Here is a 57,671-nt window from a genome sequence, read left to right on the forward strand (position 1 = left end):
GAAACGCTGGTTTCGCTGGGTACGAAGATTGAAATTTTTGTGGGGAAGTGAATCACTTCGGGGGCTGTCAGGCAATCAAGGGATAGCACGAATAATCAGCGCCCACACATCTGTCAATCTGGTTCATGAATACACTCAGCGTTTTTCGACCAACCACGTTTCGTTCTATTCAGGTTATGCGCGGCATTGCGTGTCTACTCGTACTGGCGTTTCATGTCGCCTTACAGTTAGACACGTACTACGGCATTAGCTGGCCGAAAGTGCTCTTTGCACAGGGATATGCCGGGGTCGATTTGTTTTTTGTCATCAGCGGCTTTGTCATTGCCTACAGCAGTCAGTCATTGATTGGCAGGCCCACGTTTTTTGGGCGATACTGGCTGAAGCGGCTTATTCGCATTTACCCGTTATACTGGCTTGTTCTTATCCTGTCGATCGTTGGTCTGGTCTTGACGGCTCCCGCCAAAGTACCGACCGGAACTGCACCGGCTGTGATCGAACATTGGTTGACTGTTGCGCTTCTGATACCGGGGCATGAGGCCGTCAACGCGGTTAGCTGGTCGCTCAGTTACGAACTCTACTTTTATGCGTTGTTCAGCTTGCTTATACTACGCAGACAAGCGTGGTACGTCTTGATCGGCATTGGAAGCGTAACGTTGATTCACGTTTTGGGAGCACCAGCTCATACCGAGACCAGTTTCTTTTTTAGTCCGTTCGCGCTAGAATTCTACCTGGGCGTAGCCATATGGTATGTCTCCGCACGAATCGAGCGGCCATCATGGCTTGCGGTCAGTTCGGTGATTGCAGCCATAGCCATTGTTAGCATATGGCAGTCAACGGTCACGAACGAAGACCATCTGCAACGGACTATCGTGTCTGGAACGGCTTCGGGATTGCTGGTCTTCGCCGGGATTGTGTTTGAGCAGAATGGGCAGTTTCGTAGCCCTAACTGGCTATGTGCTATCGGCGATGCATCGTATGTGCTATATCTGCTTCACCTGCCCTGTCTGATTATCATCAATAAATGGCTGATCGGGCAGAAACCAGGTCAATTATCAGTGTTAGCCATCAATGGCGCGACCATTTTATTGCTGATGATCGTTAGTCACTACCTGCATGTTCACCTGGAGAAGCCGACGATGCGCCGGCTACTTATTCGTTCTGCCAAACCGAAATCACTGCGTTTATGAAGCCGCGTTCTCAGCTTTGCGGTGGCGGATAGCCGCTTCGTAAGCCCGCAACATCTGCCGCGCCACAATATCCATGTCGTATTGGGTGCGTAGAAGATTGGTTGCGTTCTGGCTTAGCTGCTGCCGTAGCGAAGGATTACCCATGAGTCGTTCCAGACCGGCGCATACGCTGTCGGGGGTTAGTTCAACCAGTCCGGCAGCTTCGTGCGTGCGGATCGCTTCGCCGAAGCCAACCCGGTCTGATACCAGTGCGGGTGTACCGGCAGCCATCGCTTCGAGTACGGCAATCGAAAAGCCTTCGGAGTAAGACGGTAGCGTAAACAAATCGGCGTCGTGCAACGCGGCCTTTTTATCATCGCCGGTCAGCATACCGACCAGCCGTATGGAATCGTTCAGCTGATTGTCCTGAATAAACTGCCGTGCCGTGGCCTCGTACCCGTCGTCGGGACCAGCCAGTACGAGTAGGGTCTCTGGATGCTGCTGAACGTAATCGCGGAATGCGGGCAGCAGGAGATCGAGCCCTTTTTTTTCGTTGAGCCGGCTCATAAATAGTACCATCGGCCGGTCGGCGGGCAGGTCGAACTTCTGCCGGAAGGTACCTTTGGGTGGTAAGCTAGTGAAGTCGCTCATTCGGACCCCGTTGGGAATCAGTTCGATGCGTGGGTGCTCATCGCCGAAATAGCGTAGCAGGTCGGCCCGTTCGTCGGTGTTATTGATGTGCACCAGATCGGCCCGGCGGAGGTAGGCGCGTTGGGCCAGTCGGTCGATCAGACTTTTCTTCCAGTTGTTGTGGGCGTAAGCCCAGCGGTCGAGCACGCCGTGAATCGTGACGACTTTGGCGACGGACCGATCCGTCATAAACGGTGCCAGCGAGCCGAAATGCCAGAGGGCGTGGCAATGCACCACGTCGTATTCGTGGATATGCTGTTGCAAGTAGCGGTACAGGCCGATCGAGAACTCGCGGAAGTAGTTACTAACGGGCGTGGTCCGGGGAAACAGAATCAGCCGGGCACCGTCGGGAACGGGGTAGGGGCGCTCGTTGGGCGAGATCGGACTTAGAATATCGACCTGATGACCGTCGCGCAGGGCTACCTGCGTATGATCGAAGATAATTTTGGGCGGGCCACCGATCTCCCAGCTATAGGCACAGATATTCAGAATTCGCATAGGGCGCGAAAATAGGGTTAAGCAGTCACTTTCGTAAAACCAGCCAGCATTTCGCGGGCAACGACCTCCGGCGCGTAAGGCGCAATCTGGTCGAGTGCCGCCTGTCGCATTGCTCGCGTATCAACCCGGCCGGTCATAAAATTTGTCAGCAACTGCGTCAGTTGGTCGGTATTGGCCGGGTCGAACACAAAGCCGGTTGTACCATCGCGGACCAGATCCGGCACACAGCCGCATTGACTGGAGACGATGACCGGCAACCCACAAACCATCGCTTCGTTGACGACCAGTCCCCAGGGTTCGGACTGACTGGGCAACACGAGTACATCGCTTAACGCCAGGAAAGCCGGTACCCGGTACCAGGGTTGCGCTGGCTGAAATGAAACGACATTCGTAAGACCAAGCTCGGTTGTTTGTTGAAACAACGTCGGTTGGTCGGCCCCGTCGCCGAGCAGAATCAGACCCCAATCTGCGGCAGGTGCCTGCTGACGGGCTTGGGCGAAAGCTGTCAGTAGTGCCGGTACGTTTTTCACGCCGATCAGGCGACCTACGTAGATGAAGTTGCGGCTGGGCAGACGCAGGTGTTGCTGCTCAGCTTGTCGGGTCGACAGGGCCTGTTCATAAACGCGCCGGAGTGTTTGATTGTCGACCGCGTTTTTCCGTAGCAAAATTTTGCGGGGCGGTACGTTGAGTGCCAGCAAATAATCGGCGGAGCGGCTACCGAAGCAGAAAAAGCCGTCGAACAGACTGATTAACCAGCGTTTGAAGGCTTCTTTCGGGCCGGTACGCTGATTGTCGGCTGTCGTACTTTCATTCTGCATGATTATCCGAATGCCCCGCAGTTTGGCCCAGAACAGCAGCGCCAGTTGCGCCGGATCGTAATAACCCGTCAGCGTGATGACGTCGGGTTTGTACGCCCTTGCCCGATTCAACAGCGCTTTCGCGCGTTCAGTCGGGCTGGTGTCCTCGAAATACCGGTCGAAGAGCAGGTCGTAGCTGTACTGGTATACGGGTGCTTCCGCTGCCGTTGTTTCCATGCCCGCCCTTGATCGCTCGTTGCGGGCAATTTGTAGCACGTGCACCTGTACGTTGGTCTGTTTAGCCGCTTCACGTTGGAGGGCTTCGAAAACAGCCGCTTTGTAATGAGCCCACAGCAGGTTGTGGACGATCAGAATGCGCATTAGCTGACAGGAGAAGCGGCTGGTACGGCCGGCGCGTAAACAATGTGTTTGCGGTCCTGTAAATGCTCCGGAAACAGGTGCTCGATTCCCATAAATCGCGTCATGAGCGCCAGCGGAATCCAGAAGGATATTTCGTTGGGTCGACCACCCGTGAAGGCCGCGACCATAATCAGCATGTAGAAATAAGCCAGGAAAACGCTGAGCTGATTCGGGTTGGTGCGCATGATGCCCAGCGAATGATACAGACACAGTGCGTTGACACCTCCGAACAGAATGAAACCCAGAATACCCATGTTGGTGAGCGATTCCAGGATCGGCACGTCCAGGTACAAATACTTGTAGCCGAAGCCGAGGATCAGCATGTGAATGTGACCAGTCAGTACGTTCGTGAAGAAAAGCGCGCTCATCGAGCGGTTAGCCGCCGAGTCGTCGAGTGTGGCTTTATAAGCCGCTCCCTGCGCTTTCGCCCCAAACAGCGCGTAGATATTGTCGAGATTACGCTCCATAAAACTGAGAACGTACCCGTACAGGACTGCATAGACGTCGTAGTACTTGTTGATAAAGAAGCTAATGGCAACCATGCCAATGGCTACGATAACCAGCGTGACGGGTTTGAAAATACCCCGGACAACGGCCCGAATCTGGGGTGGGCGGACGTTAAACGCCAGGAAGAACGCAATGGCAATGAGCAGGGCCAGGATAGACGAGCGCGTCTGAGTCAGCACGAGTACGGCCAGATTGACCATGCCAGCGAACAAGGCGAACAGCCGCAGAAAGATATTGGTGTCTGATCGGATAAGCCAGATTGCGCAGGCGACGATACCCATGAAGGCATTTCGCGAAAATACGTGTGGATTTCCGCCGTCGTCGTTGTCGCCCAGCGTGATCGTGGCCCGCTGACCAATGGCCCAGCTTGGGTTTGTAATCAGCGAATAGATCAGGCCGAGATTGGAGACGAATGTAAAGAACACGACCACGAAGATGAATACACGGGCGATGTCATTCGGAATATTGATCAGCAGAAACAGGAAAATAAGCGCATAGGCATAGTAAATCATGTCTTTGTCGTAATCCTTAAAACCGGGATCGCCCAGGTAAGTAAACATGTACATGATACACAGGGCAATGAAGCCCAGCCCCATCCACAACATCGTCATGTTTGGGCGATACAACCGGCGCAGAAAGGTAAACGGTACCATCAGTACCAGACCAAATGCGAAGGCAACTGCGGTAAAAACGGTACTACCCGGTGCCAGTTTCAGCGTCTCCCGGAAAAAGAAAATTAGTGGGTAGCCATCGACCAGAATGCAGATGCCGACTACCATACGCATCAGGTCGATTGTTTCCAGAAAGTGGAGGAATTTGCGCATCTATAAATTCGTATAAGGATCTATTCTGGTCTATCGTATGAAAGTACGCTCTGGGTAACTCGTTTATTTTCTAGACTGATTCAACATGAACCGATGACGAATATACGCCCAATCACCCCGAAATACGAACGTTGTCAGCTTGCGTAGCCGACAGTAGCGCCCCCAGAACCAGCTGCCCAGACCCGATTCCAGCATTGGGCTGTATTTGCGCTGTACCTGTTCGTGCTCCGCCAGGCCTACCGTGTTGGCAATGGTTGAGGATTTCGCGTCGGGCTGTACCCGGAAGCCACCCCAAAATTCCTTGACGTGTTTAAACGTAACTTCGGTATGAACTCCCAAGCGCGCAATAATCTCGTAGTCGATAACGAAGCGGAGACTCTCATCCAGTAGCCCGTACTGCTCCATCAGCGACCGACGAATAAACAGCGACTGATTGAACACCTGCATGCCTTCGTAAATCTGACACTCGCGGCAGAAGGGCAATGCCTTCATCGACTCCAGAATAACGTCCTGTTCGTCGATGATGTACATATCTCCGTAAAAAACCCCGGTGTCGGGGGTCTGACGCCAGGCTTCGGCGACCCGCTTCAGTGCGCCCGGTGCAAAGATGTCGTCGGAGTTCTGGAAGGCGACATAATCGCCGGTAGCCATTCGAAATCCTTTGTTGATGGCATCGGTCTGCCCCCGGTCTTTTTCGCTAACCCAGCCCGCCAGATACGGCTCATATTTCCGGATAATGTCCAGCGTTCCGTCGGTAGAACCGCCGTCGATGATAAAATATTCGAGGTTCGGATACTGCTGATTCAGTACACTCAGAATCGTTCGCTCCAGATAAGCCGCCTGGTTGTACGAAGGGGTAACGACCGTTAGTTTCGGATACGTCAGGCCGTCCGCTGTCGGTTGAGGGCTGAAGGATTGCGTAACGAAGGCGCGCAGGGAAGGGGCAGAAGCCATAAATTACAGAAGCGATTGATAAACAGCCAGCGTTTGGGCCGCCGTGCGTTCCGCCGAGAAATCGGCCAGCCGACGATAGCCTTTCTGAATCAGATCGGCTCGCAGGGATTCGTCGGTAATGACCCGCTCGATAGCCGTGCCGATGGCATCGGTATCGTCCGGATCGAAAAAAACGGCTGCGTCGTCCGCCACTTCGGGTAAGGAGCTACGATCGCTCAACACGGCCGGACAACCGCTGGCGAACGCTTCCAGTACCGGAATGCCGAACCCTTCGTTGAGTGATGGAAAGATAAACGCCCGCGCCTGCCGGTAGAGGTCGAACAAAACGTTGTTGTCGGGAATGGGTGCATAACGAACGCGGCCCGCAAGCCCGGCCGACTGAAACGAGGCTTGCTCTGCCGACGAGAACGAACCTCCACCAGCGCATACCAGGTGCAGGTCCGGGTAGCGTTTAAACAGAGGGTCGATCGCCCGGACGAACGTATCGAAATTTTTGTATAGATCCCGTTTGCCGACAAACAGCAAATACGGCTGCGCGGTAGTAGCAGCCGGTTGATCCGTGATCAACGGCTTCTGTTCGCTCATCGACGTGCTCAGTGGTACGACGTGAATCTTGGCCGGATCGACCGAGAAGTAGCGCAGAATATCCTGTTTGGTGAAGTCCGAAACGGCAATGACCGCGTTGGCCCGGTCGAGCAGTACTTTTTTTGTTTCGTATAACCCCCGCCCCAGCTCTGGATATTTGTCGCCAAATCGTTCGGTACTGGCGTCGTGAAACGTCAGCACAAATGGCTTGGTACCGATGGCGTTGAGAAAATACCGATGGTAGTATGTCGGGTGGAATACGTCAAACTGTCCGGCGCGAAGCTGTTGAAGACTGTGCTGCCGGTTGATCTGTGAGACCGCCTGATTCACACGTCGGTTGTTAGCAAACCGGCCGTACGTCCAGTAGCGGTTGAAAGGCTGCTGCCGAAGATAATCGTTGTTCGACAGCAGCAACGATAGCCTGAACTGAATGTCAGATCGAGTGGAAAAGACACGCATCAGGTCAAAAAAGTACCGGGAAACCCCGCCGTAGGTGGTACCGGTAAAACACTGATGGTCGTATAAAACAGTCATGGAAAAACCCGCCGAAGCAGACCACGTTTGTATTTTTCGTAGAAAATGGCCCGTAAAAGTACGGTTTGTTTGTCAGTTTATCGGTGTAGACGGTGAGAAACCGATCAACGGGGCAATGCCGGTAGATAGATCGTATCGATCTGTTTGTTGAGTGCGGTCAATAGCGTCGTTGCCGTCCGACGCCAGCCTCGTACGATGGGCGGAACAGGTTGTATGCCGTACGCCGGTCGAATGGGAGTCAGCGCAGCCGGCTCTTTAGCCGCTACTTGTTGCCGGTAATCCCGCAGTAAAGTCATGACATCGGACCGTTTTGCCGGATTGAGTCGGGTCTGATGCGGAAAGAAGCCCTCATCGGGGTCGAACAGCCCTTTCATGTTGGCAAACAGCACTGGTTGCCCGCTAGCGGCCAGTTCCCACGTGGAATCCCGTTGCCGAAGCGGACGTTGTGGTAAATTCCAGAGGGCTACGTGCCAGCTTGGATCATGCACGATGGTTATTCCGTCGAAGAAAACAGGCGCGTGCATAAGCCAGATCTGATCGGTACACAGCCCTTTGCAGAAATCGATATAGGCGCGTGTCTCTGCCCGACTTTGCCACCAGGCTAGCAGTTGTTCGGTTTCCGGAGCGCGCGAAAACGCCAGGAAGTCAGCGTTGTATAAGCCGATGTTCTGTAAATGTTTCTCGTCGGGCCAGGCTCCTTTACCCGGTCCCGTATCGCCTGGTGCCTGGAGCAGGTAGGGGGTCAGCAGCAGCGTCTGACCACGAAGACGATCCAGAATAGGCTGTATCGAGTGAAGAAACAGTACGTTCGGGTCGGCGTAAAGCAGCGTTTGAACCGTTGGATATCGGGCAAAAACGGCGGTGAGGAACCGGGGTTTGCAGGCTGCTGCAAATTCGACCGGCGTGTACTGATCCGACAGCTGTTGACGCTCGCTGTCCGTAAACAATGTACCAACCGGCAGAATCGGGTAGGGAAATTGAACGTCCTGAGGAAGATGAGCTGGATCATCGGCCAGACCGATGACAACGGCAGGCGTATCCGATGCAGCGTTGAGCGAGTTCCGACAGTAGCTGTCGGCCAGAACCAGCGCTTGTGGCAGCTGGTGTATAAAACAGATAGTTACGAGCACGGGCGCAAAACTACGCTATTCGAGCATATCGCCCAAAGCCGCCAGAACAGGAGCGTACCAGTTAGCCGAGGCATCGGCGTACCGTTTATAGTCCCCCTGTCGAAGTCCTTGTATGACAGGCTGGAACCGCCGTAACCGATCGTGGGGCAGGCAACTGCGCATCGTGAAATGAGCGAGCTGCCGGTGAAGCTGCGCCATGCCGGGGGTGATACCCGGTACCCGCTCCGCTAATAGTCGGCTGATCGTCGCCAACGTTGCCTGTTTTTCGCGCAGGGGAGCGAGCTTGAGCGACCGCTGGCGAATGAAGCGATCACGTAGGCGAATTCGTTCTACAGGGTCTTCGTCTTTACCCACGCCTATCTGCTGCTTCTCGTGGGTACGATAGAGTTGCAAGGGCTGGTCGACAAATTGGATGGTTCCCTGAGCAGCGGCTACCAAGGCAATCCAGCCATCGTAGATGTAGCCTGGTATACCGCCGGGAATCGGTAGAATGCTTGCCAGCACTGATCGGCGTATAACCGTGGCACAGCCCATAACCCGATTGCCATCCAGCAATACGTCCATCGAATTGCCTGATTGCCAGCGCGCCCGCGCCGATTCATCGAATCGAACCCAGCTCCAGAATCGGCTTTGCCGCCCCTTTAGCTGCGCATCGGTTACCCAGGCGTCGCAAAAAGCAACTTGTGTTGCTGGGTGTTTAACCATAAAATCGGTCATAAGCCCGACTTTCTCCGGGAACCAGCAGTCGTCCTGATCGCAGATAAAAATCAGTTCACCGGTACATTCGCTCAGTACTTTCTCGAAGTTTTTGTTGAATCCTAATCGTGTCGCGTTGACCAGAATACGGACCGGAAAAGGTGCATCAGCCGCCAGACGGTTCAACAGCGCTACCGTGTTGTCAGTTGACTGATCGTCGCAAACAACAATTTCGTCGGGCAGTACATGCTGCTCCAGCAGGCTTTGCCACTGAGTGGCCAGATAGGCTTCACCATTGTAGGTGCAAAGCGCAATCGAGATCGTTGGCCGAGCCGAAGGAGTCATGAGTTAGTTAAAGCGAGTAAATCAGTTGATGAGAATCGAGAACAAAAGTAGTGGCTTAGTATAACAACCATCAAATTTGGTAGCCATACTGAGCGAAAATAGTACGCCAATAGTCAGTGCCGTGAATATCCCAGGCGTGGCAACCGAACGGCAATCGTCCCTGGTTATAGCGTTCGACAGCGCGCTGCGGGAAAAATTCAACGGCGAAATGCAGTGCCGTACCGTATGGGGGAATGCGTAGATGCGGCCAGTACCGATTTACTTCAATGCCCCAAAAGGCGTCTTCATTATACTGGTGGATAGTGGGCTGCTCGTAGGGGTGGATTCGCTTCGTAGGTCGTCGCAGCACCCGGAGCATCGCCGGAATACGGCGGAGAGAAAAACCGCCATTGCCTACAGCATTCTGACTGATGATCTCGCGGGGCGTCACGCCGTCGGCTTTCTTCAGGTGTAGCAGTGTAGCTATCTGCTGCTTGGCTCGAAACCAGGCGGCATCGCGCCAGCCGACAAAGTCGATATCGCGCAGCCAGGGGGCTCCTATGTAGTCGTACCCCCGCCGGCACCAGTCGGCCAGTTCGTCCTGAAAGACAAAGGCGTCCAGCTGGTAGAGTAGCATGTATTCCCACTCCGCAAACGCTTGGTAGAAGGTAGACGACAGCATCAGCCGGTTGTAGGACTGAATGCTGGTAAAAAACGAATCGTCGAACCGATAGATTCGCAGGGAAGGATACTGCGACGTATAAGCAGCCAGGTCGAGAGCCTGGGGAGCCGCCAAACAGACCGGATAATGACCCAGTACCTTCATGCACTGCGTCAGCGAGATCTGTTCGTAAGCCGAGAGTACCGGCTTGTAGACCGGAATCACGACACAGGCACTCACGGCAAAGGATTTACTCATACAATGGTTGGCTGGCCTAGTTGCTCGGCGACGGCCTGCTGTACCCAATCGTATGGCAGCTCGGCGCAGGGATGACCAAAATTATTTAAAATCGTTACGCCTTCGCCCCGTTTGTAGCGGCCGGAGTAAGGCATGTAGTCGACAAAATCGAACAGTTTGCCGAGGAGCAGAATACCCGTTGTGTGCATTGCATTGGCCATGTGAGCCGGTCCACTATCGATACCGATAAACAACCGTGCCCCCCGAATGACCTCGGCCGTCTCCAATAGACTTAACTGACCGCACAGGTCGACATAACGTGGGTTCGTTTGCTGAACAACCGATTTGAGACCAATTTCGATTACGGGAAAGTCGTAGGTATCGAGTAGCCAGTCGACGAGTTTATTCCAGTTCGGGGCGGGCCAGTCGCGGGCGACATGGCTCGACTCGCAGTGAATGACGATTGGCCCGGCGGGTAGCTGCCGATTAGCCACCCGCTGCCGTATCGACTCCGGTATGTACATTTTTGGCTCGGCCGTCAGCGCGGGCAAGCCGGCCGCCTGCGAAAACATGTAGAGCAGATCACCCCGGTCGTAGTAATTATCGAAGGTCAAATTGATGGCATCAGCCGTTGGGTTGACCGGATCTTCGGGGCAGTACTTGCACTTACGGTGTGAGATGTGCAGGTTATAAACGTGGTCGAATGCGTTGAGCTTAAGGAGCCATACGCGTTCGCTGGGGCATTTCTCGATTAAGTAATTGTCCAGATCGGGATGGTACCTGACCAGGTCGATGTACGGCTTCCGAATAAACCAGATCAGGTAACCATCCGGGTATAATTTCCTGACTTCGCGAGCAATGGGTTCACAAGCGATTATGTCGCCCATCTGCTCCGATAGAATGATGGCTATAAACGGTCGGTTGCCCGCCCGCCATTTTAGCTGGTGCAGGTGGATCGTCTTTATCAGGACGCTCCAGAACTTGCCAATGATGTGGGTGTATTTATGGAACCGATACGTCCAGAGTGTGCGTAGGCGTGTCCATTCAGAATTGGTCATCGCTGCTGTAACAAGGCAATCAGGCGATTGATTGGAAATTTAATAGCCTTCCGCACACGCTGATACCGTTTAATCGTTGGTGGTTTGATATATACACAGGGGTACTTGGTGTATTGCTCGTTGGCGTTAGCCAGCAATTCCCGGCAATACAGGTCAAACAGCGGTTTAACGTCGGGCCGCTGCGCAAAAGTATAGCGAGTCTGGTACTTGGAGATGTTGTCGGGCCGAAACGGGTTGTAACCGCTGTAGTGAAAAAAGCGCAGTTCGTCAGTACTGTTAATCAGCCAGGTACCGTCCGGCCGTTGGGAAAACTGCCGTTCGTGCAGATTCCAGTAAGCCACATTATACCCCAGGTACTTATCGATAGCTACGTTCTGATAGTAGGCCGGCGCAAAATTAACCCAGTGCTGATCGACAAACAGTCCTTCGCACAGGTCGATCCGGCACTCGTATACCAGCCGCTCTTTCCACCAGTTGACAAAAGCCCGGGCTGTTTGGTCAGTACGCAGTCCGATAAACCCAAGGTTGAAAATTCCCGTGTTCAGGTGGTGCAACTCGTTGGGCCGCTCCCAGTCGGGGGTGGGGGAGCAGGTGTGCGGAGTCAGTACCAGACTGTTGGTTTCCAGCGCCTTATTTAGTTCGATCAGCGGTTGAAAAACGATAATGTCGGGATCGAAATAAATAACCGCCGTTGCTTCCGGCCGATTCTGGTAAAAATAGTCGATGAAAAATGGCTTGACGGCTGTATTCAATTCGGTAATGTCGTACCGATCGCACATAGCCTGGAAATCCGGAATACCAATTTTGTCGACTTCCAGCATAGGATAGTCGGGCACCAAATCCGCCGGGAGGTTAGCTGTGCTCAGTTTGTCGACCAGTCCAATGACATACTGATAGTCCGGATTTGTTCGGCGCAGGGAATCGCCGAGTGTACGGGCCTGGGCCAGATAGTTGATGGAGCAAATCGTAAAAGCAAGCGTCATAAAGCAGCAAAGGTGCAGAACCAGAAACCAGCCAGCGTCAGGTTACTCAGCCGGGTTGGGCCGATGGTTTCCGGTCACCGTACGAAAAATAGCGTTTCAGCCCATTGATGGGCTTTTCAAACAAGTACCACGATGCGGATGCGAGTACCAGCAACACGGCCAGACTAATCAGCCGGTGCGCCCAGAAGCCCGGCGACAGGTGTATACCCAACCGATTCAGGATACGGAGCAGCAAAGGTACGGCATAGCCCGGTACCAGCATGTGAAACACGTAAATACCATAGCTGATCCGGCCAATGTATTGCAATATACCGTTGTTGAGTAACGAACCGCCTGGTCCGGAAAACCCCAGACTGGCCCCAACGACGAACCACAGTGCGATGATTGAAATCAGCAGGCGTTGACACAATACTACGGCTATATGATCGCCGGGGAGCAACGTCAGCAAACCGATTAGCAAGACTAGCGACACTGCGGCTGCACCACTCAACAGGTGCCGGAATTGAGGAATTGCCGTGGGACGCTCGGTAGTGTACCAGGCCCAAAGTGCGCCCAGACCGAAGGCGTCGAAACTGGCCGGTGTCAACACGCCATCGAAATCACCGTTCCAATAGCCATAGCCCCGAAATAATACGCCGATACCGATCATACCGATGATAACGGCGCGAAATCGGTGCGGGGGCATCAGCAATACTACCCATGGCCAGATCAGATATAGCTGTTCTTCAACGCCTAAGGTCCAGAAGGGAGAAAGCAGGTCGGCCCAGTTACCCGTTTTGTGCAGCAGGATATTATAGCCGTACAGGTAGTAATACGCAGGCTGTGCGCGAATGTCGGATGCCTGCGGTAAGAAAACATAGACAAAGGTGATAACCAGGTAATACAGCGGGAAAATGCGGAGTACCCGGCGGATGAAAAAGTTGCGGTACGTATGGCCCAGTGTAGCCTTCCCCGCCCGGATACGGTCCCGGTTACCGAGCAGAATGCGGGTGATCAGGAAGCCGCTGATTACGAAAAACACCATGACCCCAATGGTACCGTTGGGCAACCGATTGATCCCTTGCCCCGTTGGAAACCAGTGGTAAACGACAACCAGCAATACGGCCAGTGTCCGCAGTGAGTCTAACTGCGGCATGTGTCCGGCGAGTAGTCGGTTGCTGGTTGGCTGGGACAGCGGAGCGGGCGTCATCGGGTGCTTAGTTGGGTAAACAGCGCGACAAGGGTGTCAACGCTTTGCTGTGCCGGATGCCGTTCCCGTATTTTCTCGCCCAGTCGTTTCCCCATCGTCTGGCGTAGATCAGGCTGTTGCAATAGCGTAACAAGGCGGCTGCTCATGGCGTCGAGGTCGAGGTAAGGAACCACAAACCCGCCGTCGGTCTCGACCAGTTCGGGCGACCCGCCGGCACCGGCAAAACACACGACCGGTACGCCACTCAAACCCGCTTCGAATACGACCAACGGATACGGGTCTTCGCGCGAACAAAGCAGGAACACGTCGAAACGTTGCATGTAGCGAAGCACGTCGGGTGTGGGGGCGATCAGGTGAACACGGTCCGCCAGACCGGCCTTGCGAATGTCGAGCAACAGGTCTTCCCGTAGCTGACTCTGCGGCATCCCGACCCAGACGAAATGAACAGGTACGTCGGGCATTCGACCCGTTACCTGCCGGGCCAGGGCGACAAACAAGTCGTTGCCCTTACGCCACTCGGCATTGCCGCAACCGCCCACGATGAGCGCGTTGGCCGGCAATCCTAATTCGTCGTACACATCGGTTTGGTCGCGGGCCTGCGCTACGTTGGTCATCAGCGTAGGTGTGTCGATCAGGGTGTACTGCGTGATCCGCGCCGGGTCGAAGCCGTGCTGCGTAACGTAATAGTCGGCCGTAGCTTTCGAAACGGCCAGTAGCTGATTCGTGCGGGCCAGTAACTCAGCCAGTTCCGTCGGCTCCGTGTAGATCCTGACCGACATATCCAGTTCGTGTACAAACGTCACGACCGGGACTGTGGGTGCCAGGGCCAGCTGTGTGAACCAGCGGCTGCTCATCACCGTGTTGGCCAGGACCAGATCAACGTTGTCGAGGTTCAACTCCGCGCGAATCTGTCGCTGCTGTTCGGCCCGTTGCTGCTGATAGACCTTATCCCACATACCCATTCGCCACAGCACTTTATCAGCTATCGTACCAACAACGTGGGCTGGCTGTGCTGGCCAAAGCGTTACGGGACAGATCGCCCGATACTCGTCGAGCAGCGGTCCCCCTTCCCCTAGCAGCAAGTGTAAGGTATAGCCACGCTCGCGCAGCAGCCGCATCAGGTTCAGCAGTACCAGTTGCGCGCCTGCCCGGTTGGCATCGTGGCCGATGAGTAAGATCGTTTTCAGGGTATGGTGCAAAGTTATGGCGTCATAGCGTCGTAAAGTTATAGAGTTGCTACCGCCGGTGTGGCTTACGCTAGTCCCGGCATGGAACCGCGAGCGCAACTTTACAACGCTACGACGCTACAACTTTTTAACTTTTAATAGGCTTTGTAACTTGGGATCGGCCGTTTTTCGGCGGGATTGCCAACGTAAACGCCCCAGGCTTCCGTGTTCTTAGTGACCGATGCGGCCATACCGACCAGCGTTCCTTCGCCGATCGTCAGGTAGTCACGAATGGTACTGTTGACGCCGAAGAATGAATACGAACCAATCGTGCAGTGGCCCGACATGACGACGTGTGAGGTGAAAAAGACGTGGTCATTGATACGACCGTGGTGGCCGATATGGTTGCCGCTCCAGAGTACTACATTGTTGCCGATGGTCGTGAAGGGCTGAATGGTATTGTCTTCGAGAATGAAGCAGTTTTCGCCGATCTCGTTACCGAACGTGGTCGCTTTCGAACTGATATAGGAGATAAACTCGTAGCCTTTTGCTTTGGCTTCCAGGTAGATACGCTCCCGATTCTTGTTCATACCCTTGCCCGTCATGGGGGCAAAAAACTTGTACTCGTGCGGGGGGAAGAGTGCTTCTACGTCTTCAAAAGCCACTAGTGGCAGCCCCTTGAAGCCGGTTTGGTCGTGCAGATATTCCTGATTTACCGTAAACGCGACGACCTCGTGCTCCGAGTCGTGCGTCAGGTAAAAATGGGCCAGTTCGGCCGTGTCCATAATCCCGAAAATAACAACCTTCGCCATAAGTCAATGATTGAATGATTGAATGATTGAATGAGCGAATGAGTGAATAGGCTGGCGCGCTATTGGTTCGCCAGTGTGTATTCGCTCATTCAATCATTCAATCATTCACGGTTATACGAGTTTATATTGTGTTAGAAGCTGCCTGATCGTTGGTACGTCATTGAACATCATCACGTCGAGGATGGATAGCCACGGAATGAACGTGCTGCTGTCGCCCCGGTTAAACTGCGGATATTCGACGCGCTCCGACTGGATAAAATTCAGCGTGATACCTGCCTCGGCAAAGCGCTCTTTGTCGTAAAGCGCCATACCACCAATCGGATTGATGTAGCGCGTAGCGCCTTCCTGCCGGCAGATGTCCAGAATCCGGTCCTGCGCTTTCAGGTGTTCGTTTTCATAGATCGACGACGACGCGACCAGTTTAGGCGTTAGCCCCAGATAGCCATTCAGCTCGACCAGACTATGGTAGATCATCTCGGCGATCGAGTCGGTGGTAAAGTTGATGATTTTTTCGGTCAGGGGCATGACCACTGGGTACAGTGGCGCTTTCCGGTAGCCCTGCTCGATAGTTTTCAACAGCTTACTCCGCCATTTCGGATCGTCGGCCAGGTGTACCTCATTGATCCGTTTATTCTGGCTGGCGTCTTTCAGGGGTACCGTAAACAGGTGTTCCTGCCCGTTGATAAGCAGCTTGTTCCGGTTGATCCAGCCCCGGTTGATAAAGGCAACATCATCGTACAGCACAAACGTGTCGACCGCGCCCATCAGCTGCATGTAGCCAATGTACGGTAGAAGATAAGGCTGCATGATGGCAAGAGTCATAGTCGGTATACGGTTTTCAGTATTCGGTTTACGGTTCTCAGTACTCGGTTATCTCTCGTCATACGGTCACAGTCTGAAAACCGTATACCGTAAACCGAATACCGTCCGTTATTTCAGCTTGCGCAGGTAATAGTCTTCGCCGGGAACGATGACGGTTTTCCGCATTGTCGTGTCGGTACCCAGCCGGAGATCGCCCGGTTTGGGGGTGATAACGCTTTTGGCGAAGAATAAATAATCTGCGTTTTTAGGAATCGGTTGTACGCCCTGCTCGAACGGATTGATCGTTATCAGCCGGCGGGAAAGATGAGGGCCGTACAGGGGATACTCGTAGTCGTCGTTGATCGTACCGAGGGCTACCGTTGCTGTATCGGGTACCAACTGATTGAAGCGTTCGTATGGAACGTAAATGTCGGGTCGGCCAAGCGTCATCTGATGAATACGGTCAGATGCGAACGCCGATGGATAGGCAACACCATCGGGAGCCCGCCAGGCCAGCGGTAGGGCACGGATGTTTAAAAACACGCACAATACGGCCGACAGGCACCCCAGCCCCACCACCATGCCCACGTAAATCTTGCCCAGGAAATGGCCTGATCTGGCGAAGATCAACCTTGGACTCAAGAACAGGAGTCCGGCAAACGGCGCACACAGCATGCCGGTTTCGATGAAATAGCGCCCTTTAAACGGATCGTACGGTGCCGAGTAGGAGAGGGTTACGAAGTGTAGCAACACGGCAATCGCCAAATAAACATACGGGTCGTCGATGAGACGAGGAGTAAGCTTGAGCCAGCGAATAAGCGACAGGATCAGCAGCGGAAGCATCAGCCCGAAGCCAAAAATGCCCCAGTATGGATTCGCGTTGAAGAATACGAACCGACGATCAAAGGCGAATGGCTGAATCGAAAAGTCGGTTTCTTCGTCGAGTCGCATGTGTAGCTTGTCTTCCAGCCAAACCAGCGGTTCACGCATGAAGTGGTTCAGACGATTCCCCGTTGGCAGGTTACGCAGACCGTCGAGATTGACGTGGTCATAACTGTAGCGAACCAGGTTGCGGCTACCCTGCTCCAGCAGGTTTTTCAGTGAACCCGCCCGCTCAACCGATTGATGCTTCAGGGCGGTGGGGGGACCAATGGGATGCCCGAATACCTCGATGTTTTTCAGATAGCCGGTTGGCAACGTCCATAAGCCTACGCCAACGACGATTGCTCCCGCCAGCCGCAGTGTCCGACCAACCGTAATGGCCAGCGAGTCCGACAAAAAAACGGTGTAGATCATAATGACAAACACCGACGGCAGCAGCAGCGCAAACGTAATCTTGTGGCCGAACGCCATGCCGAACGCCATACCAGCCATGTACAGATACCGGTTGTCGCGCGTTTGCCGGTACGTAAAGAGCATGTAGATGACAACGCTCAGGTAGGCCGTCAGCACAATATCCGTCTCTGTAGTGATGGCCTGCATCAGAAAGTCGGGCACCAGCGCATACACCAGCGCGCAGAAAAAACCAGCTGTTAAATTCGCCTTGCCGGTAGTAAGCTGACTAATGCGCTGCACGATACCGAATACCGACACAATAGCCGTCCAGTAGCTGAGATGATGAATGAACTTGAACCCGTTTTCAAACCGGTTCGTCATCAGGAAACCGTAAATCTGAAGCGTACAAACACTTTTGGGATAGGTGTCGATGTTCCAGTTGGTACCGCCGAAGTGCCGCATTGTACCCCGCTGAATGTACTGCATGACCCGGTTCAGGTGGCCCGTCATACTATCCCATTCGTTCGGTACGGTGAACAGCACCAGCAACAGATTCGTAACGGCAATGACGCCCAGCGTGAGCAGTAGCACCGAAAAAATGATGTTCAGGTAAGGTGGTAGGGCGTAAAACCAGTCGGTACCCACCTTACGCCGGTCAGCTAGGAGCGCCGGAACGGAGAAGGCAGCGGGCCGCCCTGACAGCCAGTGAAGCAGTCCACCTACGACCGTAGCTGTTACAAAAACGCCCAGTCCCCAGGCTAAGGTATTCGCGGTCAGGTACAGGGCCGAGAGAACGAAGCCGGTCAGGATAACGCTACCGGCACCCAGCAGAAATGTCGTTAGCCACCATTCGCTTAACGACGGGCGCGCGATCCGGCTGGCCAGATGCGCTGTATAAATCAGAAAGAAGACGAGCCCGGCAAGTTTGGGTAAGAGCCCGGCAGTATCGGTAAGGCCGCTGAGCAGTAGGCTGTTCAGAAGACTAGACATGGTCGTTTACAAGGGTGGATATACGGTCAACGTCTGTTTCCGGCAGATCGGGATACAGCGGAAGCGCCAAGACGCGTAGCGACACGGATTCGGATACCGGGCAGCGCTGCGCTACGCCAGCGCCGGGTGGTACTGCGAAAGGTAAGGTATTCAGGGATGGGTAAAAATACCGCCGTGGTGTGATGCCCGCTGCTTTCAGCGCGTCAACGACCCGTAGCAGTGTCTCTTCCGACTTGAATACAACCGGGTAGTAGGCGTAGTTGTATTCGACACCGGGGGTCAATGTAGGACGGGTGATCTTATCGAAGTTAAGTCGGGCGTCGTACCAGTCGAATACCTGTTTCCGGGCGGCAATCAACTCGTCAACTTTGGGCAGTACGCACAAACCCATGGCTGCGTGCAGCTCCGAGTTTTTAGCGTTGATACCCATGCTGTAATAATCATCGTTGCGGTGACCAAACGAGCGGTACCGTCGGAGCGTCAGCGCCAGGTCGTCATCGTCCGTGACGATACAGCCGCCCTCGACACTGTGAAAAACCTTGGTTGCGTGAAAGCTACAGGTACTGACATCACCGTAGTTCAGAATAGCCTGCCCGTTGTAGCGGGCACCGAAGGTATGAGCCGCATCATAGATGACTTTCAGCTTGTACTTATCCGCAACGGCCTGAATCGCTTCGATATGACAAGGGTTACCATATACGTGCGTGGCCATGATTGCCTGCGTATTCTCGGTAATCAACGGCTCAATTTTGTCGGCGTCGAGACAGAAATCGTCCGGCCGAATGTCGGCGTAGACGGGTGTGCAACCTTCCCACAGCAGCACGTTGGTCGTTGCGACGTACGAAAAAGGCGTTGTAATGACCTCTTTCGTTATATTCATAGCCTTGAGAGCCATCTGTAGCACAATCGTACCGTTGGAGCAGATCAGCAGGTGCTTCACGCCCAGATACGCCTTCATTTTACTTTCCAACTCCTGCAACAGCGGCCCGTCGTTGGTCAGATGCACCCGATCCCAGACTCCTTTCAACAAGGCGGTGTATTCGTCGAAGTCGGGCAGATACGATTTGGTAACGTTAATCATAAACAGGCGATCAGTTTCGGGGCGGTTAAAAAACGGGGAGCGGGAAGGCCAGCTAACCGTACACTGAGACCCAAAACCCTGAACTTATTTTACGGCTTCTTCGAGCATGCCGATGTGAAACGGGAACTGCGGACGAACGTAGCCCGGCCACTTTCCGTACCAGGCGATCCCTTCGCGGTAATCTTCCACGTCGAACGTCAGGCTTTCTTCCATCGTGAACAAGGGCGTTACCGTGTCCTTGACGATCATGACGGAGATCGTGTACGAGCCATCGTTGAGGAAGTAGCCGGGAATGGTGCATTCCCCCGCAATGACGCCCGGTCCATACGGCTGTGATTTGGTACCGACGTTAAAAATACATTCGCCCGTCAGTGAGTTGAGGTGCATCGACAGATTCAGGTTCGCCGAGTCCATCATGTTCCAGAACTCAAACCGGAACTTCATGGGCGTCCGAACGTCGATGTGTGTCAGTTCATCCTGATACTCCGGAATCAGCTCGATGCGTTTCACCCGAACCAGATCATTACCGGGTGCTTGTTCGGGCGTGTCCCACTCGCGCAGCAGTCGCGTCCGCGAAACCTTGCTGAGGTAGGTAGCAATAACCTGGTTGGTTTCACCCTGCTCCAGCAGCTGTCCCTTTTCAAAGTATAGCGACTTGTTGCAAAGCGCCTGAACCGCCGTCAGGTTGTGACTGACGAACAGGATTGTACGACCACTTGCCGAGTTGTCGCGCATCTTCCCCAGACTCTTCTTCTGGAACTCAGCGTCGCCCACGGCCAGCACTTCATCGACGATCATGATTTCAGGGTCGAGGTGGGCCGAAATGGCAAACCCCAGCCGGACGTACATCCCCGACGAATACCGCTTGACGGGTGTGTCGAGAAATTTCTCAACGCCTGCGAAGGCAACGATTTCGTCGAACTGTTTCCGTATTTCGCTCCGGCTCATACCCAGCAGCGAACCGTTCAGGAAGATGTTTTCCCGACCGGTCAGTTCGGGGTGGAAGCCCGTACCGACTTCAAGCAGCGACGCTACCCGGCCCCGGATACGAACCGATCCGCTCGTCGGCTCGATAATCTTGCTCAGAATTTTGAGCAGCGTCGATTTACCGGCACCGTTGTGCCCAACGATCCCGACCCGATCGCCCTGTTCGACCGAAAAGCTCACGTCGCGCAAGGCCCAGAATTCTTCGTGGGTCGTCGTTACCTGATTTTTCTTGTTGCCGAACAGCTGCCGGAAGTTCTCGCTCACCACATCGCGCAGGGTATTGACGCCCTTACCCTTCTGGTGGTCGATGATGTAGTGCTTGCTTATATTTTCGACCGTAATGACCGACATACTCGTTACGTTAAATATCGTCTACAAACGTGTTTTCGCGTTTGCGGAAGAAGTATACTGACAAAATCAGACAAACACCCGTCAGCGCGACTGACGCCAGCAGACTTTGCGGATTGAAATAGGTTTTACCGCCCAGCAGCGACCACCGGAAACCGTCGATGATACCAACCATCGGGTTCAGGATGTAAATTGAATACCACCATTTATCCGCCAGCAGCTGACTCGTATAAGCGATTGGACAGACGTAAAAGCCGATCTGAACGATGAAGGGGATCAACTGCCCGATGTCACGGAATTTTACGTTTATGACTGCAAAAAACAGACCGAAGGCAAACGCAGCCAGCACCGCTAGCAATACGAAGAAAGGGACGAACAGCAAGTGCCAGTCAGGTAGGAACCGATACCAGATCGCCAGCAGAATAAACAGGCCCAGCGACACCAGAAAGTCCAGGAAGCTAACCGCAATTGAACTCAATGGCATCAACAGCCGAGGGAAATAGACCTTGGTAACGAGGTTTGAGTTCAGCGTGACGCTGTTGCTGATCTGGGTGAAGGCCGTCGAGAAGAACGTCCAGATCGTGATGCCGGCAAGCACCATCAACGGGTAGGGGACGCCCGGATCACCTTTCAGTTTGGCAACCATGCTGAACACGAAAACCATGATAAGCATGGTTGTCAGCGGGCGGATCAGCCCCCAGGCCATACCCAGCGCGGTTTGTTTGTAGCGAACCGAGACGTCGCGCATGGACAGAATCAGCAGCAGTTCGCGGTTGCGCCACAGGTCACGCCAGTAATGCCGTTCCGACCGGCCGGGTTGTATAAGTACCTCGTGTGTTTTCAATGGTTTATGGTTTACGGTGTACAGTATTCGGTTTTCAGTAAAAGCGCTGTAAGTAGGCTGTCAACAGAAAACCGAATACCGTAAACCTGCTCTATCCCTCCTGCATGATGGAGCGATAGGTTTCCCGCAAAAATATGACAATAAGTGCCAGTATCAATCCCAGCGCAATTCCGATCTGCATCCCGACCGGCGTGATGACTTCCCGGTAAAGCGGGAGCGTGACGGGTTCGATGATCGTAAACAGCGGGGCTTCGCGAATCAGGGATAGACGCATATTTTCCGCATTTTGCAGTGCCTGATAGTAGATCGTCGTCAGGAACGTTGAGTTGCGAGTCAGCTTGTTCTGCATCATTTGGCCCTGTGCAACCACCATCTGCTGGTTCTGGTCCATGTACCGCGCCAGCTTGTTCTCCGTGCCACTCATCAGTCGGGCAATTGAGTCTGCGCGGGCGGTCAGCAGGTCATACATTTCCCGCGTTTTTTTTGTCTGCTTGCTCCGATAATCCTCTTCAATGGTCTCAAGATGATGCTCGATAAAGCTGGCTGCCAGCATTTCATCTTCCATCCCGCAACGCAATTCCATGAACGATGACTTGCGCTCGGGTTGTACAACCCCGACTTCTGCCTTCATCCGGCCGTAAATCTGCGACATGGCGATCCGCTCCAGTTTGGTGTACTCGCTGGGTTGCTTCGCGCGTGGGAAGTAAAATGACCGTAGTGTATCGCTCTTCTCCCATTCTTTGTCGCGGATGCCACTATGCCGAATGTAGTAGTTTACCAGCAGCGTGTCTTTTCCGTCGATTTTGACGGTTTTCATCAGCGTCTTTTCAATGACAGGACGTGACTTAGCGTACACCAGGAAGTTCTCACCAACGAAGATGTTGGCATCCGGAGCACCCTGACCAATACCAAAAGCACCGGCCAATGCGCCCAGATCACCGCCGAATGAACTGGAACTACTGCCCCCGCCGAGGTTGAATGTCATCGTAGCGGTGTAAACGGGGGCCTTCTGGTTAAATTGATCGTAAATGAAACCAATAACGGCTCCGGTACCGACGAGTGCCAACAGAAGGAGCCAGTTTCGCTGAATAACGTTCTTCAGCCTAAACAAGCGTAATACGACCGATTTCGGCGAAATCTGATCAGGCGGGATCGGCCGCGAGACCATGACGTTCGGATCGTTCGGAGTCAGATTTGATGCGTTCATAGAAGGAATGGCCTTATCGATTCACGGTTGCGCTCAGGGCAATAACCAGCCCAATTACCGATAGCAGCGATGAAATTGTACCCGCCGTCGTGCTTAGCAGTTGCTGGGGCGTAAGTGGGTTTGAGGTTTTACGTGGTACGACAACTTCAGAACCGGGTTCGACGCGGGGGTAGACATTGAAGAACATAAACCGGCGCGTACGATCGACCGAGCCGTTGGCGTAAACGATGAATGCCCGTTTCCGCTGTGACCGCTCGGTGAAGCCACCGGCGTTAGCGATGTAATCCTGGAACGTCTGACCCGGGCGGTATTTGACGGTATTAGGCAGCAAAACTTCACCATCGATACGTACCGTTTCCAGCAGTTTCGGAATGCGCAGAATGTCGCCTTCCTGTATCAGAATGTCTTCTGATGAACCCGGCCGATCCATGATGCGCTTCAGGTTGATACCGATCGATTCGGGCCGTTCCGCCGATGGAGCCTGTACTTGCACGACAGACTTACGATCCGTGTCGGACAGCTCCTGGATAGACTGCCGCTGACGGGATATTTCGTCTGGGCTCAGGCGTACCTGCCGCACCAGCGTGGCACCTTCTACGTAGGCCTGCGGTGTCAGACCACCGGCCAACTGAACCATATCCGAAATCTTCTGGTCTTTGCGCAGAATAGCATACGAGCCGGGTTGAATGACTTCGCCCTCGACGTTGGCGTATGTCTGCACCAGGTAGTTGGGCGAGCGCCGGATGATTATCTGATCGTATGGCTCCAGTACAAACCGGTTCTGGTCGTTGGCAATCGTTAGGTCGCGGTTGACGTTGAAACGGAATACGTCGGCTACCGCAGCGGAGGCTGATTTGGGATCAACGTCTTTCTTCCGACGAACGACTTCAACCTGCGAAGCCGCTGCCGATTCCTTCAGACCACCCGCCCGGACTAGGGCGTCGTCAAGGGTCATGTTTGCCATGAATGGCATTTCGGCTGGTTTATTTACCTCGCCCTGCACGGTAACATTAGCTTGTTCGGCCAGATCGAAGCGCGACGGAATGATGATCTGATCTTCACGCTGCAACGCTACGTCGGGGTCTGCGCCGGTCAGAATGTTGGCCAGGTTAACGGTGATATTCTCGATAGCCAGGTCTTCGCGGGTGCGAATAATTGTTACGCGGCCGGTGAATGCATCTCCTTTCAGATTCTCCGCCGACGCGATCAGTTGTTTCAGCGTCTTATTGTCATCCAGCGAGTACTGACCGGGGCGGAATACAGCGCCTTCAATCGTTACCTGGTTTTCGAAGCGATCCAGCAGTTGTTCTACCGTAACCAAATCGCCATCCTGCATCTCAAACGTCTTGAATTCAGTCGGCGTAACGTCGATCACTTTCCGTTCCCGGTCGGTTAGCCGCTGCACTTTGACGCGACCTTTGTAGGCGTTGGCCGCAAAGCCGCCCGCGTAGAACAGCAGTCGGTCCAGTGACTCGTTGGGTAGCATCTCGAAGATGTTGTTGCGCTTAACCGTTCCCTGAATCTCAACACGCTCGATATACGGCTCAAACCGGATGTTGTCGTTATCCTGTAGGCGCAGGTCGTTGCGCTGCGTACCATTGAGCAGGTAATCGTACAGGTCCAGTGTGGCCGCTACCCGGTTGTTCCGAATCAGCTGTACGCGCCGGAACGAACCCAGTTCGCTGGGACCACCTGCCTGATAAATGGCGTTCATAACCGTCGATAGCGACGACAGGGAGTATGTTCCGGGGCGAACGGCATCGCCTGTTACCGTTACGCGGATGCTACGGATGCTGCCGAGAGATACTTCCAAAAAAGTATTCTGCGGACCGTAGGAGGATGCCTTTAGACCTACAAATTTGCTGGATAGTCGACTAACAATCCGGGCTTTGGCCTGTTCGATGCTCAGACCGGATATAAAGACGGGACCAATACCCGTGCTTTGCCGGAAGTAAACGTAGCCTTCGGGCGATACTTTCTGCGTGAAGTCAGCTTCTGAATAACCGTATAGCTGAATGTTGAGTTGATCGCCAGGCCCGACGATGTAGTTGCGGGGCGTAGCCATCGACATATTCGGCTGGAAGGTCGTGGCCATGGCCGGATCGGAGAAGAGCGCGCTACCGAACAGCTTCCGACGGATCTCGTTGCGTTCCCGAATGCGAGCAGCTTCGTAACCGTTTTCGATTTGATCTTTTTGGGTTTGAACCCCGTTCGTGTCGGCTGGCGTGTTCGCCCCCTGTTGTATGCCGTCGACCGTGCGTGCGTCCTGGCCTACACCATTGTTGGTCGTTTGGGCATTGGTACGCCCTGTATTGACGTTGGTGCCGGGTGCCTGACCACCGGCCCGCTGGATCTGCTGGCGTACGGCCGGGGGCAGCGAGTTGGGGTTGATATTGGCGGGTAAGCCTGTATTACCGCTGGCGGGAGCTGTTGCGCCACTGCTCGGCGAAGCGCCACTACTAGTCGTACCGGGCGTTACCTGTGCCATACTCGTCAGCCCGGAGAGCAGGCCGCCTGCCAGGACAAGAGCAGGCACTAAACGAGGGCGGAATGACGCTGTAACGGAGGAGAAAAAGTTTACCGGAGAGATGAGGTAATTTCGCGTTTTTTGCATATTTTTAAGATGCCGAAAGCAGCGCGTTTCGTGTACGAAATCGCCTGATTCTAACGACACAGTTGAACGCTTAGTACGTTTCATAGTTTGGTCGGCAAAGTAAACGAACTTTTGTTGGATTGTAAATGATTTCTTAAGCTACGGGCCGTTGGTCCTCTGCTTCGGCAGGGTATGACTTTTCCGATGTGCAGTGAAATGACGCTTACGGTCTCACAGAGAATATGTCTTACTACTACAAATATAGTTGAAATGACTGGAACGGCAAATCAGCCCGTACAATACAACGAAGACAGTATCCGCTCTCTCGACTGGCGGGAGCACATTCGGCTTCGGCCGGGCATGTATATCGGTAAACTGGGCGATGGCTCTGCCGCTGACGATGGCATATACGTATTGCTAAAGGAAACCGTCGACAACTGCATCGACGAGTATGTGATGGGCTTTGGTAAAACCATTGACATTCGGGTTAGCGACCACCGCGTCGATGTGCGCGACTACGGCCGGGGGATTCCGCTCGGTAAGGTGGTCGAGGTTGTATCGAAAATCAACACCGGAGGTAAGTATGACTCCGGCGCTTTTCAGAAATCAGTTGGGCTGAACGGCGTTGGTACGAAGGCCGTCAATGCCTTGTCTTCCTATTTTCGGGTACAGGCGTTTCGGGATGGCCGTACAGTCTGGGCCGAATTCAAGCGGGGTGAACTCGTCAATCAGGGCGATGAGGTGACCAATGAGCGTAACGGTACGCTGATCTCCTTCGAGCCCGACGATACCGTCTTTAAAAACTTCCATTTCATTCCCCAGTACCTGGAAAACATGATCTGGAATTACTGCTACCTGAACGCCGGACTAACCATCTCGTTCAACAAGCAGAAGTACGTATCGCAGAACGGCCTGCTCGACCTGCTGCGCGATAAAACCAAAAAAGATGAAGAATCGCTGCGTTACCCGATCATTCACCTGAAGGGCAATGATCTGGAAATTGCCATGACCCACGGCAATGCGTATGGCGAAGAATACTATTCGTTTGTAAACGGGCAGTATACCACCCAGGGCGGTACGCACTTGCAGGCCCTGCGCGAAGCCATTGTCGATACGGTGCGGAAGCACTTCGACAAAAACTACGACGTTGCCGACGTTCGATCGAGCATTATTGCGGCCGTCAGCATCCGGGTACAGGAACCGGTGTTCGAGTCGCAGACGAAGACAAAGCTGGGCTCGGTCAATATGTCGCCGGAGCCCAACGCGCAGTCGGTCAACTCATTTGTAAAAGATTTTGTCAAAGAACGGCTGGACAATTTCCTGCATATGAACCCCACCGTGCGCGATGCCCTGCGTAAGCGCATCGAACAGTCGGAGCGGGAGCGGAAAGAACTAGCGGGTATCAAGAAGCTGGCCAATGATCGGGCGAAGAAGGCAAGTCTGCATAATAAAAAACTGCGCGACTGTCGGAACCACTTGCCCGACCTGAAAGCGGAAGACCGGTACCAGTCGACACTGTTCATTACCGAAGGTGATTCGGCGAGCGGGTCGATCACCAAATCCCGGAATGTGCAGACGCAGGCCGTATTCAGTCTGCGCGGTAAACCGCTGAACTGCTTCGGTCTGACCAAAAAGGTCGTGTATGAAAATGAGGAGTTTAACCTGTTGCAGCATGCGCTCGACATTGAAGAGGGGCTGGACGGACTCCGTTACAACCGGATTGTAATCGCGACGGATGCGGACGTAGACGGCATGCACATTCGGTTGCTGATGCTGACGTTCTTCCTCCAGTTTTTCCCGGATCTGGTGCGGAACGGCCACCTGTATATTCTCGAAACACCCTTGTTTCGCGTTCGGAACCCGCGCAACCACAAAGAAACGACGTATTGTTACTCGGAAGAGGAAAAGCAGACGGCGATGAACAAGCTGACGAAGGGTGGCAAGAAAATCGAGATTACCCGTTTCAAAGGACTCGGGGAGATTTCGCCGGAGGAGTTTGGCTTGTTTATCGGTGAAGACATGCGGCTGGAACCGGTAATCGTAGAACAGGAAACGTCGGTCGCCAAACTGCTCAGCTATTACATGGGTAAGAACACGCCCGATCGGCAACGCTTTATCATCGACAACCTACGGGTTGAGAAAGACGTAGACGACGCCGTGCTGGCTGACTAGATACCGTTAGACGCAGAAAATATGATCCCCGGTGGCAGTCGAACACGATGTCACCGGGGATTTTTAGTTAAATGGACTATTGAGCTGATAGACAATGCATTGTTTACAGGGAAGCACGGCTATAATAACGGAAAAATTAAATTGATTGGTAAATTAATAAAATCGACGTATTAGAACTTTATATATGAAATAGTTCGATGTGAGAAATTTATTCGAAATAATATTCTGAGATATAGTCTCATCTAGTACTTTTGGCGCTTGATTAAAGTAGGATTAAAGCACTTTATTGGCTAACTGTATGAAAAAAGTTCTATTGCTGAGCTGGTTGCTAACCCTTGTCCTGTGCTTGTCCGGATGGGCGCAGAACAACGGCATCAGCGGCCGGGTCACGGCTGCCGACGACGGATCTGGCATACCGGGTGTGAGTGTACAAGTGAAAGGAACGACGCGCGGTACGACAACCGATGCAGACGGTAATTTTCGGGTCAATGCGGCATCGGGTGCCCGGCTGGTATTCAGCTTTATTGGCTACACGACGCAGGAAATAACCGTTGGTAATCAGTCAACTATCGCGGTGAAGCTGGAAACCAACGCTACGCAGCTTGACGAGGTGGTTGTTCCGTTTGGGGTGGCCAAGCGGGCCAGCTTCACCGGTTCGGCCGGAACGCTGGATGCAAGCCGAATCAGCGACCGGATTACGACAAACGTCACGCAGGCGCTTTCCGGTGCAGTACCGGGCGTTCAGACAACGGCAGGCAGTGGGCAGCCGGGTAGCGGGCCCGATATTCGCATTCGCGGGTTCGGCTCCATCTCGTCGGGGAACGATCCGTTGTATGTGGTCGATGGTATCCCGTACTCAGGCAGCATTGCCAACCTCAACCCCAACGATATCGAAAACATTTCGGTGCTGAAGGACGCGGCATCGACGGCGTTGTACGGATCGCGGGCGGCCAATGGCGTTGTGGCCATTACGACCAAAAAGGGGGTAAAAGATCGTAATACCATCGATGTCCGGTACACCAAAGGTATCAGCACGCGTGGTTTGCCCGAATACGACCGCGTGGGACCGGCCGAGTATTACCCGCTGATGTGGGAAACGTACCGAAACAGCATCGCGTATCGGCTAACCAATCCGGTTGCCCTGGCAACGGCCAACGCAGACGCAACCAACCGGCTTGTCAGCCTGACGGGTTACAACGTATATAACGTACCGGATAATCAGCTTGTCGACGTAAACGGACAACTAAATCCCAACGCACAGCTGCTCTACTCACCTGACGATCTGAACTGGGAGCGGCCACTGATGCGGCAGGGAAACCGCGATGAACTGAACGTGAGTTTTGCCGGTGGACAGGGAAAATCGGATTATTTTTTCTCGCTCGCGTACCTGAAAGACAACGGCTACCTGCTGCGCTCCGATTACGATCGGATTACGGGCCGGATGAACATCAATTCGCAGATGAAGCCGTGGTTCCGGGCCGGGGCTAACCTGGCGGCTACCCTTACCAAGTCGAATCAGGCCGATGCCGGTGGGAGCACGTCGTTCGTTAACCCGTTCTATTTTTCCCGTAACATCGGGCCCATCTATCCGGTGTACGCCTACGACCCAAACAGTCCTGGTTCCTTTCTGACCGACGCTAACGGCGATCGCATCTGGGATTTGGGGAATCTGACCGCCCTGGGCTTACCGGCTCGGCCGGCCTTTGGCGGGCGGCACTCACTGGGCGAGACGACCCTGAACCAGAACTTATTTCGTCGGAATGTGCTGAGTGCACGGGGCTATGGCGAAGTTACGTTCCTGAAAGACTTTCGCTTCACGGCGAACATCGGTACGGATATTACCAACTACAACGGATTCACCTACGGAAACCCGGTTGTCGGGGATGGTGCGCCGGCTGGCCGGGCAACGCATGAATTCCAGACAATTGCCAGCTATAACCTGAACCAGCTACTCAATTACGGCCACTCGTTCGGCAAGCACAATATCGAAGCCTTGCTGGGTCACGAAAACTTTCAGGTGCGCGATAACAATCTGGAAGGATCGCGCTCGCAGCAGGTCGTATCAGACAATTACGAGCTGATCAATTTCACCAACACAACCAATCTGGCATCGGTAGCCAACATTCGTCGGGTGGAGGGCTTCCTGTCGCGGTTCAATTACGACTACGATCAGCGGTATATCTTCTCGGTATCGGCCCGGCGTGACGGTTCCAGCAAATTCTCCCGCGAGACCCGCTGGGGTAACTTCTATTCGATCAGCGGTGCCTGGCGTATCGATCAGGAAAACTTTATCCGGTCGATCCCGGCGGTCAACCTGCTCAAACTGCGGTCGTCGTACGGCCAAACCGGGAACGATGGGGGCGGTAATACGGCCGATGGTGCGGCAATCAGCTACTACGCGTGGCGGCCCCGCTACGACCTGAACTGGAACAATGCCTCGGAAGCGGGTATTCTTCAGGCCAGTCTGGGCAACGCCAATCTGGAATGGGAGTCGAGCAATGCGTTTGACGTAGGGCTGGAGTTTGGTTTGTTTGGCAACCGGGTGACGGGTACGCTGGAATACTTCGACCGTCGTTCGTCGAATCTGATCTTTGCGGTACCGCTGCCGTTATCGGGCGGGATTACGACGGTTACGCGGAACATTGGTACGATGTATAACCGGGGTGTTGAAATCGAATTGGGGCTTGAACCCGTTCGGACCAATAATTTTACCTGGCGAATTGATCTGAACGCAACCAGTCTGCGGAATCAGATCACGAAGATGCCCGACGAAACGCCTGAAATCATCGACGGTACGAAGAAGCTGGCCGTCGGTCATTCCATTTATGACTACTGGCTGCGCGAGTACCAGGGTGTCAATCCAGCAACGGGCGAAGCGCAGTACCGGGCCACCAACTACGTAGCGTCGAACTCCCGCATCACGGAAGCGGGCGACACCCTGACGACGAGTCTCAACAATGCGCGCTACCGGTATGCCGGTACGTCGATCCCGGCTGTGTCGGGTGGTATTACCAACACGTTCCGCTACAAAGGGCTGTCGTTGTCGGTGTTGGCTGTTTACCAGGTAGGCGGCAAAATTTACGATGCCGCGTATGCTGCGCTGATGAGTGCCGGTGGCTATGGTAGCGCCAAACACGTTGACATTCTGAACCGTTGGCGGAATCCAGGGGATGTAACGAACGTACCCCGGATGGATGCCGCCCGCACGTCGGATTTCGACGGTGCATCGGATCGCTGGCTGATCGATGCCAGTTACATGACCATTCGGAACGTCACCCTGTCGTATACGATACCGGCTGTACTGGCAAAACGGGCGTTTCTGCAACGGGCGCAGGTGTACGTGACGGGCGAAAACCTGCTGTTTTTGTCGCGTCGGAAGGGGATGAACGTTCAGCAGAATTTCTCCGGCGTTACCAGTAATTCATACAGCCCAGCCCGGAGTCTGGTACTGGGAATCAACTTCTCGCTTTAAGCTTCAGTCAACACATGAAAAAAATAGGCATGACGATCGCCGTAGCAGCCAGTCTGTTTGTGGCCTCGTGCAACCCAGATTATTTGGAAACACTGCCCACGGGTAGTGTGGACGCCAATGCTGCCTACGCTACCACGAAAAATGCAGCGGCTGCCGTCAACGGTATTTACCGGGCTATGATCGTCCGGTATCTCGACTCGCAGGCTCACTTTGGGCATCCGGCCATGATGATCATTCTGGACGTGATGGGCGAGGACCTGATGCCGGCCAACACGTCGAACACGGGCCATTTTGCCGAAGCGCGCTGGCAGGCCCACCGCTCGGAAACGTCGACGGGTGGCCAGATGCCTTACCAGCTGTACTACCGCCTGATCGGCAACGCCAACCTGATCATTGCCAATATCGACAATGCCACGGGGACGCAGGCCGAACGGAATCAGGTCAAAGGAGAAGCGCTGGGGATACGGGCGTTCTCGTATTTCAACCTGGTGCAGCTGTACGGTAAACGGTATAATGCAGCGGCCAAACCCAACAGCCAACTGGGCGTGCCACTGATTCTGACGCCTACGACGACTGGACAACCCCGCGCGACGGTTGAAGATATTTACACGCAGATCAATCAGGACCTGACGCAGGCAGCTACGCTACTGACCTCGACCCGGTCGTATAAATCGCACGTCAATCTGGACGTTGTTCGCGGGTTTCAGGCACGGGTAGCATTGGTGCAGCAAAACTGGACCGACGCGGCAAAGTACGCGGCCCAGGCCCGTGCGAGCTATTCGCCCATGACAACCGCGCAGTATCAGGACGGTTTTTCGGATATCACGAACCCGGAATGGATGTGGGGTTTCGATCACGTGGAAGATCAGACGGAGTATTTCGGTGCGTACCACTCGTATATCTCCTGCAACTTTAACTCGACCAACATCCGCGTAACGCCGAAGGTGATCAACAGCAAACTGTATGATCAGATTCCAACTACGGACATTCGCTCGAAGATGTGGGTGAAAGCACCGACCTCGGCCAATTCGGTCGTGCCGACGGGCGGAGTACGGGTCGCTTACATGAACCAGAAATTCCGGCTACCCGGTACACCGTCGACCAGTACGATGGGTGACGTGCCGTACATGCGGGCGGCTGAGATGTACCTGATCGAAGCCGAAGCGCAGGCCCGGCTGGGTAATTCGGCAGCTGCCGCAACAGCACTGTATGATCTGGTCAGCAAGCGCGATGCAGCTTACGCGAAATCGACAAAAACGGGACAGGCGCTGGTCGATGAGATTCTGTTTCACCGCCGTGTCGAGCTGTGGGGCGAAGGCTTCCGGTTCACCGATCTGAAGCGGATGAATCTGCCGCTTAACCGCAACGGTGCTAACATCAATACGGCAGTAGCGGTACTCTTCGATGTAGCCGCCGGTGACAACCAATGGGAATTCCTGATTCCGCGCCGGGAAATCAACGCCAACGCAGCTATCGTGCAGAATCCACTATAGGAATTTTTCGGTTTACGGTTTGTGGTTTACGGTTTTCTGTGGGTCTTTTGCAGACCGGACGGTATCGCAAACTGTAAACCGTAAACCGTAAATTGTTAAAAATGACCCTCGAATCGCTCCGTAACGACATTGATACGCTGGACGATCAGTTACTGACGCTGCTGAATCAGCGTATGGAACTGGTCCGTAAAGTGGGTGAACTCAAACGCTCCGCCAACACGGTTATCTACCGTCCCGAGCGTGAAAAACAGATTCTGGACCGGCTGCACAGTCAGAATACGGGCCTGCTCAATCAGGCGGCTATCGAGGCTATTTTTCTGGAAATCTTTGCCGTTTCGCGCAACCTCGAACTGCCCGAGCGCGTGTCCTACCTGGGACCCGAAGGTAGTTTTACGCACCAGGCCGCTGAGAGTCGGTTTGGCGCGATGAGTGCCTACATGGCCCTGCCCACCATCCGGTCGGTATTCGAAAGCGTCGAAACAGGACGGGTGCGGTTCGGCGTCGTGCCGATCGAGAATAATCAGCAGGGAATCGTCAACGAGACCATCGACCTGTTGCTGGAGAAAGATTTGCGCATCGCAGCCGAAGCCCAGATTCCGGTCCATTTTACGTTTGCTACGCAGACGGAGAACCTCGCCGAAATCACGCACATCTACTCGAAAGACATCGCGTTCCGGCAGTGCAGTAAGTTTCTCAGCGATTCGTTCGACGGGCTGAACGTTGAGTTTGTTCCGGTTGAATCGACGTCGAAAGCGGCTAAGCTGGCGGGGCAGCAACCCAAAACGGCGGCTATCTGCTCGACGATTGCGGCCAAACTCTTCGACGTGCCCGTGCTGTTCGACAACATCGAAGACTCTGATCTGAACCGGACGCGCTTCCTGATTCTGGCCAAGGACTTCGTGAATCAGCCCAGTGGCCACGACAAAACGATGCTGATTGCCCGGCTGGCAAACACGCAATCGCCGGGGGTATTGGCCGAGTTTCTACAGGAGTTCAATGCGCGTGGTATCAACCTGACCAAGATCGAAAGCCGTCCGCTGAAAGATGGGGCGACTTTCCGTTACTGGTTTCTGCTCGAATGCGAAGGCCACGCCGACGACCCGGCATTACGCGATGTTATGGACCAGTATGCCAACGAAGTGAAGCTGCTGGGTAGCTACGTGCGGGGCGTCTAGTGCCTACAAGCGGCCAGGTAAACTACTCTGTCGTGATCGCTGTTATGTCAACAGCTAGATACTTGAGACATGGAAGCCAACGAAAAGACCGATAAGATTGTCGAAGCCCGGATGAAACTCCGACGCCGGTTTGAGGAGAAGATGGCACAGACGCCTTCGCTGACCGACGAACGCCCGCGTGGGTCGGGGCCGCTCAACCGACACGGGATGCCCGCTACGCCGGTTGGCCAGACGCTGACGAATAAGTGGCCGGTGCTTGATCTGGGTTATCAGCCGAGCATTCCGCTTGACAAATGGCAGTTGAACATCGACGGGGAAGTTAACAATCCTGTCCGGCTGAAATGGGAGGATCTGATGGCCCTGCCGCAGGTTGAGGATACCAGCGATTTTCACTGCGTTACAACCTGGTCGCGACTTGACGTTCCCTGGGTGGGCGTACGCTTCATGGATCTGGCTGCGCTGGTCGATCCGAAGGGCACGGCCACGCACGTCATGTGTTATGGCTACGATGGCTATTCGACTAACGTAGCTCTCGAAGAAGCGCTCAAGCCCGACGTACTGCTCGTACACACGGCCGATGGACAACCCCTGACCCGCGAACATGGCGGCCCTTTGCGAATGATCACTCCGCAGTTGTACGCCTGGAAAGGTAGCAAATGGATTAAGCGAATCGAGTTTATGGACAAGAACAAACTCGGTTTCTGGGAAGAACGGGGCTATTCCAACACGGCTTACCCGTGGCGGAACGACCGGTATTCGTGATAAAAACAAGTGGGTGACGTCCACGGTCTATGCATACACAGACCCGGAACGATAATAAACGCAATAGGGTCGGCAGTGATGCCGACCCTATTGCGTTTATTGGTATCTCTAAACCTAAAAGGTTTCCAAAACCTTTTAGGTTTAAAAATGACTAGTTCATAATCGTATCCAGGGCCGTGTTGTACAGCGCCTTTGCTTCGTGTGAGGTGAGCACCTGCTTGTCTTCGATGGTGAAGCCCTGTGCTGTAACCTGACCCAGATACTGGAACGGCAGGATGCTGTCGTTCAGGTAGCCTTCCAGATGAGCGACCTGATCGGGTGTGATTGTTACGACTACGCGGCTTTGGCCTTCACCGAACAGGAAAGCGTCGGTACGATGCCGCGCATCGGTGCCGATCGCAAAGCCTTTATCACCCGTCATCGCTGACTCCGCCAGGGCGACGAACAGGCCGCCATCCGACACGTCGTGGGCCGATTGAATCCAGCCGCTGCGAATCATGGTTTTGATGCCTTCCTGTACGCGCCACTCGGTATCGAAATCGAAGTAAGGTGCGGGCGCTGCCTTGACACCCCGGTAGGAGTACAGGTATTCCGATGAAGCGATGTCGTCGCTCGATGGTCCGATCAGGTAAATCAGGTCGCCTTCATTTTTGAAGTTCATCGTCATGCGATGGGCCGGATCTTCCATCAATCCGAGCATACCGATTGTTGGCGTCGGGAATACCGGACCATCGTCGGACGACTGATTGTAGAAGCTGACGTTACCGCCCGTCACGGGGGTACTAAACCGGCGGCAGGCTTCGCCCATGCCCTGAACGGCTTCGACAAACTGCCAGTAGACTTCCGGTACGTAAGGATTACCGAAGTTCAGGTTGTTAGTAACGGCCAGTGGTTCGCCACCCGAACAGACAATGTTCCGGCAGGCTTCCGCTACAGCGATCATGGCCCCTTTGCGCGGCTCGGCGTTCACGTAGCGGCTGTTGCAATCGACGGTAATGACAATCGACTTGTCGGTGGCTGGCAGGCCGGGGCCTTTCACACTGACAACGGCGGCATCCGACGGTGCGTTGGTGCTCCGGTTTGCCGTGCCGACCATCGAATCGTACTGTTCGTACACCCAACGGCGCGAGCAGATGTTCGGGTGCGACAACAGGTGTTTGGCTACGTCCGTCAGTTCATCCGCCGTAACGTCATCGACGTCGTCGGGGTTGAACTTGGCGAATTCCTTGATATACGCGGGTTCTTTGTACTCACGCTGATACTGCGGGGCACCGCCACCAAGCACCAGATCATAGGCTGGCACGTCGGCAACGAGTTCGCCGTAGCGGTAGAAATGCAGACGACCTAGATCGTTTTCACCCTTGGCCGTCACTTCGCCAATCTGCGCACAGTTCAGGTCCCACTTGTCGAAGATTCCCTGAATAACGGCCTCTTTGCCTTTCTCGATGACCACCAGCATCCGCTCCTGCGATTCCGATAGCAGAATCTCGAACGGAGCCATGTTGGGCTGACGCGTCGGGACTTTGTCGAGGTCGATGATCATGCCGTGCTCACCCTTCGCGCTCATTTCCGAAGTCGAGCAGATGATCCCAGCGGCACCCATGTCCTGAATACCGATCACGTGACCCGTCGCGATGATTTCGAGCGTGGCTTCGAGCAACAGCTTCTCCATGAAGGGGTCACCAACCTGCACGGCGGGCAGCTTGTCGGTCGAGGCTGCGGTGATGTCTTCCGAGGCAAACGTTGCCCCGTGGATGCCGTCTTTACCGGTTGCCGAACCAACGATGAACACTGGGTTGCCCACGCCGTACGACGTCGCTTTCGCTACTTTACCCGTTTCAACGATACCCGCCGAGAACGCGTTGACCAGCGGATTGGTGTTGTAACACTCGTCGAAATACAGTTCGCCACCAACGGTTGGAATACCGAACGCGTTGCCGTAGTCGCCGATACCTTTGACCACACCCCGCAGCAGTCGGCGGGTTTTGGGTAGACCCAGGTCGCCGAAGCGCAGCGAATTGAGTTGGGCGATAGGCCGTGCACCCATGGTGAAAATGTCGCGGTTGATACCACCGACGCCCGTTGCGGCACCCTGATACGGTTCCAGCGCCGAGGGGTGGTTGTGCGATTCGATTTTGAACGAACAGGCCAGGCCGTCGCCGATGTCAACCAGTCCGGCGTTCTCTTCACCGGCCTTGGCGAGCATCCGGTCGGAGTCGCGGGGGAGGGTTTTCAGCCAGAGAATCGAGTTTTTGTAGGAGCAGTGCTCCGACCACATTACCGAGAAGATACTGAGTTCGGTAAAGTTGGGCTGACGGCCCAGAATGTCGACGATCTTGTCGAATTCGTCGGGGAGCAGGCCCAGCTTGCGGGCGGTTTCGAGCGTTGGCAGTGATTCGGTTGCGTCCATGTGTAAAGAGCGAAAGAGCGAAAGAGTGAAAGAGCGGAAGGAGTCGCGTCAGCTTTTCGCTCTTTCGCTCTTTCACCCTTTCGCTCTTTGAATACTGCTCAAAAGTACGGCTTTTGCCTGAAACCGACCCGTGGGATTTCGAAATCCGTGGAGTTTGTCACCAGGTTCAGCGCAAAATCCTGATCGCGATACCCTTGCCAATCGGTTTGACTGTAGGTTCTGCCATCTCGGCAGAGGGGAGATAGTGGGGCGCTGACCTGAGTCAGGTCGGTTCGCTTCGGCTGCTAAACCGGCCGAAAATTATGACTCATTCGGTGCTGTAATCGGCTGACTGTCAACAAAGCTAAAAGGTGTTCAAAATCTTTTAGGTTTAGCTATGGCCCCGTAGTTGAGAAACAGTATCGGCAACGTGCTGAATAGCCCGGTCGATTTCATCGTCGGTTGTAAAACGGCCCAGACTGAATCGAACCGACGCGTAGGCCAGCTCGTCCGACAGCCCCATAGCTTTGAGCACGTACGATGGCTCGGTAGTGGCTGAGGTACAGGCCGAGCCGTTGGAAGCCGCCAGCTCATGCAAACTGTCGAGCAGCCGCTCCCCGTCGACATGGGCAAAGCGGATATTGGTGGTGTTGGGTAGTCGATGGGTGGTGTTGCCGTTAACAGCCGCATCGGGAACGCGGCTTAAAATACCCTGTTCGAGCCGGTCGCGCAGGGCGCTTTGTCGCAGGGCTTCGGTCATCAGCTGCTGCTGACATAGTTCGGCCGCTTTACCTAATCCGACAATCCCCGGTACGTTGAGTGTACCCGATCGGCGTCCGCGCTCATGCCGACCGCCGTCCTGCTGCGCCGTTAGTTTGACGTGCTTCCGGGCGACAAGCGCACCAACACCTTTAGGACCGTACAATTTGTGGCCCGACAAACTCAGCATGTCGATCAATCCGTCGGAGAGGTTCAGCGGCAGTTTACCCACAGCCTGCGTAGCGTCGGTATGAAACAGAATGCCGCGTTCCTGCGCCAGTTGCGCAAGCGCGTTGATAGGATGAACGACGCCCGTTTCGTTGTTGGCGACCATGACCGAGATCAGCAATGTATCGGGTCGTAGCGCAGCCTCGACCTGTTCCGGATCGATTAGCCCGTCGGCATGGGGCGTAATATAGGTTACGTCGGCACCCAGCCGAAGGAGGTGATCGCAGGTGTCGAGGACCGCCTTGTGTTCCGTTTCGACCGTTATAATATGACCGCCCGCCGACCGCCGGGCCTCGAACGCACCTTTGAGCGCCAGATTCACCGACTCGGTAGCACCACTGGTAAAAACAATCTCTTTCTCCGATACGCCCAGCAGCCGCGCCAGCTGATCCCGCGCCTGCGCCACCGCGTCGGCGGCCTGCCACCCGTACACATGCGTGCGCGACGCCGGATTGCCGAAGTGCTCCCGAAAGAACGGTAGCATCGCGTCCAGCACCGCCGGATCGACGGGCGTCGTGGCGTTATAGTCCAGGTAGGTCATTTTTCGGGGAACGGTTTTCGGTTTACAGTTTACTGTGTGCCGGAATCGGTGCTGTGGTTCTGGCGAGAAATGGTCATAAGGCGAAGCTACTGTGTAACGGGACACCGTGAACTGTAGACCGAAAACCGTATACAGTTATTCCCGCTCATGAATCGGGGCGGCACGGTGGCGGAGGGCGGTGCCGCTGCGATGCGACAGGAACGCCCGCACTTCGGCCACGATCGACAGGGCAATTTCTTCGGGCGTGGCCGCACCGATGTCTAGGCCGATGGGGGCATGAATACGGTCTGTCTCGCCGTCGAAGCGCCCTTCGTCCGACAACTCATTAAAGATACGCTCCGCCCGGACCCGTGGCCCCAGCATGCCGATAAACGGAACGTCGGTGGTTAGCACGCGGGGCAGGTTGTTCTTGTCGGTTTTGAAATCGTGCGCCATCAGAATCACCGCCGTTTGCTGATCGATGGGAATGCTGGCAAACGCGTCGGGGGCAACGATGGCGTGCGCTTCGGCAAACAGCGTCTGCGTTACTTTCTGCGGGTTGGCAACAACCGTGGCCATCCAGCCCAGTTCGTTACTCATCCGTACCAGCGGCAGCACGTCGTACTGCTGTCCCATCAGAATAAGATGGGGAACAGGCAGCAGAACCTCGATAAACAGTTCCAGCGACTGCCCATTCGACAGCTCGAACGCAAACGGGGCCGATTTTCCTTTGCTGATATACTGCTGAATCTTCTGCTCGATCGGCGTGGTCAGCTCGGCATCGCCCAGCGCGAGCAGACTGTCGGGGCCGTCGTAGCGAATCATGTCGCCCCGCTGAAGATCGCCAAACGAGCCGGTAAAGCTGGTGAGCGTTAGCAGTACGTGCGTTTTGCGCGCATCGTCCAGGCAGGTTTTCAGGCAGTCGAGCGGATTCGGATGATCGGGGTGGAGGGGAGAAATCAAGACGTCGATAACGCCGTTGCAGCCCAGGCCCACGCCGATTTGGTAATCATCATCGTCGGTGGTGTCGTAGGTGACCAGCGTTGGCTTGCTTTGCGCAATCGCCAGCCGTGCCCGTCTGAGTGCATCGCCTTCCAGGCACCCTCCGCTGATGCCGCCCACCCATTGCCCGTTGTCCAGGATGAGCATACGCGCCCCCGTCCGGCGGTACGATGACCCTTCGACGCGGACCACGGTTGCCAAAGCAGCTTTAGTCGTACTGGTATTGAGTGCATTATAAGCCGCGATGATGGCCAGAATTTCTTTCATAACGTTGCAGGACTGACTCGTTGCACAAGGAAGCCGGCGAGCCACATCGGTTTGGGAGTAGGAGTCAGTAAAGTAAACTGATAACGGCGACGGCAGGTTTCGCGACGCGTGATAAAGCCAGCGTACGCATATTTTTTTCGGGAAAAGGGCCCTGGTATTGCGCTGACGCAAAAATCGCCTTACCTTTGTGTCACCAAAGAGAGATGGCAGAGTGGTCGATTGCGGTGGTCTTGAAAACCACTGACTGTAACAGGTCCGGGGGTTCGAATCCCTCTCTCTCTGCATAAAAAGCCTAAATACTTATTAGTCAAGTATTTAGGCTTTTTCGTTTTTATATACTTTTAGGATTATACTAATACATCCAATATTTTCATGATAGCTTTATTTTTATATGTATAAATTTATGTTGCAGGACAGCAATAGAGTGAAAAAGATAACAAGAGATAAGACGTTACACAATGGATAATGGTAAAAAGTTTTTATCAGATATTGGGATAATTCAGAAGGCAAGAGACACTAAAAAATTAGTAGTGTTTGTAGGTTCTGGTGTCTCGGTTAATTCTAACATACCGAATTGGGGCGATATGCTAGAAGAAATTAAGCGAGATATAGGTATTGATAGGAGTGATACAGAAGATGCGCTACAAATTGCACAAATATATTTTAACGAAAGAAAACAAAAAGAATATATTGACAAAATAAGAGCCACGTTACATCATAAGAAAAAAAAATATAATCCTATTGATGAGGCTATATTTGACTTGCAGCCGGAACATATATTGACCACTAATTATGATGACTTACTAGAACAAGTAATAAAAAATAGAGCGTTACCTTTTTCCGTTGTTAAAAAAGATAATGATTTTCCGTATGTGGCTAATTCGAATTTATTAGTAAAGATTCATGGAGATTTAGATGAGGATGATTTTGTCTTGAAAGAGGACGATTATATAGATTATGAATTTAATCATCCTTTATTTGAAGCTTTTATAAAATCTATATTTTCAACAAAAGTAGTACTATTTGTAGGATATAGTTTTTCGGATATTAATTTGAAATTGATATTACAAAAAGTTAGAAATATTCTAGGTAAAAATTATCAAAACTCTTACCTTATTACGCATAGCTCTTACAGTTCTTTTAAGGTTAATTACCTAAGAGAAAAAGGTGTTAATGTGCTTAGTTATAAAGATAATGAAAATTATATAAATTTGTATTTAGGAGGTGATAACGCTAGAAAAATTGATTTCAGAAAAAGTAGTTCATCTTTAAATATTACCGGACAAAATTTATTGAGTATTTTGACTTTTCTGAATGTCTATAATAGATTCGAAGAGGATTTAAGAGAGTATGATTATATAAAACAAATGAAAATGTCTTTATAGAGATTTTCTGAATTAGGGACTTTGCCTTATTTTTTTATAGCAAATTTATATCCATTTAATAATACGAGCGAAAAAGTATTTTACAATGAGCACGACGTTTACTCTTTGAGCATAAAAAATAAAGAATTAGTGGAATTTTTGGAAAACAGTGTTGAATTAAAAGATGGATATATAGATTTTAAAAAAGATTATCTTTCTAAGATTAGTAACGAAGATGAGTTGAAAAAGAATAAAGATAGTTTAATTTATGTAACTGATGTTTTGAATTACTCAGCAATTAATACGATAAAATTTGAAGATTTTAGAAACTTTCCTAAGAAAGTTTTATTGTATAATACTACTAAGAGAGATTGTGAGTGCTTTACATGTTTGATAGGGCAATTAAAGCTTGATAAGCTAATTGATAAACTTCTAATTACAGACATAACTGATGCATCTGATTTGCAAGAGGATGCAAGGTTAGCGTATTCACATTATAAATGTGGAAATATATATCAATCCTACAATCTATTTGAGGAAATAGCTCAAAAAGCATGGCATACAGGCAAATACGTAGTATATTTTATATGTAAGTTCAATCTTAAACGATTAGGTCATATCATTCATTGGAAAGAATATAAAAATTTAAGCAGTGATCTAATTCAAGAGATTAGCTCCAAAGCAGAAAAAATTGATTTGGATGCTGTGTATAGACATACAAACGAAATTTCTAAAGAAGAAGCTCAATTGATGAAAATTATACGGGATGATGAAATATTAGATAAAGCAAGTGGTTACGTTGCAGACGAGTATGAGAAAATAAAGCAGATACGAAAAAGCTTAGATAATGGTAGTAGTACTACTACGGCTAGTAGGTCGGAGCACGTAATCGACTTTCATCTAATCACTGTTGATATGTTTTACAACAGAAACTTTATAGTAAATGATGTATTTAGCGAATATATAGATATGTATAACACAGGAGTAAAAGCGCTTCTGTTAAACTATGCTAATTATAGAGATTATTCGCAAGAACAAATTTCGTTAGATTATGAATTTTGCTTCTATTTTATTTACTATGGAAAATATAGTGAATTGAAAAATACTATTGCTGAGTACAAAATAAAAGATTTGCATTTGGACGTAGAGAGTGAGGAAAAAGTCTATGATATAATCGTAAATTATTATAAATCTTTTATCGGCAATTCTGGTACATTTGGCCGTCATGAAGTTAATCATAAGATTTATAATCAAATAAATAAGTCTTCATTTGATTATAAATTTGTTGATATATTTGATAATATAAGCTTGTTGCTAGGAATAATTGATTTTGGAAAAGATAAGTTTAAGATAATAAGCGAAAATTTGTTAAATGCTTTGAAATATACTGATATATTCCATCCTAGCAATGTCATTAATTTAGAATATGTTTTCATTGGAAATACGGGATATATTGATAGTGAATTTGGGCAAAATTTGCTGGAAATATTGTGTGATAAACCTAAACTTTTCACGAAAGAAATTTTAGATTATGTTGTACATGCTTTCATCGATAAAGATGACAGTAAGAAAATTAATAATTTAGATTTAATTAATGCCGTAATAGAGACTTTAGAAAGTAGATCAAGAGAAGTTCACAGTAAAACTGTTAGTTATCTTGAGCGTATATACAAGATAGTAAGTAGTGAGCATAAGCAAGTTATAGTTGATAAAGCAATGGATAGATTAGGAAAAGAGTTTTCCAATCGGGAGTATTGGGATTATGTTATGAACGGTATTATTAAGTACGATACTTTCTTTGATAAATACTTAGAAAATATTTTGTCTAATAGTTATCAAATACATTCGTATGAATTTGATTATTTATTTGTAGGAAAAAAACGTACAAAGCCTGATATGCATTTTGAATTTATAAATTTTATTAGATTGTTGTATAAATTTGATCTATTAGAAAAATATAATGATGTAAAGGATTCTTTTGTAGACCTTAGAGATTATATGATCTTTTATTTGAATCCTGAGAGGTTTGATTGTGAGAATTTTAAAGTTGAGTGGTTGTTCTGTACGTACGAACCTAGTGTTCATAGAGCTTTGAGTAAAATAAGTTTTGTGAAATCAGCTTTCGACTCGTTCATTAAGGAAAAAAAAGGTGCAGAGTATCTTGAACTTTATACTGAGTATTATTTATAGTTCATTTATGAGCAGACAAAAGTATAACTCTGCTTTTGTCTGCCCATAAACGAAATACATGTTCCTTGCCTTTCTTCTCGCTGCCTTGGCACATCTATAGCAACAAAAGCTGCATCCATCCTTATACTCTCAAATTTACCGTTGCAGTGCAGACAAGTCTTGTTATAGTATACTTTGCGCCCTACCCGTTCGGCGCGGTTGTACTTGAAACTTCTTACTGGCTTTGTTTTCGTTTGATTTTCCGTTGGGAATTTTTTAGAGTAATGGTTAGACTCGATAATCTTTTGATAAGCCTTGCGTGAGCCTTGTATAATCGCTGTATAACCGTTGTAATACCGCTGAAAAACCCCCGTATTGGCCGCATAAAGGCAGAAATCATTTGGTTGAAGTCTTTGAATGTGGCGTATAGGTTTGACCGATCAGATGTATTCACTGCTGATGCGTTGAGGTGCTGTATTGCGTTGTAGCCATCTGCTTCGTTGCCGAGATAGCCGAGTACAAAGACTTTCAAATTTACCCTTACATTAATCAGGAGCCGAAGAATAGCTGGAAGCCGATACCTAATGAGAGTGTACTGGAATTGGAGCTAAAATTACTTACTGACGCTGCTTGAGTATACCGACTCTCTTCTGTCTGAATATTATAATCCAAGCCCGCATTTAACGCTACGTTTCGGGTGATGAAGTAAGCAACGCCGATAGTAGGCTTAAGTACCGATGTGTGACCCTTCGACTTCGCACTCTGTGTACCCGGTATGTTTTGGTTTGCATTCGTACGACTGTAGCTATAAGCAACCCCGACATATGGTTTAAGCTTATTTTCGCCGAAATAGTAGCGTATAAAAGGAGCTAATCCATATCTGGTCGATACGAGCTTGGCATCCGCAAATGTTGATGTTGTTGGATCTGTAGTTGTGTATTTTGCCCATGTCAGGCCAAGTGGAATGCCAGTACCAACTACCAATCCGTTAGCGACGAAATACCCTGCCGAAGGTGTCAGACTGCCCTCAAAGCTGCGTTGATTGCTCTGATCTGAATAGGAAAAATTGCCGACCTGCGCGCCAACAAGCCAGCGTCCCTTTTCGGTCTGAGCCTGGGCCGTTGTTAATGCAGCCATACATGCGAGTGTGAATAGTGTCCTTTTCATATAATTGAGTTGATTTTTAATGATTAATAGAGTTCACCAGTGCAAAATGGACAATTACCTGCACTCTATTCAGTCATTAAGATTTTTTATGAATTTACCAATAATGGCAAACTGGGGCCGCGTGACTATAATATCAAACTGGTGGTGGCAAGTTTAGTGGCGTTCCCATCGGCGAGAAGTGGTTGGTCCGTGTCGATAGAACTGGAAATACCGAGAAAGTTACACGTATGCAGACGATTAGAATTTGGCCGGTTATCGGTTTCTAGTCTGATATGTGGAATATGATACGATATATAGTAGTAGCAATACTGATGAGTGTCTGTTGTCTGGCGAGCTACGCGCAGGACAAACAGGTGCTGCGTGGCGAGGTGATTGGTCGAAAATCGGGTAACGTATACTTGTATGCGTCCGGGTCGTTTCGTAACGGACATCAGTTGGTCGACTCTGTCAGGCTGACGAGTTCGTTCTTCTCCTTTACCAAACCGCTGGACGAGCCTGCTGCGTACTTCATTACAGTAGACGGAGCCGTCGGGCAGTTTTACTTCGTGTGGGATAAGGCGGTGGTCGTTACGCTCAAGCCGGATAATCTCAATGAGTCCGTAACCGAGGATTCGCCGGTGAATGAGCAGCTGAGAAGCTTCGCAGATACCGTAGAAACTGCGTATGCTCAACGCAAGAAGGCGAACCGGGAGGCATTTGCCGTTGCTGAGGAAGCGAAGGACGAAGCGAAACTGGAACAGCTGGGGCAGGCGTACTACTTGCTGTTCATGCAGGAATGGTACGCAATCGACAGGTACATCCGAACCAATACGGATACCTGGGCCAGTCTGTTTGTTCTGATAAAATACCACAAAAGCCTGGGTCGGAAAGCAACGCTCGAACTGTTGAGTAAGCTGTCCCCGGTTATTCAGTCGTCCCGGTTAGCTGGTCAGCTGAAAACCAACCTTGACGACGCCAGCTACATTATTACGCCGTAAATGACTGGACTAATCGGTGCGGAGAAGGATAGAACGGAAAAGGCAGGTGTCGTCTTCTCGTTCCAGCAACTGAATAATGCTATAGCCGTACTCATGCTTGAACGGCCTGGATAGCTGACCTACGTGTAGCTGGCGAACAACATCCTGAAACTCCTTTACCAGATCGTTAATCAATATTGGCTTCGCGGTCCCCCCATCGCGATAGGATGTTGGGTCTTGTGAATACCGTAACGCCAGCGTTGCAAACGGCTTTCCGTATTGTAAGGAGTCGTAAAGAGACCAAATGGCTTTCTTGGCTGAAGCGTCGTTATGGATAAAATTGTTGTTCGTTTCGCTACTATACCATTGAGCGTTTGCCGTGGTTACGCACAGGCAGTACAGCGTAAACGTGAATAAACTGTATCGCATGATAGCCACAGGTGATGAGGTATAGACAGTATGGTACAGATAAGAATCAAAACAGTATACCCTTTCGCTTGCTCTATTCCGACGTCTGCTTATCGCGCGCTCAGGTCGTTTGCGTGGTAGACGGGGTTGGGCGGAAGCGGGTCGGGGGGACAAGGTTGATCGTGAACCAGTACAGGTGCATCTGATGCAGCAGCGTATCCCAGGTCTCCGTCGTCGTTGGCTTGATATGGCAGGCCGAGAAGCCAATTTCGTAGGCCCATTTCGTACGGGCTGCGTCCAACTGACTGGATAGCAGCAGCACCGGTGTGTGAATCAGCGACGGATGCCGGACAAATGATTCGATCGGGGGCGTTGATGAATCACCCGTGATTACTTTCTGATCGACCAGCAGCAGTCGGTACCGGTCGTTCTTTTCGACACAGTCAATCGCTTCGTCCAGCGACGCGGCTGTGTGCCAGATTGCGTTCCCAAAACTACGTCGGGCCGTCTGCACAACTGTCTGAGCAAGCCCATGGTTTGCTTCGACTAACAGGATGGTTGGCGAAAACGGCATTTATTAGCTGTGTAGTAGGGGCAATGTAGTGTATAGTTACAACCAATATTTGACAATAAAGATTACCGGGCAATAAATTATTTGTCGTTTCATACATATGTATAAAAGCTTGATAAACAATTTGATGGCAAGAACGGTAATACTATACGTTATATTTTTTTGCTATAGTACCTCATACGTATGCCTCCTTCTACCGGCCAAGAGGCCATCATTTACATCGACAGCGACGAGGACGACCATCTCTTAATCGGCTCACTATTCAATACAATTGCCCCCGATCGGCCGGTTCGTTACTTCGACCGCGCCGAAACGGCATTGACTTATCTGACGCAAACCGATCAGCAACCATTCATCATCCTTTGCGAGATACTGCTGCCGGGTATGACAGGACTGGAACTGCGGCAGGCGATACAGGACGACGACGTGCTACGAAAGCGGTGCATCCCCTTCGTTTTTATGTCTAATCCTGTCGTACCACCCGTTATTGAGCAAGCGTTCGAACTAACGGTACAGGGTATTTTCGAAAAGAAAGACAGTCGCAAGCAGCAGGAGCAGGAGCTGTCGCTCATCTTCCGATACTGGCAGGCCAGTTTTCATCCCAACAAAATTCAGTAAGTGCTGCCACCCCAGACAAGGTACCTATGAATCGAATCCCCATTCCTATCCGGTGTATACAGGCTGCGTTCGAACGGCTTCCCCAACAGCCCGCGTCAACCTTGGTTTATGTCGATTTAGATCAGCTTTTTGCGCCGGTAGCGGTGAAAGCGCAGTGGAAACGAGACGGGTTCTGCCCTAAACTAACGTTCTGTTGGCACGATGAAACCCGTCAGTGGGTACTCGATACCAATGGGCTGGCTATTGTCGCCGACGGGCAATGAGGTAGCGTTAGGTTGGAGTCGATATATGGATCAGCAGGCGGGTCGCTGACCGATCGACTACTGTTATCAGTTCCTCAGGCAACTAGTGCAGGTAACTGACCCAATCGCGCGCACTTCACGCGCAATCAGGTGTGTTATTCAAGCGGGGACGATCGCCTTGGCTCAGCCGGTTACCGGCAAATGAGCTGATTTGCTAACTAGGGCTGGCCGGTGCGGGGTAGTACGGCTGTCCGAAACCAGTAATCACGTAGCATCTGTACGTAATGAACCCAGTCGGCCAGCGAATCCGGCTTGCGGGTATAGGCTACGGCTCCATTCTCGTAAGCACGGGTAATGTCCGGCTCCGATGCAGACACCGTGAACATGATTACGGGGATACCGATGGCATAGCGATGCTGCTGAATCTGGGCAAGCAGGTCAAAACCATCAATCGGTGCGTGCAGATCAATATCCAGCAAAATCAGTTGTGGCCTTGGCAGACTGCTATCATCAAGGTATGTCAGCGCTGCTTCGGGTGAACTGGCGCTAATAAATTCGGCTTCGCTAAAATGCTGACGGCCGATGCGTTGTATCATGTCGATTACTGGCGGTTCGTCGTCAACCAGTAAGATTAGAATCTGGGTATCCATATGCGTGAGTCGGGTAGATCAAGTATCGATACAGGTGGTGGTCAAAATCAATATGTCTGATACAACCACTGGTCTTGCCCGCGTGTTTTATTTCTCCCGTAAATGGCGCAATTAGTTGCATTGATACGGGGAGCGCTACCTGCATGCTGAATAAACTTCTGGGCTTACTAAGCCACCCGACTTGCTGTCCAGAGAGGAGGGTACGACGCCCCCGGCTGCGTAAACGAAACCGCGCCCGCCAGGCTGAATAGCTCGACGGGCGCGGCTTTAGTGCGGTAGCTGCTAGGCCAGCGTTGCCTCAACACTAATGTCAGCTTTCAGCAACTTGGAAATGGGGCAGTTGTGCTCGGCATGGTCGACCAGCTCGTCGAACTTGGCTTTGTCCAGACCCGGAACCGCAGCGTTCAGTGTCAGTGCCGAATTGGTGATTGTCCCGTCCTGAAGCGTAATCGTGCACTGAACGTCCAGCGAGTCAGCCGTGAACCCAGCTTGCTGGATATTGAATGCCAGTTGCATGGCGAAACAGCCGGCATGAGCTGCTGCGATCAACTCTTCCGGGTTGGTACCCACGCCGTCTTCAAAACGGGTATTGAACGAGTACTGTGTTTTGTCGAGGACCGTGCTGTCAGTTGTCAGCGAACCCTTGCCGTCTTTGCCCGACCCTGCCCAATGGGCCGTTGCTTTGCGTGAAATTTTCATACCTATAAAAACGTGAAATTGTCTTTTGTAGGCTAAAACCGGCGGGTTGATGATTTGTTTCTCGGGTCGCTGGCGTACGTATACGGGTCACCAGGCTACCTGATGGCACGTGATACCGCTCTATTAGTAGTTGCAGGAATTGAGCCACTGCGTGTGGCTGGGTGAGTGGGAAAGTAGAGCCTGAGTGCATTCCGTCTTGACCAGTTCGATGCCAGCGGGTAGGGGGGGCGTTGTCCCGTCCGAATGGGAATAAACCAGCCCAATGCGGCAACCGAGCGCTTCGGCTTGCTCCAGCATGTCGAACAAGGGGGTGATGCCAACCAAGTAAAACGCACTGATCAATAGCTGACCGTAACGCCAGTCAGCCGTTCCCCAGGCTGCTACTTCACTTCTGGATACGTAATGTTTGTAAAGTTGAAAGCCATTCATAGTTGTTTAAAGCGTCGTAGGTATAAATACAAGTCGATCTACAGATACTGTAAGCCAGTAAATGGATTTATGTTTACGAATATACGCGATAAGGGCAGTAAAATATTACTCACTAGTTAATTATAATAAAATTAGGTTACATGAGTGGAGCGAGGAAAGTGGATGCACAGTGAAGGCCATACTGAATGCTCCCGCACTAGCCAACGGCTGTATCAGCGTACATTGTACCACATAAAGAAGAATGATCGACGATTGGTAATAAGGGTATGCCTTTATTAAAGCGTTTTTTAAAACAAGGTTATATATTGTTTCTATATAAAAATTTTTATAAAATTATGCATAGTTACGTAACAACCTGGCGATTCATGCCACTACATGGGCAAGCCTGCATGCTGGCTATGGCCTACTGCTCGCACTCCGTCAATAGCTGGTTAATTGTACTCAACTAGGCAATGAACCAACGCCGGTTAGGTGCCGTCTGGCGCGGTACATTCCGGCGACCCATGTACACGCGAAATGTCATTTAATGTGTAAACCTATTTAGTAAACGGTCGTTTTACGTAATTGCGACTTAACTGAACGGCGATGCTACTCGACGCAACCTGGCATTTCTTCTACGATCCTGCTACCACCTTTATTCGACTTCAGATTCGATCCGGAACGATCGTTCGGGAGCATCGCATCTATCTGAATTAACGTTTATCGGCACTATTTTCACCGATGACACAACCGGGTTGAGGGCAATTAACGTACGTACGGTAGCCTCAAGACAAAACCCATGAATTTTAAGTACGTATACTGGTGCTTCAAGCAACTGGACGATCCCCTATGTATGCAGGTCATTGCGTACTCCGACCGCTTTGCCGCTAGCTGGTTCATCCACGTCAACTAACGGTTGTCATGCTGCTGCGACGAATACGCATTGGTGGCTGTTTGGTGTAATGTAATACTTACATGAGAGACTAAGTAGAATTCTGTGGAAAACGTAGTCGGTTGGCTACCTGTGTGGCAAGTCGAGAGCTGTAGCGGGGAGCGAATCGATTGAAACAACAACGGTTGGGTAAGGTTACAAACGTAGGTCGGTCGGTACACAGAGCGGCTGTACGACGATTTCATGGACAATCCTTCCCCTCGGCTCGATACCGCCACCTTCGCGCAACGCGTATCCATCACAGTTGGTATTACTATTCTCTTTGTGCTGCTTGTCTGGCTATTCGGCGTCAGCTTCAACGTCTTCCTGCTGATCGTAGCCTCCCTGTTGATTGCCCTGCCACTCCGGGCCGGTGCCCGTAAACTGCACGACCGATTTGGGTTGAACGAAACCCTCGCATTGACACTCGTTATCGTTGGTGTGCTGGGCATACTGTCGTTGATGGTGTGGCTACTGGCATCACGTATCAGCGAACAGATAACGGAGTTTCAGGAGCAGACACCCGAAGCAATCCGGAATTTTCAACAGCGGCTGTCGTCCTCGAAATTGGGTCAGCAAGTAGTCGGCAGTTTGCCCAATCCATCCGAACTGATGAAAAACGGATCGAAACTGCTGACGCAGGCCACGGGTGTCTTGTCGGGAACGTTCGGGGCGCTTAGTAACGTCTATGTAGTGCTGTTCATGGCCGCGTTTATCATTGCCGACCCGACGCTGTATCGGCGGGGAATTATCTGGCTGGTACCCCAAAAAGGCCGGAAGCGGACGGGCGAAATCCTGGACAAGCTCGACAAAACGCTGGTAAACTGGCTGTTGGGTCAACTTTTTTCCATGACGGTCGTGGGCGTACTGACTGCGATCGGGTTATGGGTGCTGGGCGTTCGACTGGCGGGCGTACTGGCCCTGTTCGCCGGGCTTATCTCGTTCATTCCCAACCTGGGGCCTATTATCGCGCTGATTCCGGCACTCCTGTTCGCCTTTCTCGACGGTCCACAACAGGCGCTATACGTACTGATCCTGTATCTGGGCGTTCAGACGATCGAAAGTAGTCTGGCAACGCCACTCGTACAGAAAAAGATGATCGACATGCCGCCCGCGCTGGTGTTTGGGTCGCAGCTGGTTATTGGTGCGTTTGGCGGTATTCTGGGGCTGATGCTGGCTACACCGATTGTGGCTATGCTGATGATTCTTGTGCAGACCCTCTATGTACAGGATATTCTGGGTGATGAAACGATGAACGTAGATTCGTAGCCGGATGCGCGGTTCACGATATACGGTTTACAATTTGGTTAGATAAACGCGTCGGATCAGTGCGGAGAACCCCGGTAAACCGTATACCGAAAACTGTATACCGACCATGGACTACTATCTTGCAAGCTGAATTGGTACCGTATGAATAATGCTGAAATTGTCGACCTACTCGAACTAACGGGTCGGCTGATGGAACTTCACGAGCGCGACGCGTTCAAAACCCGCGCCTTCCAGACGGCCGCGTTTAACCTCGATAAAACTACCGCCGAGCTGAGTCAACTGCCGGTCGATGAGTTGGTTAAGTTGCCGGGCGTGGGGAAGAGTGTAGCCCAGAAAATTCATGAGATCAACGAAACGGGTCGGCTGGCCGATCTCGATGCCTTGCTGGCCGAAACGCCGGCCGGTGTACTCGACATGTTTCGCATCAAAGGACTAGGCGTCAAGAAAGTACGTACGCTCTGGCGCGAACTGGGTATCGATACGCTGGCCGAGTTGCGGACGGCGGGCGAGGAAGGACGCATTGCCAGCATCAAAGGCTTCGGTGCGAGTACGCAGGAGAAAATTCTGGACGCGCTGACGTTTCTACAGGAACAGCAGGGTAAGGTACGCATGGATCGCGCCGACGAACTAGCACAGCGACTGCGTGAACAACTCGTGCCCCATTTCGGACGTGTCGAGATCAGCGGACAAGTACGTCGGCGGGTGCAGGAAGTCGATACGGTACAGCTCCTGTTACAGACAACCGATCCGCTGTCAGCCATGCTTACACTACGCGGCCTACCAAACCTGACGATCAACGAACGGGAGTCGTCGCCGTTCGTGTGGCGGGGCAAAGCTGAAGGGTATGACGTGGCTATCGAGCTACGGCTGGAAGCCCCCGATCAGCTTGACCGGCAACTGTTCATTCAGTCGGCCGCCGGCGCGCACCTGAAACAGCCGGGGTCGGCGGGTGTGGCGCTATTGCAGGCAGCATACATCAGCAACGACCCGAGTGAAACGGCCATTTACGAGCGGGCGGGGCTGCCGTATGTCGTACCCGAAATGCGCGAAGACGATTTTGCCTTTCGCTGGTCGACACAGCACCACCATACGCATCTGGTTACCTGGGAAGACCTTCGGGGAACGCTGCACAACCACAGTACCTGGTCGGACGGTAAAGAATCGGTGGCCAGTATGGCGGCTTACACCCGCGAGCTGGGCCTGAGCTATTTCGGTATTGCCGACCATTCGAAAACAGCCAGCTACGCCCACGGACTGAGCGTTGAACAGGTATTGGCCCAGCACAAAGAGATCGATCAGCTAAACGCGGGCTTCGGCACTGACTTTCGTATCTTCAAGGGAATCGAGTCCGATATTCTGGGCGACGGCTCGCTGGATTACGACAACGAAATTCTGGCCCACTTCGATTACGTCGTGGCATCGGTGCATCAGACTCTGAGCATGACGCTCGAAAAAGCAACGACGCGGCTGCTCCGGGCGATCGAAAACCCGTATACTACCATTCTGGGGCATCCAACAGGGCGGCTGTTGCTGGCGCGGGAAGGGTATCCAATCGACCACCGGGCTGTTATCGATGCCTGTGCTGAACACGGTGTCGTTATCGAAATCAATGCCAGCCCGTACCGACTCGACATCGACTGGCGCTGGATCGACTACGCCATGCAACGGGGTGTACTGCTTAGTATCAACCCCGACGCGCACAATCTGGCCGGATTGCTCGACATGCACTACGGCGTCGACGTGGCGCGAAAGGGTGGATTGACGGCAGAGATGACCTTTAATGCGCTGCCGTTAGACGAGATGGCAACGTACCTGCAACAGCGACGGAATCGCATAAGCAACTAAACCACATGACAAACAAGACACTTTACTTCCTGTCGCAAACGTACCGGCAGGTACAGCTATCAGTTGCCAAAGGGGCTGTACCCTATCCACACAGCGATTTCGCTCGTCAGTTCGATCAGCTATTGACGGCCTTGAACGACGAAGACGCGGCTCGCGCTCTGGTAATCAACCTGGTCGAAGAAGCCGCAGCCGCCAACGAAAACACCGACTACTTCCGCCGGCGGCTCGCCGAAGAAGCTGAATAAAAATGTAGCCCAGACGTCCACGTCTGGTAGCCGTTAGGCTAACTGCTTATGGCGACAGCTTTTTGGTCGCTGCCGCGCCCTCCAGACCGGGAGGTCTGGGCTACAAGTTTATCGCCCGACGGGTAGAGCTACCAACTCCGTGCGGTACTTGTACGAGTACTCGATCAGATCAGCGATCAGACCTGTCCAGCCAGTTTGGTGGTTGGCTCCCAGCCCCGCGCCTACGTCGCCGTGGAAGTATTCGTAAAATAAATACAGGCCCTGGAAATTAGGATCGTTCTGCATTTTTGCATCGTTGCCGTAGGCGGCAATGCGGCCGCTGTCGTCGCGCCGGAAAATGTTGATGAGTCGGTCGATTACTTGCACGGTAGCTTCCTTGATACTCATCACCTGACCGGAATGCGTAGGATACTCGATTTCCAGATCGTCGCCGTAATACTGGTAGAACTTTAGCAGCGAGTCGATCAGCAGGAAGTTTACCGGGAACCAGATCGGGCCGCGCCAGTTGGAATTACCGCCAAACATGCTCATTTCCGATTCGGCGGGTACATAGCGGACCTGGAAAATCTCGCTGTTCAGCTCGAACTGATACGGCGTCTTCTCGTGGTATTTCGACAACGCGCGGATACCATAGTCCGACAGGAATTCGCTTTCGTCGAACATCCGGCGCATAATCATCTTCATCCGGTGACCGCGCAGCAGACTCAGCAGGTGGGTTTGCCCCTTACCCGGCTCATTCCAGCGCGAAATCAACGACGCCAGATCGGGACGGTTGGTCAGCACCCATTCGACACGGCGTTTGAAATCAGGGAGTTTCGAGAGTAGCTCTTCGTCCAGAATCTCGACAGCAAACAGCGGAATAAGCCCCACCATCGACCGAATTTTGAGCAGTCGCGAGTCGCGGCCGGGCGTGTGCAGGACGTCGTAGTAGAACTGATCGACTTCATCCCACAGGCTAATGTGGTTTTTGCCGAGGTTGTTCATCGCCGACGCGATGTGCAGGAAGTGCTCGAAAAACTTGCTGGCCATGTCCTGATATACGGGACGGGTCAGCGAGATTTCGCAGGCAATCCGAAGCATGTTCAGCGTGTACATCGCCATCCAGCCGGTGCCGTCGGCCTGCTCGATGTGACCACCCATCGGTAACGGCTGACTCCGGTCGAAGACCCCGATGTTATCGAGACCCAGAAAGCCGCCCCCAAAAATGTTGTTGCCCTCAACGTCCTTGCGGTTGACCCACCAGGTAAAGTTGAGCAGCAACTTATGAAAGGCCCGTTCCAAGAAACCGACGTCGCCGGTGCCGTTCATATCCTTATCGATTTCGTACACTTTCCAGGTTGCCCAGGCATGCACGGGCGGGTTGACGTCCGAGAAATTCCATTCGTAGGCCGGAATTTGCCCGTTTGGGTGCATGTAGTACTCCCGCAGGATAACCGCCAATTGTCGCTTGGCGAAGTTGGGGTCGAGCCGGGCGAGGGTCAGCGTATGGAAGGCCAGATCCCAGGCGGCAAACCACGGATATTCCCACTTGTCGGGCATCGACAGAATGTTGGCCGTGTACATATGCCGCCAGGTTTCGTTGCGGGCATACACGCGTCCCTGAAACGGTACGGGCATTTTCGGGTCGCCCTTTAGCCACTCGTTGACGTTGTAGTAATAGAACTGCTTGTTCCAGAGCATACCGGCATAGGCCTGCCGCTGAATGGCCCGCAGCTCAGTGTCCGTCACGTTCTTTTGCAGATCGTCGTAATAGGCGTCGGCTTCTTTCAGGCGTTGCTGCCAGAGCGTGTCGAAGTCCGCGAAGGGTTGCGTCAGCGTAGTCTGGTCGCTGAAGCGCAGGCGAATCGTGGTGCTGCCTCCCGCCGGGATCTCCCGCGTGTACCGAGCCGCTGCTTTGGTGCCAATCTGGTGCGGATTGACGAAGCCTTTCTTGCCCCGCGAAATGATGTGGTTGTTGATCCCGTCTTTCGAGTAAGGGCCTGCGTTCGGCCGACCGTAGAGCCGCTCGGTATTGGTATCGTTGTCGCAGAATAACAATCCGTCCGGCGATTCGCAGTAGAGCTTGTACTTGCCCAACTGCTTGTGGTTCACCTCGATCTGCCGGTTGCCGATACCATTCAGAATGGGCCGGGCGTTGTATTGTGGATACCCCCACGACCAGGTATTGCGAAACCAGATTGTCGGTAGCAGTGTCAGCGGGGCCGCATGATCGGCGCGGTTATGGGCCGTCACGGTCACCAGCCAGTCGTTCTGATCGGCTTTGGCGTATTCGATGAAGATGTCGAAGTATTCGTCGTTGTCGAAGATGCCCGTATCGGTCAGCTCAAATTCCGGGTCCTGCCGATTCCGGCGGGAGCTTTCGATAACGAGCCGGTTGTAGGGAAATTCCTGCTGCGGATACTTGTACAGCATCTTCATATAGGAATGCGTCGGCGTACTATCGAGGTAGTAGTACAGCTCCTTCACGTCTTCCCCGTGGTTGCCTTCCGGTCCCGACAGGCCAAACAGGCGCTCTTTGAGAATATTGTCTTTGTGGTTCCAGAAGGCCAGCGCAAAACAGATGTGGCCTTTGTTGTCGGAAATGCCCCCGATGCCTTCTTCCCCCCAGCGATACGCTTTGGAGCGGGCCATGTCGTGGCTAATAAAATTCCAGGCGTCACCGTAGGGAGAGTAATCTTCCCGAACCGTACCCCAGGCACGCTCGGTCAGGTAGGGGCCCCACTTTTTCCAGCCTTTGTTATCGGTTCGTTCGCTCAGACGAATCTTTTCAGCAATCATGAGTATAGGTTAATAGCGTAAAACGGTAGGTACTACCCGCTGATGGGGCAGGAGCTGCCAAAGATAACAGCCCGAATGAATATAGGCAGGAATGATACCAAATTGCCTGTCTACGAACAGAATATGTACGAGCTACCCTTCGACATGTTGCCAAGACAACAGGGAAGCGATAGCGAGACGGATCAAAACAGTGTAAAATCAATACCTCGATAGGGCAAAATTGTTTAGACGAGTCTGACTGCGTGGCACGGTCTGTTCTGTACGTAGGTCGACACCATGTAGACGAAAAGTGGCGAAAACGGCCACGGGCCAACTCAAGCGAGTTGGCCCGTGGCCGTTTAAATTGATTAACTGGTTTACGATCCGGCGTTTACGGCTGCCAGTACACGTTTGATTAGTTCGTTGGGGTTGCCATCGTGCCACCGCCAGACAATAATCAGGTCGTGCTCCGGATCGACCCAGATCGTGTTCTGACCCGCACCAAGGGCGGCAAAGCTTGATGTTGGCGCGTCGGGCCAAGGTTTGGCTTCACCCGGTTTGGGGGTGTTAAGCCACCATAGGTAACCATAGGCGGGGCCAACCGGTCCGCGCGTCGTGGCCTGCTTCACCCAGTCGCTCGATACAATTTGCCTGTTGTTCCAGCGTCCCTGCCGCAGAAAGAGGTAGCCCAATCGGGCTTCGTCGCGGGCGCTGATGCGAAGACCACCACCCCAGCGGGTGCCCCCGCTCACCGACGGCATTTCTTTTCCATCGACGGTAGCCACCGCGTTGGGATAAGGGATATAACGCCAGGTGTCGGATGCACCGATCGGGTTCATAATTTCGTCGCGGACTACCTCGGGAAGGGGCTTTTTCCAGATGCGCAGTAGCGACAGGGCCAACCGGTTGATGCGTACGTCATTGTATTCGTAGTACGTGCCGGGTGTCTGTAGCGCACGGGGTTTACGCTCCCCCTTGCCGAATGCTTCTTTACCCACGAAGTCGCTGTTCTTTCCCCACAGTTCGCCTTCCCATTCGCTGCTCTGCCGGGCGTGGTGTTCCCATGTGATAGCCCGGTTCTGCGCCGACTCATAACCGCCGTCCTGAATCAGATTGGCGACGGGCTGGTGAATGTCGGGGATCATCTTCCGATCAAGGGTTATGCCCAGCACCGTCGACAGGACGCTTTTGGCGACGCTGTAGGTTGGATCGACGGCCTGCGTATCGCCCCACTCAGCTACGATGTAGCCGTGCCGCAGGATGATGCCGTTGGTCTTGGCGCGACTCGTCGGCATCGGGCCCAGCAGCTTGCCGAAAATGGCTTCCTGCGTTGAAAAATCGGGTGCCATCTGCGTCGTTTCCTGCGTTTTGGCGAACGCTACCGCTTCGGCCAGTTTGTCGGCGTTCATGCCCACCTGCGCCGGACTTCGCTGCGCCCAATCGTTGCCTTTGGGTGGGAAATACGGACGCGTATCGGTTGGGGGGCGGTGGCAGGCCGTTATCAGCGCGACGGCGAGGAGCAGCCATGACAAACGAATGCGACGAGCCGGTAAGTGTTGTTCAAAAGCGAGCATCAACGTTCGAGTTTAAAACCGGGGTCGAGACCAACGCGGGTGGGGCGGTTCGCGACATCCCAGCCGGTCAGGTAAATCCATTTGGCGATGCGCGTTACCTTACCCGTGTCGATGCGTTCGGGTTCATCTCTCGGCGTATGGTAGTCCGGGTGGAGCAGGGACGTAAAGGCGATGGCCGGCACGTTGGCACGGGCGTAGGGGA

The 57,671-nt window shown here is 52.5% G+C and carries 46 protein-coding genes and 1 tRNA gene (1 of these 47 only partly in view); 15 read left to right on the top strand and 32 right to left on the bottom strand.

Going from position 1 to position 57,671, the window contains the following annotated elements:
- Positions 1-125 precede the first annotated feature (125 nt).
- Positions 126-1,187: an acyltransferase family protein gene (locus CLV58_RS14215; RefSeq protein ID WP_106138493.1), complete on the top strand. Its 1,062-nt coding sequence runs from the start codon at positions 126-128 to the stop codon at positions 1,185-1,187.
- Here CLV58_RS14215 and CLV58_RS14220 read toward each other — a convergent pair.
- From CLV58_RS14220 to CLV58_RS14315, 20 genes are all read right to left on the bottom strand, one after another.
- Complete coding sequence (locus CLV58_RS14220; protein WP_106138494.1) at positions 1,182-2,354, bottom strand: glycosyltransferase; 1,173 nt, start codon at positions 2,352-2,354, stop codon at positions 1,182-1,184. The genes CLV58_RS14215 and CLV58_RS14220 overlap by 6 nt on opposite strands.
- Before the next feature lie 17 nt (positions 2,355-2,371).
- Entirely contained in the window at positions 2,372-3,532 is a 1,161-nt protein-coding gene (locus CLV58_RS14225) for a glycosyltransferase family 4 protein (RefSeq protein WP_106138495.1), read from the bottom strand.
- Positions 3,532-4,902, bottom strand: coding sequence for an O-antigen ligase family protein (locus tag CLV58_RS14230; RefSeq protein ID WP_106138496.1), 1,371 nt, complete (start codon positions 4,900-4,902; stop codon positions 3,532-3,534). The genes CLV58_RS14225 and CLV58_RS14230 overlap by 1 nt, the downstream gene beginning before the upstream one ends.
- Positions 4,903-4,965: 63 nt before the next feature.
- Positions 4,966-5,856, bottom strand: coding sequence for a glycosyltransferase family 2 protein (locus CLV58_RS14235; RefSeq protein ID WP_106138497.1), 891 nt, complete (start codon positions 5,854-5,856; stop codon positions 4,966-4,968).
- 3 nt (positions 5,857-5,859) lie between these two features.
- Entirely contained in the window at positions 5,860-6,975 is a 1,116-nt protein-coding gene (locus CLV58_RS14240) for a glycosyltransferase family 4 protein (protein ID WP_106138498.1), read from the bottom strand.
- Between the two features lie 104 nt (positions 6,976-7,079).
- A complete protein-coding gene (locus CLV58_RS14245; protein WP_106138499.1) occupies positions 7,080-8,105 on the bottom strand; it encodes a hypothetical protein in 1,026 nt (341 codons plus the stop codon).
- A 15-nt stretch (positions 8,106-8,120) separates the two neighbouring features.
- The gene (locus tag CLV58_RS14250) at positions 8,121-9,146 is read right to left on the bottom strand and encodes a glycosyltransferase (RefSeq protein WP_106138500.1); all 1,026 of its coding nucleotides are present in this window, start codon (positions 9,144-9,146) and stop codon (positions 8,121-8,123) included.
- Positions 9,147-9,216: 70 nt separating this feature from the next.
- Positions 9,217-10,044, bottom strand: coding sequence for a DUF5672 family protein (locus tag CLV58_RS14255; RefSeq protein ID WP_106138501.1), 828 nt, complete (start codon positions 10,042-10,044; stop codon positions 9,217-9,219).
- Positions 10,041-11,081 (bottom strand): glycosyltransferase family 9 protein, encoded by a 1,041-nt coding sequence (locus tag CLV58_RS14260; protein ID WP_106138502.1) that lies wholly within the window; start codon positions 11,079-11,081, stop codon positions 10,041-10,043. Before CLV58_RS14260 ends, CLV58_RS14255 begins: the two co-directional genes overlap by 4 nt.
- The gene (locus tag CLV58_RS14265; protein WP_106138503.1) at positions 11,078-12,064 is read right to left on the bottom strand and encodes a glycosyltransferase family protein; all 987 of its coding nucleotides are present in this window, start codon (positions 12,062-12,064) and stop codon (positions 11,078-11,080) included. The genes CLV58_RS14260 and CLV58_RS14265 overlap by 4 nt, the downstream gene beginning before the upstream one ends.
- 46 nt (positions 12,065-12,110) lie before the next feature.
- Complete coding sequence (locus tag CLV58_RS14270) at positions 12,111-13,253, bottom strand: acyltransferase family protein (RefSeq protein ID WP_245882329.1); 1,143 nt, start codon at positions 13,251-13,253, stop codon at positions 12,111-12,113.
- The gene (locus CLV58_RS14275; protein ID WP_245882330.1) at positions 13,250-14,452 is read right to left on the bottom strand and encodes a glycosyltransferase family 4 protein; all 1,203 of its coding nucleotides are present in this window, start codon (positions 14,450-14,452) and stop codon (positions 13,250-13,252) included. The genes CLV58_RS14270 and CLV58_RS14275 overlap by 4 nt, the downstream gene beginning before the upstream one ends.
- A gap of 122 nt (positions 14,453-14,574) precedes the next feature.
- Positions 14,575-15,231, bottom strand: a complete 657-nt coding sequence (locus tag CLV58_RS14280; protein ID WP_106138504.1) for an acetyltransferase — start codon at positions 15,229-15,231, stop codon at positions 14,575-14,577.
- Between the two features lie 111 nt (positions 15,232-15,342).
- Positions 15,343-16,053 carry a WbqC family protein gene (locus CLV58_RS14285; protein ID WP_106138505.1) on the bottom strand — a complete coding sequence of 237 codons (711 nt, stop codon included), beginning with the start codon at positions 16,051-16,053 and terminating at the stop codon, positions 15,343-15,345.
- A gap of 108 nt (positions 16,054-16,161) precedes the next feature.
- The gene (locus tag CLV58_RS14290) at positions 16,162-18,297 is read right to left on the bottom strand and encodes an ArnT family glycosyltransferase (RefSeq protein ID WP_106138506.1); all 2,136 of its coding nucleotides are present in this window, start codon (positions 18,295-18,297) and stop codon (positions 16,162-16,164) included.
- The gene (locus tag CLV58_RS14295; protein WP_106138507.1) at positions 18,290-19,378 is read right to left on the bottom strand and encodes a DegT/DnrJ/EryC1/StrS family aminotransferase; all 1,089 of its coding nucleotides are present in this window, start codon (positions 19,376-19,378) and stop codon (positions 18,290-18,292) included. Before CLV58_RS14295 ends, CLV58_RS14290 begins: the two co-directional genes overlap by 8 nt.
- Positions 19,379-19,462: 84 nt before the next feature.
- Positions 19,463-20,716, bottom strand: a complete 1,254-nt coding sequence (locus tag CLV58_RS14300) for an ABC transporter ATP-binding protein (protein ID WP_106138508.1) — start codon at positions 20,714-20,716, stop codon at positions 19,463-19,465.
- Between the two features lie 10 nt (positions 20,717-20,726).
- A complete protein-coding gene (locus CLV58_RS14305; RefSeq protein ID WP_106138509.1) occupies positions 20,727-21,557 on the bottom strand; it encodes an ABC transporter permease in 831 nt (276 codons plus the stop codon).
- A gap of 91 nt (positions 21,558-21,648) precedes the next feature.
- The gene (locus CLV58_RS14310; protein ID WP_106138510.1) at positions 21,649-22,764 is read right to left on the bottom strand and encodes a hypothetical protein; all 1,116 of its coding nucleotides are present in this window, start codon (positions 22,762-22,764) and stop codon (positions 21,649-21,651) included.
- Between the two features lie 13 nt (positions 22,765-22,777).
- Positions 22,778-25,300, bottom strand: coding sequence for a polysaccharide biosynthesis/export family protein (locus CLV58_RS14315; RefSeq protein WP_342748914.1), 2,523 nt, complete (start codon positions 25,298-25,300; stop codon positions 22,778-22,780).
- Positions 25,301-25,627: 327 nt separating this feature from the next.
- On the opposite strand from CLV58_RS14315, the gene CLV58_RS14320 reads away from it, so the two are divergent.
- The 5 genes from CLV58_RS14320 (at position 25,628) to CLV58_RS14340 (ending at position 34,431) form a co-directional block, all read left to right on the top strand.
- A complete protein-coding gene (locus tag CLV58_RS14320) occupies positions 25,628-27,529 on the top strand; it encodes a DNA topoisomerase IV subunit B (protein ID WP_106138512.1) in 1,902 nt (633 codons plus the stop codon).
- Positions 27,530-27,827: 298 nt separating this feature from the next.
- On the top strand, positions 27,828-31,001 hold the full coding sequence (locus CLV58_RS14325) for a SusC/RagA family TonB-linked outer membrane protein (protein WP_106138513.1): 3,174 nt from the start codon (positions 27,828-27,830) through the stop codon (positions 30,999-31,001).
- A 14-nt stretch (positions 31,002-31,015) separates the two neighbouring features.
- Entirely contained in the window at positions 31,016-32,494 is a 1,479-nt protein-coding gene (locus CLV58_RS14330) for a RagB/SusD family nutrient uptake outer membrane protein (RefSeq protein WP_106138514.1), read from the top strand.
- Between the two features lie 101 nt (positions 32,495-32,595).
- Positions 32,596-33,669 carry a prephenate dehydratase gene (gene pheA / locus CLV58_RS14335; protein WP_106138515.1) on the top strand — a complete coding sequence of 358 codons (1,074 nt, stop codon included), beginning with the start codon at positions 32,596-32,598 and terminating at the stop codon, positions 33,667-33,669.
- 69 nt (positions 33,670-33,738) lie between these two features.
- Positions 33,739-34,431, top strand: coding sequence for a sulfite oxidase-like oxidoreductase (locus CLV58_RS14340; RefSeq protein WP_106138516.1), 693 nt, complete (start codon positions 33,739-33,741; stop codon positions 34,429-34,431).
- A gap of 151 nt (positions 34,432-34,582) precedes the next feature.
- Here the strand turns inward: CLV58_RS14340 and purL are convergent, their stop codons facing one another.
- From purL to CLV58_RS14355, 3 genes are all read right to left on the bottom strand, one after another.
- Positions 34,583-36,841, bottom strand: a complete 2,259-nt coding sequence (gene purL, locus CLV58_RS14345) for a phosphoribosylformylglycinamidine synthase subunit PurL (RefSeq protein WP_106138517.1) — start codon at positions 36,839-36,841, stop codon at positions 34,583-34,585.
- A gap of 370 nt (positions 36,842-37,211) precedes the next feature.
- Positions 37,212-38,348, bottom strand: coding sequence for a cysteine desulfurase family protein (locus tag CLV58_RS14350; protein WP_106138518.1), 1,137 nt, complete (start codon positions 38,346-38,348; stop codon positions 37,212-37,214).
- Positions 38,349-38,483: 135 nt separating this feature from the next.
- Entirely contained in the window at positions 38,484-39,596 is a 1,113-nt protein-coding gene (locus tag CLV58_RS14355; protein WP_106138519.1) for an XdhC family protein, read from the bottom strand.
- Positions 39,597-39,793: 197 nt separating this feature from the next.
- Here CLV58_RS14355 and CLV58_RS14360 point away from each other — a divergent pair.
- The 3 genes from CLV58_RS14360 (at position 39,794) to CLV58_RS14370 (ending at position 43,150) form a co-directional block, all read left to right on the top strand.
- A tRNA-Ser gene (locus CLV58_RS14360) sits at positions 39,794-39,878 on the top strand.
- A gap of 176 nt (positions 39,879-40,054) precedes the next feature.
- The gene (locus CLV58_RS14365) at positions 40,055-40,981 is read left to right on the top strand and encodes an SIR2 family NAD-dependent protein deacylase (RefSeq protein ID WP_106138520.1); all 927 of its coding nucleotides are present in this window, start codon (positions 40,055-40,057) and stop codon (positions 40,979-40,981) included.
- 21 nt (positions 40,982-41,002) lie between these two features.
- Complete coding sequence (locus CLV58_RS14370; protein WP_211300859.1) at positions 41,003-43,150, top strand: hypothetical protein; 2,148 nt, start codon at positions 41,003-41,005, stop codon at positions 43,148-43,150.
- 528 nt (positions 43,151-43,678) lie between these two features.
- On the opposite strand, the gene CLV58_RS14375 is transcribed toward CLV58_RS14370, so the two are convergent.
- The gene (locus CLV58_RS14375) at positions 43,679-44,320 is read right to left on the bottom strand and encodes an outer membrane beta-barrel protein (RefSeq protein ID WP_342748915.1); all 642 of its coding nucleotides are present in this window, start codon (positions 44,318-44,320) and stop codon (positions 43,679-43,681) included.
- A gap of 257 nt (positions 44,321-44,577) precedes the next feature.
- Here CLV58_RS14375 and CLV58_RS14380 point away from each other — a divergent pair, with 257 nt between their 5' ends.
- On the top strand, positions 44,578-45,273 hold the full coding sequence (locus CLV58_RS14380; protein ID WP_170108708.1) for a DUF4369 domain-containing protein: 696 nt from the start codon (positions 44,578-44,580) through the stop codon (positions 45,271-45,273).
- Positions 45,274-45,282: 9 nt separating this feature from the next.
- Here CLV58_RS14380 and CLV58_RS14385 read toward each other — a convergent pair whose 3' ends face one another.
- Positions 45,283-45,681, bottom strand: a complete 399-nt coding sequence (locus tag CLV58_RS14385) for a peptidylprolyl isomerase (protein ID WP_106138524.1) — start codon at positions 45,679-45,681, stop codon at positions 45,283-45,285.
- Between the two features lie 100 nt (positions 45,682-45,781).
- Positions 45,782-46,234 carry a response regulator gene (locus tag CLV58_RS14390; protein WP_106138525.1) on the bottom strand — a complete coding sequence of 151 codons (453 nt, stop codon included), beginning with the start codon at positions 46,232-46,234 and terminating at the stop codon, positions 45,782-45,784.
- Positions 46,235-46,414: 180 nt separating this feature from the next.
- Between CLV58_RS14390 and CLV58_RS14395 the strand changes: the two genes are divergently transcribed.
- Together CLV58_RS14395 and CLV58_RS14400 are read left to right on the top strand one after the other, a co-directional pair.
- Positions 46,415-46,849 (top strand): response regulator, encoded by a 435-nt coding sequence (locus CLV58_RS14395; protein WP_106138526.1) that lies wholly within the window; start codon positions 46,415-46,417, stop codon positions 46,847-46,849.
- Between the two features lie 26 nt (positions 46,850-46,875).
- Positions 46,876-47,112 carry a hypothetical protein gene (locus CLV58_RS14400; RefSeq protein WP_106138527.1) on the top strand — a complete coding sequence of 79 codons (237 nt, stop codon included), beginning with the start codon at positions 46,876-46,878 and terminating at the stop codon, positions 47,110-47,112.
- A gap of 197 nt (positions 47,113-47,309) precedes the next feature.
- On the opposite strand, the gene CLV58_RS14405 is transcribed toward CLV58_RS14400, so the two are convergent.
- From CLV58_RS14405 to CLV58_RS14415, 3 genes are all read right to left on the bottom strand, one after another.
- Positions 47,310-47,741 carry a response regulator gene (locus CLV58_RS14405; protein WP_106138528.1) on the bottom strand — a complete coding sequence of 144 codons (432 nt, stop codon included), beginning with the start codon at positions 47,739-47,741 and terminating at the stop codon, positions 47,310-47,312.
- A 282-nt stretch (positions 47,742-48,023) separates the two neighbouring features.
- Positions 48,024-48,440, bottom strand: a complete 417-nt coding sequence (locus CLV58_RS14410; protein WP_106138529.1) for an OsmC family protein — start codon at positions 48,438-48,440, stop codon at positions 48,024-48,026.
- A gap of 123 nt (positions 48,441-48,563) precedes the next feature.
- The gene (locus tag CLV58_RS14415) at positions 48,564-48,869 is read right to left on the bottom strand and encodes a hypothetical protein (protein ID WP_106138530.1); all 306 of its coding nucleotides are present in this window, start codon (positions 48,867-48,869) and stop codon (positions 48,564-48,566) included.
- 1,114 nt (positions 48,870-49,983) lie between these two features.
- Between CLV58_RS14415 and CLV58_RS14420 the strand changes: the two genes are divergently transcribed.
- From CLV58_RS14420 to CLV58_RS14430, 3 genes are all read left to right on the top strand, one after another.
- Positions 49,984-51,048, top strand: a complete 1,065-nt coding sequence (locus tag CLV58_RS14420) for an AI-2E family transporter (RefSeq protein WP_106138531.1) — start codon at positions 49,984-49,986, stop codon at positions 51,046-51,048.
- A 141-nt stretch (positions 51,049-51,189) separates the two neighbouring features.
- Positions 51,190-52,893, top strand: coding sequence for a helix-hairpin-helix domain-containing protein (locus tag CLV58_RS14425; protein WP_106138532.1), 1,704 nt, complete (start codon positions 51,190-51,192; stop codon positions 52,891-52,893).
- A gap of 5 nt (positions 52,894-52,898) precedes the next feature.
- Positions 52,899-53,138: a hypothetical protein gene (locus tag CLV58_RS14430; RefSeq protein ID WP_106138533.1), complete on the top strand. Its 240-nt coding sequence runs from the start codon at positions 52,899-52,901 to the stop codon at positions 53,136-53,138.
- Positions 53,139-53,246: 108 nt separating this feature from the next.
- Here CLV58_RS14430 and CLV58_RS14435 read toward each other — a convergent pair whose 3' ends face one another.
- From CLV58_RS14435 to CLV58_RS14445, 3 genes are all read right to left on the bottom strand, one after another.
- Complete coding sequence (locus CLV58_RS14435; protein WP_245882332.1) at positions 53,247-55,916, bottom strand: MGH1-like glycoside hydrolase domain-containing protein; 2,670 nt, start codon at positions 55,914-55,916, stop codon at positions 53,247-53,249.
- A 356-nt stretch (positions 55,917-56,272) separates the two neighbouring features.
- A complete protein-coding gene (locus tag CLV58_RS14440; protein ID WP_106138535.1) occupies positions 56,273-57,469 on the bottom strand; it encodes a serine hydrolase domain-containing protein in 1,197 nt (398 codons plus the stop codon).
- Positions 57,469-57,671, bottom strand: the final stretch of a protein-coding gene (locus tag CLV58_RS14445) for a M28 family peptidase (RefSeq protein ID WP_106138536.1). It continues 1,312 nt past the right edge of the window; only the last 203 of its 1,515 coding nucleotides appear in the window; its start codon lies off the right edge, out of view — the gene reads right to left on this strand; the stop codon is at positions 57,469-57,471. Before CLV58_RS14445 ends, CLV58_RS14440 begins: the two co-directional genes overlap by 1 nt.

The sequence above is a fragment of the Spirosoma oryzae genome, from assembly GCF_003002825.1.
Taxonomy (GTDB): Bacteria; Bacteroidota; Bacteroidia; order Cytophagales; family Spirosomataceae; genus Spirosoma; species Spirosoma oryzae.

Bases quoted from the DNA above. Each gene is read 5' to 3' on its own strand.
- CLV58_RS14215 (WP_106138493.1), top strand. From the start codon at position 126: ATGAATACACTCAGCGTTTTTCGACCAACCACGTTTCGTTCTATTCAG.
- CLV58_RS14220 (WP_106138494.1), bottom strand. From the start codon at position 2,354: ATGCGAATTCTGAATATCTGTGCCTATAGCTGGGAGATCGGTGGCCCG.
- CLV58_RS14225 (WP_106138495.1), bottom strand. From the start codon at position 3,532: ATGCGCATTCTGATCGTCCACAACCTGCTGTGGGCTCATTACAAAGCG.
- CLV58_RS14230 (WP_106138496.1), bottom strand. From the start codon at position 4,902: ATGCGCAAATTCCTCCACTTTCTGGAAACAATCGACCTGATGCGTATG.
- CLV58_RS14235 (WP_106138497.1), bottom strand. From the start codon at position 5,856: ATGGCTTCTGCCCCTTCCCTGCGCGCCTTCGTTACGCAATCCTTCAGC.
- CLV58_RS14240 (WP_106138498.1), bottom strand. From the start codon at position 6,975: ATGACTGTTTTATACGACCATCAGTGTTTTACCGGTACCACCTACGGC.
- CLV58_RS14250 (WP_106138500.1), bottom strand. From the start codon at position 9,146: ATGACTCCTTCGGCTCGGCCAACGATCTCGATTGCGCTTTGCACCTAC.
- CLV58_RS14255 (WP_106138501.1), bottom strand. From the start codon at position 10,044: ATGAGTAAATCCTTTGCCGTGAGTGCCTGTGTCGTGATTCCGGTCTAC.
- CLV58_RS14260 (WP_106138502.1), bottom strand. From the start codon at position 11,081: ATGACCAATTCTGAATGGACACGCCTACGCACACTCTGGACGTATCGG.
- CLV58_RS14265 (WP_106138503.1), bottom strand. From the start codon at position 12,064: ATGACGCTTGCTTTTACGATTTGCTCCATCAACTATCTGGCCCAGGCC.
- CLV58_RS14270 (WP_245882329.1), bottom strand. From the start codon at position 13,253: ATGACGCCCGCTCCGCTGTCCCAGCCAACCAGCAACCGACTACTCGCC.
- CLV58_RS14280 (WP_106138504.1), bottom strand. From the start codon at position 15,231: ATGGCGAAGGTTGTTATTTTCGGGATTATGGACACGGCCGAACTGGCC.
- CLV58_RS14285 (WP_106138505.1), bottom strand. From the start codon at position 16,053: ATGACTCTTGCCATCATGCAGCCTTATCTTCTACCGTACATTGGCTAC.
- CLV58_RS14290 (WP_106138506.1), bottom strand. From the start codon at position 18,297: ATGTCTAGTCTTCTGAACAGCCTACTGCTCAGCGGCCTTACCGATACT.
- CLV58_RS14295 (WP_106138507.1), bottom strand. From the start codon at position 19,378: ATGATTAACGTTACCAAATCGTATCTGCCCGACTTCGACGAATACACC.
- CLV58_RS14300 (WP_106138508.1), bottom strand. From the start codon at position 20,716: ATGTCGGTCATTACGGTCGAAAATATAAGCAAGCACTACATCATCGAC.
- CLV58_RS14310 (WP_106138510.1), bottom strand. From the start codon at position 22,764: ATGAACGCATCAAATCTGACTCCGAACGATCCGAACGTCATGGTCTCG.
- CLV58_RS14320 (WP_106138512.1), top strand. From the start codon at position 25,628: ATGACTGGAACGGCAAATCAGCCCGTACAATACAACGAAGACAGTATC.
- CLV58_RS14325 (WP_106138513.1), top strand. From the start codon at position 27,828: ATGAAAAAAGTTCTATTGCTGAGCTGGTTGCTAACCCTTGTCCTGTGC.
- CLV58_RS14330 (WP_106138514.1), top strand. From the start codon at position 31,016: ATGAAAAAAATAGGCATGACGATCGCCGTAGCAGCCAGTCTGTTTGTG.
- pheA (WP_106138515.1), top strand. From the start codon at position 32,596: ATGACCCTCGAATCGCTCCGTAACGACATTGATACGCTGGACGATCAG.
- CLV58_RS14340 (WP_106138516.1), top strand. From the start codon at position 33,739: ATGGAAGCCAACGAAAAGACCGATAAGATTGTCGAAGCCCGGATGAAA.
- purL (WP_106138517.1), bottom strand. From the start codon at position 36,841: ATGGACGCAACCGAATCACTGCCAACGCTCGAAACCGCCCGCAAGCTG.
- CLV58_RS14350 (WP_106138518.1), bottom strand. From the start codon at position 38,348: ATGACCTACCTGGACTATAACGCCACGACGCCCGTCGATCCGGCGGTG.
- CLV58_RS14355 (WP_106138519.1), bottom strand. From the start codon at position 39,596: ATGAAAGAAATTCTGGCCATCATCGCGGCTTATAATGCACTCAATACC.
- CLV58_RS14365 (WP_106138520.1), top strand. From the start codon at position 40,055: ATGGATAATGGTAAAAAGTTTTTATCAGATATTGGGATAATTCAGAAG.
- CLV58_RS14380 (WP_170108708.1), top strand. From the start codon at position 44,578: ATGATACGATATATAGTAGTAGCAATACTGATGAGTGTCTGTTGTCTG.
- CLV58_RS14385 (WP_106138524.1), bottom strand. From the start codon at position 45,681: ATGCGATACAGTTTATTCACGTTTACGCTGTACTGCCTGTGCGTAACC.
- CLV58_RS14390 (WP_106138525.1), bottom strand. From the start codon at position 46,234: ATGCCGTTTTCGCCAACCATCCTGTTAGTCGAAGCAAACCATGGGCTT.
- CLV58_RS14395 (WP_106138526.1), top strand. From the start codon at position 46,415: ATGCCTCCTTCTACCGGCCAAGAGGCCATCATTTACATCGACAGCGAC.
- CLV58_RS14400 (WP_106138527.1), top strand. From the start codon at position 46,876: ATGAATCGAATCCCCATTCCTATCCGGTGTATACAGGCTGCGTTCGAA.
- CLV58_RS14405 (WP_106138528.1), bottom strand. From the start codon at position 47,741: ATGGATACCCAGATTCTAATCTTACTGGTTGACGACGAACCGCCAGTA.
- CLV58_RS14410 (WP_106138529.1), bottom strand. From the start codon at position 48,440: ATGAAAATTTCACGCAAAGCAACGGCCCATTGGGCAGGGTCGGGCAAA.
- CLV58_RS14415 (WP_106138530.1), bottom strand. From the start codon at position 48,869: ATGAATGGCTTTCAACTTTACAAACATTACGTATCCAGAAGTGAAGTA.
- CLV58_RS14420 (WP_106138531.1), top strand. From the start codon at position 49,984: ATGGACAATCCTTCCCCTCGGCTCGATACCGCCACCTTCGCGCAACGC.
- CLV58_RS14425 (WP_106138532.1), top strand. From the start codon at position 51,190: ATGAATAATGCTGAAATTGTCGACCTACTCGAACTAACGGGTCGGCTG.
- CLV58_RS14430 (WP_106138533.1), top strand. From the start codon at position 52,899: ATGACAAACAAGACACTTTACTTCCTGTCGCAAACGTACCGGCAGGTA.
- CLV58_RS14435 (WP_245882332.1), bottom strand. From the start codon at position 55,916: ATGATTGCTGAAAAGATTCGTCTGAGCGAACGAACCGATAACAAAGGC.
- CLV58_RS14440 (WP_106138535.1), bottom strand. From the start codon at position 57,469: ATGCTCGCTTTTGAACAACACTTACCGGCTCGTCGCATTCGTTTGTCA.